46 protein-coding genes and 1 tRNA gene (2 of these 47 running past the window's edge) are annotated in these 57,671 nt (G+C 73.0%); 13 read left to right on the plus strand and 34 right to left on the minus strand.

The genetic code is table 11. The annotated features are described in order from the left end of the window. A protein-coding gene (locus ACA511_RS16075) for a hypothetical protein (protein WP_375025124.1) crosses the window boundary here: on the plus strand, positions 1-23 show its end. 658 nt of this gene lie to the left of the window's left edge; only the last 23 of its 681 coding nucleotides appear in the window; its start codon lies beyond the left edge, outside the window; its stop codon occupies positions 21-23. 29 nt (positions 24-52) lie between these two features. Next, entirely contained in the window at positions 53-937 is an 885-nt protein-coding gene (locus ACA511_RS16080; protein WP_375025125.1) for an inositol monophosphatase family protein, read from the plus strand. 34 nt (positions 938-971) lie between these two features. Here ACA511_RS16080 and ACA511_RS16085 read toward each other — a convergent pair whose 3' ends face one another. Further along, the gene (locus ACA511_RS16085) at positions 972-2,195 is read right to left on the minus strand and encodes an SLC13 family permease (protein WP_375025126.1); all 1,224 of its coding nucleotides are present in this window, start codon (positions 2,193-2,195) and stop codon (positions 972-974) included. 64 nt (positions 2,196-2,259) lie between these two features. Here ACA511_RS16085 and ACA511_RS16090 point away from each other — a divergent pair, with 64 nt between their 5' ends. Beyond that, positions 2,260-8,109: a TIR domain-containing protein gene (locus tag ACA511_RS16090; protein ID WP_375025127.1), complete on the plus strand. Its 5,850-nt coding sequence runs from the start codon at positions 2,260-2,262 to the stop codon at positions 8,107-8,109. Here ACA511_RS16090 and coaE read toward each other — a convergent pair. The 6 genes from coaE to polA form a co-directional block, all read right to left on the minus strand. Next, a complete protein-coding gene (gene coaE / locus ACA511_RS16095; protein ID WP_375025128.1) occupies positions 8,106-8,705 on the minus strand; it encodes a dephospho-CoA kinase in 600 nt (199 codons plus the stop codon). The two genes, ACA511_RS16090 and coaE, sit on opposite strands and share 4 nt — an antisense overlap. Positions 8,706-8,752: 47 nt before the next feature. Further along, the gene (locus tag ACA511_RS16100; protein WP_375025129.1) at positions 8,753-9,262 is read right to left on the minus strand and encodes a GNAT family N-acetyltransferase; all 510 of its coding nucleotides are present in this window, start codon (positions 9,260-9,262) and stop codon (positions 8,753-8,755) included. A 37-nt stretch (positions 9,263-9,299) separates the two neighbouring features. Beyond that, positions 9,300-11,264, minus strand: coding sequence for an endonuclease/exonuclease/phosphatase family protein (locus ACA511_RS16105; protein WP_375025130.1), 1,965 nt, complete (start codon positions 11,262-11,264; stop codon positions 9,300-9,302). Positions 11,265-11,516: 252 nt separating this feature from the next. Continuing rightward, on the minus strand, positions 11,517-13,019 hold the full coding sequence (gene rpsA / locus ACA511_RS16110; RefSeq protein ID WP_375025131.1) for a 30S ribosomal protein S1: 1,503 nt from the start codon (positions 13,017-13,019) through the stop codon (positions 11,517-11,519). Positions 13,020-13,256: 237 nt separating this feature from the next. After that, complete coding sequence (locus ACA511_RS16115; protein ID WP_375025132.1) at positions 13,257-14,384, minus strand: polysaccharide deacetylase family protein; 1,128 nt, start codon at positions 14,382-14,384, stop codon at positions 13,257-13,259. A 607-nt stretch (positions 14,385-14,991) separates the two neighbouring features. After that, positions 14,992-17,682, minus strand: coding sequence for a DNA polymerase I (gene polA / locus ACA511_RS16120; RefSeq protein ID WP_375025133.1), 2,691 nt, complete (start codon positions 17,680-17,682; stop codon positions 14,992-14,994). Between the two features lie 138 nt (positions 17,683-17,820). Here polA and ACA511_RS16125 point away from each other — a divergent pair, with 138 nt between their 5' ends. Next, the gene (locus tag ACA511_RS16125; protein ID WP_375025602.1) at positions 17,821-18,177 is read left to right on the plus strand and encodes a PaaI family thioesterase; all 357 of its coding nucleotides are present in this window, start codon (positions 17,821-17,823) and stop codon (positions 18,175-18,177) included. Positions 18,178-18,476: 299 nt separating this feature from the next. Further along, positions 18,477-19,034, plus strand: coding sequence for a DUF4352 domain-containing protein (locus ACA511_RS16130; RefSeq protein WP_375025134.1), 558 nt, complete (start codon positions 18,477-18,479; stop codon positions 19,032-19,034). A 90-nt stretch (positions 19,035-19,124) separates the two neighbouring features. Here ACA511_RS16130 and ACA511_RS16135 read toward each other — a convergent pair whose 3' ends face one another. The 6 genes from ACA511_RS16135 to ACA511_RS16160 form a co-directional block, all read right to left on the minus strand. Beyond that, positions 19,125-19,922: an ABC transporter ATP-binding protein gene (locus tag ACA511_RS16135; RefSeq protein ID WP_375025135.1), complete on the minus strand. Its 798-nt coding sequence runs from the start codon at positions 19,920-19,922 to the stop codon at positions 19,125-19,127. Beyond that, positions 19,912-20,652: an ABC transporter ATP-binding protein gene (locus tag ACA511_RS16140; protein ID WP_375025603.1), complete on the minus strand. Its 741-nt coding sequence runs from the start codon at positions 20,650-20,652 to the stop codon at positions 19,912-19,914. Before ACA511_RS16140 ends, ACA511_RS16135 begins: the two co-directional genes overlap by 11 nt. Before the next feature lie 47 nt (positions 20,653-20,699). After that, the gene (locus ACA511_RS16145) at positions 20,700-21,854 is read right to left on the minus strand and encodes a branched-chain amino acid ABC transporter permease (RefSeq protein ID WP_375025137.1); all 1,155 of its coding nucleotides are present in this window, start codon (positions 21,852-21,854) and stop codon (positions 20,700-20,702) included. Further along, positions 21,851-22,816, minus strand: a complete 966-nt coding sequence (locus tag ACA511_RS16150) for a branched-chain amino acid ABC transporter permease (protein ID WP_375025138.1) — start codon at positions 22,814-22,816, stop codon at positions 21,851-21,853. The genes ACA511_RS16145 and ACA511_RS16150 overlap by 4 nt, the downstream gene beginning before the upstream one ends. Before the next feature lie 94 nt (positions 22,817-22,910). After that, positions 22,911-24,083 (minus strand): branched-chain amino acid ABC transporter substrate-binding protein, encoded by a 1,173-nt coding sequence (locus ACA511_RS16155; protein WP_375025140.1) that lies wholly within the window; start codon positions 24,081-24,083, stop codon positions 22,911-22,913. A 280-nt stretch (positions 24,084-24,363) separates the two neighbouring features. Further along, complete coding sequence (locus tag ACA511_RS16160; RefSeq protein WP_375025141.1) at positions 24,364-24,972, minus strand: ANTAR domain-containing response regulator; 609 nt, start codon at positions 24,970-24,972, stop codon at positions 24,364-24,366. Between the two features lie 97 nt (positions 24,973-25,069). Here ACA511_RS16160 and ACA511_RS16165 point away from each other — a divergent pair. Together ACA511_RS16165 and ACA511_RS16170 are read left to right on the plus strand one after the other, a co-directional pair. Beyond that, positions 25,070-25,144: transfer RNA gene (locus ACA511_RS16165), tRNA-Leu, on the plus strand. A gap of 144 nt (positions 25,145-25,288) precedes the next feature. Continuing rightward, positions 25,289-26,041, plus strand: coding sequence for a helix-turn-helix domain-containing protein (locus ACA511_RS16170; RefSeq protein ID WP_375025142.1), 753 nt, complete (start codon positions 25,289-25,291; stop codon positions 26,039-26,041). Between the two features lie 525 nt (positions 26,042-26,566). On the opposite strand, the gene pyk is transcribed toward ACA511_RS16170, so the two are convergent. Then, positions 26,567-27,997: a pyruvate kinase gene (pyk, locus tag ACA511_RS16175; protein WP_375025143.1), complete on the minus strand. Its 1,431-nt coding sequence runs from the start codon at positions 27,995-27,997 to the stop codon at positions 26,567-26,569. Positions 27,998-28,105: 108 nt separating this feature from the next. Further along, positions 28,106-28,660, minus strand: coding sequence for a type 1 glutamine amidotransferase domain-containing protein (locus tag ACA511_RS16180; protein WP_375025144.1), 555 nt, complete (start codon positions 28,658-28,660; stop codon positions 28,106-28,108). Positions 28,661-28,725: 65 nt separating this feature from the next. Here ACA511_RS16180 and ACA511_RS16185 point away from each other — a divergent pair, with 65 nt between their 5' ends. After that, entirely contained in the window at positions 28,726-29,460 is a 735-nt protein-coding gene (locus tag ACA511_RS16185; protein ID WP_375025145.1) for a DUF6597 domain-containing transcriptional factor, read from the plus strand. Position 29,461: 1 nt separating this feature from the next. Here the strand turns inward: ACA511_RS16185 and ACA511_RS16190 are convergent, their stop codons facing one another. After that, positions 29,462-30,322, minus strand: a complete 861-nt coding sequence (locus tag ACA511_RS16190; protein WP_375025146.1) for a hypothetical protein — start codon at positions 30,320-30,322, stop codon at positions 29,462-29,464. Positions 30,323-30,631: 309 nt separating this feature from the next. Here ACA511_RS16190 and ACA511_RS16195 point away from each other — a divergent pair, with 309 nt between their 5' ends. Then, entirely contained in the window at positions 30,632-32,059 is a 1,428-nt protein-coding gene (locus tag ACA511_RS16195) for a pyridoxal phosphate-dependent decarboxylase family protein (RefSeq protein ID WP_375025147.1), read from the plus strand. Positions 32,060-32,228: 169 nt separating this feature from the next. Here the strand turns inward: ACA511_RS16195 and ACA511_RS16200 are convergent, their stop codons facing one another. The 18 genes from ACA511_RS16200 to ACA511_RS16285 all read right to left on the minus strand — a co-directional run bounded on the left by ACA511_RS16200 (position 32,229) and on the right by ACA511_RS16285 (position 52,207). Further along, complete coding sequence (locus ACA511_RS16200) at positions 32,229-33,692, minus strand: glutamate synthase subunit beta (RefSeq protein WP_375025148.1); 1,464 nt, start codon at positions 33,690-33,692, stop codon at positions 32,229-32,231. 15 nt (positions 33,693-33,707) lie between these two features. After that, complete coding sequence (gene gltB, locus ACA511_RS16205) at positions 33,708-38,279, minus strand: glutamate synthase large subunit (RefSeq protein WP_375025149.1); 4,572 nt, start codon at positions 38,277-38,279, stop codon at positions 33,708-33,710. A 316-nt stretch (positions 38,280-38,595) separates the two neighbouring features. Beyond that, complete coding sequence (locus tag ACA511_RS16210; protein ID WP_375025150.1) at positions 38,596-39,690, minus strand: hypothetical protein; 1,095 nt, start codon at positions 39,688-39,690, stop codon at positions 38,596-38,598. A gap of 97 nt (positions 39,691-39,787) precedes the next feature. Then, positions 39,788-40,582, minus strand: a complete 795-nt coding sequence (locus ACA511_RS16215; protein ID WP_375025151.1) for a hypothetical protein — start codon at positions 40,580-40,582, stop codon at positions 39,788-39,790. A gap of 68 nt (positions 40,583-40,650) precedes the next feature. After that, positions 40,651-41,370, minus strand: a complete 720-nt coding sequence (locus tag ACA511_RS16220; protein WP_375025152.1) for a VIT1/CCC1 transporter family protein — start codon at positions 41,368-41,370, stop codon at positions 40,651-40,653. A 30-nt stretch (positions 41,371-41,400) separates the two neighbouring features. After that, positions 41,401-42,666 (minus strand): prolipoprotein diacylglyceryl transferase, encoded by a 1,266-nt coding sequence (lgt, locus tag ACA511_RS16225; RefSeq protein ID WP_375025153.1) that lies wholly within the window; start codon positions 42,664-42,666, stop codon positions 41,401-41,403. 67 nt (positions 42,667-42,733) lie between these two features. Next, positions 42,734-43,576: a DsbA family protein gene (locus ACA511_RS16230; protein ID WP_375025154.1), complete on the minus strand. Its 843-nt coding sequence runs from the start codon at positions 43,574-43,576 to the stop codon at positions 42,734-42,736. Positions 43,577-43,651: 75 nt separating this feature from the next. After that, positions 43,652-44,428: a DsbA family protein gene (locus tag ACA511_RS16235; RefSeq protein WP_375025155.1), complete on the minus strand. Its 777-nt coding sequence runs from the start codon at positions 44,426-44,428 to the stop codon at positions 43,652-43,654. A gap of 58 nt (positions 44,429-44,486) precedes the next feature. After that, on the minus strand, positions 44,487-44,975 hold the full coding sequence (locus tag ACA511_RS16240; RefSeq protein ID WP_375025156.1) for a vitamin K epoxide reductase family protein: 489 nt from the start codon (positions 44,973-44,975) through the stop codon (positions 44,487-44,489). Positions 44,976-45,157: 182 nt separating this feature from the next. Continuing rightward, entirely contained in the window at positions 45,158-45,970 is an 813-nt protein-coding gene (gene trpA, locus ACA511_RS16245) for a tryptophan synthase subunit alpha (RefSeq protein ID WP_375025157.1), read from the minus strand. Next, a complete protein-coding gene (trpB, locus tag ACA511_RS16250; protein ID WP_375025158.1) occupies positions 45,967-47,202 on the minus strand; it encodes a tryptophan synthase subunit beta in 1,236 nt (411 codons plus the stop codon). The genes trpA and trpB overlap by 4 nt, the downstream gene beginning before the upstream one ends. A 121-nt stretch (positions 47,203-47,323) precedes the next feature. After that, positions 47,324-48,130, minus strand: a complete 807-nt coding sequence (gene trpC / locus ACA511_RS16255; protein WP_375025159.1) for an indole-3-glycerol phosphate synthase TrpC — start codon at positions 48,128-48,130, stop codon at positions 47,324-47,326. A 333-nt stretch (positions 48,131-48,463) separates the two neighbouring features. Continuing rightward, positions 48,464-48,913 carry a DUF2752 domain-containing protein gene (locus ACA511_RS16260; RefSeq protein ID WP_375025160.1) on the minus strand — a complete coding sequence of 150 codons (450 nt, stop codon included), beginning with the start codon at positions 48,911-48,913 and terminating at the stop codon, positions 48,464-48,466. A gap of 385 nt (positions 48,914-49,298) precedes the next feature. Continuing rightward, a complete protein-coding gene (locus tag ACA511_RS16265; protein ID WP_375025161.1) occupies positions 49,299-49,985 on the minus strand; it encodes a response regulator transcription factor in 687 nt (228 codons plus the stop codon). Beyond that, the gene (locus tag ACA511_RS16270) at positions 49,982-50,581 is read right to left on the minus strand and encodes a Trp biosynthesis-associated membrane protein (RefSeq protein WP_375025162.1); all 600 of its coding nucleotides are present in this window, start codon (positions 50,579-50,581) and stop codon (positions 49,982-49,984) included. Before ACA511_RS16270 ends, ACA511_RS16265 begins: the two co-directional genes overlap by 4 nt. Beyond that, entirely contained in the window at positions 50,578-50,961 is a 384-nt protein-coding gene (gene hisI / locus ACA511_RS16275; RefSeq protein WP_375025163.1) for a phosphoribosyl-AMP cyclohydrolase, read from the minus strand. The genes ACA511_RS16270 and hisI overlap by 4 nt, the downstream gene beginning before the upstream one ends. A gap of 107 nt (positions 50,962-51,068) precedes the next feature. Continuing rightward, complete coding sequence (locus ACA511_RS16280) at positions 51,069-51,275, minus strand: cold-shock protein (protein ID WP_018657218.1); 207 nt, start codon at positions 51,273-51,275, stop codon at positions 51,069-51,071. A 248-nt stretch (positions 51,276-51,523) separates the two neighbouring features. After that, positions 51,524-52,207, minus strand: coding sequence for a TIGR03085 family metal-binding protein (locus ACA511_RS16285; RefSeq protein WP_375025164.1), 684 nt, complete (start codon positions 52,205-52,207; stop codon positions 51,524-51,526). Positions 52,208-52,391: 184 nt separating this feature from the next. Between ACA511_RS16285 and ACA511_RS16290 the strand changes: the two genes are divergently transcribed. The 4 genes from ACA511_RS16290 to ACA511_RS16305 form a co-directional block, all read left to right on the plus strand. Next, a complete protein-coding gene (locus tag ACA511_RS16290) occupies positions 52,392-54,179 on the plus strand; it encodes an ABC transporter ATP-binding protein (protein WP_375025604.1) in 1,788 nt (595 codons plus the stop codon). Further along, the gene (locus tag ACA511_RS16295) at positions 54,176-55,966 is read left to right on the plus strand and encodes an ABC transporter ATP-binding protein (RefSeq protein WP_375025165.1); all 1,791 of its coding nucleotides are present in this window, start codon (positions 54,176-54,178) and stop codon (positions 55,964-55,966) included. Before ACA511_RS16290 ends, ACA511_RS16295 begins: the two co-directional genes overlap by 4 nt. Before the next feature lie 63 nt (positions 55,967-56,029). Next, on the plus strand, positions 56,030-57,286 hold the full coding sequence (locus ACA511_RS16300) for a hypothetical protein (protein ID WP_375025166.1): 1,257 nt from the start codon (positions 56,030-56,032) through the stop codon (positions 57,284-57,286). Positions 57,287-57,381: 95 nt separating this feature from the next. After that, positions 57,382-57,671: the 5' portion of a hypothetical protein gene (locus tag ACA511_RS16305; RefSeq protein WP_375025167.1), read on the plus strand. The gene runs 172 nt beyond the window's last position; only the first 290 of its 462 coding nucleotides appear in the window; the start codon lies at positions 57,382-57,384; the stop codon falls past the right edge of the window.

The following is a 57,671-nucleotide window of genomic DNA, read 5'->3' on the forward strand; positions in this document are numbered from 1 at the left end:
CCCACTGCTCGGCGCGCCGGTAGGCCGCCGCGGACCCGACTGGAGAGGCCCGATGAGACCCACGACCACGCCGGGGGCCCCTCCGGTCGATCTCTCCGAGGCCCGCGGCGTGGCGGTGGACGCCGCCGAGGCGGCGGGCGCCCTGCTGAGCGCCGGCGTGGGCGGGCCCCTGGACGCCCGTCCGAAGGGCTCGGGCGGGGACGTGGTGACGGCGCTGGACACGGCCGCCGAGGAGCTGATCGTCGGGCGGCTGCGGGCCGCGTATCCGGGGCACCGGATCATCGCGGAGGAGTCCGGCGTCCTGGACGGGGCGCCCGGCGAGGAGATGGTGTGGCTCGTCGACCCGCTGGACGGCACCAACAACGTGGCGATCGGCATGCCCGTGTACGCGGTGGGGCTGGCGCTGTGCGCGCGGGCCGAGCCGGTCTTGGGCGTCGTCCACGACCCGGTGTCGGGCCGGACGTGGTCGGCGGTGCGCGGCAAGGGCACCCTCGGCCCCGAGGGCGGCCCGGTGAGGCTGCCCGGTCGTCCGCGGCCGGGCCGGGACGAGAACCCCGTCCTGGCGTGGACGCAAGGGCATCAGGTCACGTCGGACGATCTCGTCGCGTTCGCCCTGCGCACGGCCGTGGAGAAGCAGTGCGCGCGCATGCTGCAACTGTGGGCGCCGCTGGTGGCCTGGACGATGCTCGCGCGCGGCGACATCGACGGCATCGTGGGCTACCTGCCGGAGATCGTCGACCTGCCCGCCGGGGCGCTGGTGGCCGCCGAGGCGGGCGCGGAGCTGCGCCGCCTGGACGGCGCCCCCTACGAGATGGGCATCGACCGCCCGGCGTCGGAGCTGGGCTTCGTCGCCGCCCGCCCGGACCTCCTGGACCGCCTCCTGGAGACCACCACGCGGATAGCCCGCCCAGGCGGCCGCTTCCACGTCGCTTTCTAGACGCCCGGCCTCCAGGCGCCTGTCCCCTGGACGCCTAGCCGGTCGCCAGGAGCGCCCCGACGGAGGCCGCGCAACCCAGCACCGCCAGGACCGTCCCCGTGAGGACGAACTTGCGGATCGGGACGCGCACGTCCCACCGCCGGCACCACTCGAACCACAGCAGCGTGGCGAGCGACCCCCACGGGGTGATGACGGGCCCCACGTTCGTCCCCACGAGCAGTGAGAGCAGCTGGTCCTTGTTCGACACGGGTACGGCCGACTCCCCCGCCACGTACGCGGGGAGGTTGTTGAGGACGTTCGACAGGCCCGCCCCGGAGAACGCGGCCCGGACGGCCCCCGCGGCGTCCCCGTCATGGCCGACGAAGGCGCGCATCACGTCGTCCAGGCCGAACCGTTCGAGCGTGGGGACGACCAGGAACAGCCCGGTGACGAACACCATGAGCTGCCACGGGACGAGGCCGGGCCGCAGCACCGACCGGTCGCGCACGGCGAAGGCGGCCACCGCCACGACGGCGGCGACGCTCGCGGCGACACCGAGCTGCACACCGGTGTGCACGCCGGCGAGGATCGCGCCGATGAACAGCAGGCACGCGGCCCCCGTGGCGGAGAACAGCACCCGGTCGCGCACGGGGACGGGCTCGGGCGGGTCGTAGGCGTCCTCACCGCGCATGCGCCGGCGCCAGTAGAACACCCACAGCAGCGCCATGGTGACGGCCAGGACGGCCAGCTGCGGCAGCCACATGCGGGCCGCGAACGCGCGGGTCTCCAGGGCCACCCGGTCGGCGGCGAGCAGGTTGGTCAGGTTGGACACCGGCAGCAGCAGGCTCGCGGTGTTGGCCAGCCACACCGTCGTCATGGCGAGGGGCAGGGTCGCGATCCGCGCGCGCGCCGCCAGCGCCAGCATGACCGGGGTCAGCAGGACCGCCGTGGTGTCGAGATTGAGGAAGATCGTGGTGAGCGACGCGAACGCCACGCACAGCAGGAAGAGCGCCACGTAGTTGCCGCGCCCGGCCCGCGCCATCCGCTGCGCGATGGCGTCGAAGACGCCGGCCTCCTTGGTCAGCTCCGCCAGGATGATGACGCTGAAGAGGAACAGCAGCAGCGGCGCGATCCGTCCGACACTGGCCCGCGCCGTGCCGGCGGGCAGCACGCCCGTGGCGACGAACGCGAGGCCCAGCGCCAGGACCCCGATGCGGACCCAGTCGAGGACGCCCAGGGAGCCGGCGGCGCGGCGCAGGGTCTCCATCGAGGGCGGCACGGCCGCCATGATCCCATAGGCGGCGGACCATGATTTCGCCCGGCGGCCGCGCGATACTGGCGGCATGACACTCCCCGGCGGCCATCTCGGACAGGAGCGTCCGACCGACTTCTTCATCAGCTACTCCCCCGCGGACGAGCGGTGGGCGTCCTGGATCGCCTGGCAGCTGGAGGCCGCCGGGCACCGGACGATGATGCAGGCGTGGGACTTCGTGCCCGGGACCAACTTCATCGACTTCATGGACCGGGGCCTCTCGGAGGCCAAGGCCGTGGTGGCGGTGCTGTCGCGCAACTACCTGCGGTCCCGGTACGGGCGGCTGGAGTGGATGGCGGCGCTGCGGGCCGACCCCGACGACCCCGCCCGCAAGCTCGTCACGGTCCGCATCGAGGACTGCCCGATCGACGGGCTGCTGTCCACGATCACCTACGTCGACCTGGTGGGCATCGACGACCCCGACGAGGCGCGCGGGATGCTGATGCGGCGCATCCAGGAGGCCCTGGCTGGCCACGCGCGTCCCCTGAACGGCCCCGGATTCCCCGGCGGCGGCCCTCCCCTGCCGGACGGCGGCGGCGTGCTGCCGGGGCGTCTGGAGCCCGCTGAGGGACGGACGGACGGGAGCGCCGGCGGCGCGGAGGCGGCCGGGGAGCGGCCCGTCCGGCGGGCGCCCGTCGCCGCGCCCGCGTTCCCCGCGGCGGGCGGCGGCCACGAGCCCCGCGAGCGGATCAGCGTCCTGCACGTGTCGGGCCCCCGGTTCGGCCGGACGCTCGCCGAGCCCGGCGAGCCGACCACCGCCACCGAGCTGCAGGACCGCGTCTGGAGCGACGTGACGCGGCTCGCCGACTCCGGCGTGCCGCGCCCCGACCTGCTGATCGTCACCGGCAACATCACCCACTCGGGCAGCCGCAAGGAGTTCGCCGAGGCGCTGTCGTTCCTGACCAGCCTGCGGGCGCTGCTCGGGCTGGAGGCGCAGCGCGTCGTGGTCGTGCCCGGCACCCACGACGTCACCCGCGCCGCGTGCCAGGCGTACTTCTCCAGCTGCGAGGCCGACGACATCGAGCCCCAGCCGCCGTACTGGCCGAAATGGCGGCACTACGCGGGCCTGTTCAAGGAGTTCTACCAGGGCATCGACGCGCTGATCTTCGACAGCGCGCAGCCGTGGACGCTGTTCCCCGTCCCCGATCTCCGGGTCGTGGTCGCCGGCCTCAACTCGACCCTGCCGCAGACCCACCGCGAGGAGGACCGGTACGGCCGGATCGGGCGGGCGCAGGCCGCCTGGTTCAACGAGCGGCTGCGGCACTTCGAGGGCGAGGGGTGGCTGCGCCTCGGCGCCGTCGAGCACACGCCCATCGCCGGCGAGCCCGGGGCGCTGCGCGACCCCGAGACGGTGGAGACGCTGCTCGGCGGCCACGTCAACCTGTTCTTCCAGGGGACGGAGTCGGAGTTCGGCGCCGTCCCGCTGCTCGGCGGCGGGGCCCCCGCCGTCCCGGCGCTCGGCCCGGGGCGGCACCAGACCGTCGTCCTGAACCGGGACGGCCTGGAGCGGTGGATCCCCGAGGACGCCGCCCGGCGCGGCCCGGAGCGCCTCGACCGGACCTGGGCGAGCGTCCGGGGAACGTTCCCGGCCCCGCGCGCGGAGACGCCGCCCGCCCCGCCCGCCCCCGAACTCGGGCCCGCGGCGGACGGCGCCGCCGACCCCGTGCCCGATCCCGCGGCGCGGCTGCTCGACCGGCTGACCGAGGCGTGCGAGACGCGGTTCGAGCGCGCGACCATCCGGCGGGTCGTCCCGCCCGCGCGCGAGGAGGGCCGCTCCGACCCGCCGCACCTGCTCCTCACCCACCTGGAGGACGGCTTCGTCCGCCAGTACCGCATCGGCGCCCACGTCGGGCAGGTGACCGAGGCCGACGTGGACGCGTTCATCCGGCACGTGCACGCCGACGGCACCGACCACGGCTCCGAACTCGTGTACCTCGGCCCGGCCCCGCCCCGGTCGCTGCGCGAGGACGCGCTGCGGCGCGGCATCCGGGTGCGCAGCCTCACCGAGTTCCAGGGCCTCCTCGACCTGTCGGAGTACGTGACGGCGCAGACGGGCCGGCTGTCCGCCGACGGGCTGTACCCGCCGTCCCTGTACGTCCCGCAGCGCTTCCGGGAGCTCGACCGCCTCCAGACGCCCGAGGAGGGGACCCGCCTCGCCGGGGACGTCCGCCAGGACGTCGTCGGCGAGATGCTGCGGCTGCTGGCCGCCGACCACGGGCGGTTCCTGCTGCTGCTGGGCGACTTCGGGCGCGGCAAGACGTTCGCGCTGCGCGAGCTGGCCCGCCGCATCCCCGAGGAGCTGCCGCACGTCATCCCGATCCTCATCGAGCTGCGGGCGCTCGACAAGGCGCACTCGGTGGACGGCCTGGTCGCCGCGCACCTCGCCAACCACGGCGAGGAGCTGATCGACCTCAAGGCGTTCCACTACATGCTCCGCCAGGGCCGCATCGTCCTGCTCTTCGACGGGTTCGACGAGCTGGTGACGCGGATGACCTACGACCAGGCCGCCGACCACCTCGACACGCTGCTCCAGGCCGCCCGGGACAAGGCCAAGATCGTCGTGGCGAGCCGGACGCAGCACTTCAAGTCGCAGGCGCAGGTGCTGACCGCCCTCGGCGAGAGGGTCGGCGTCCTGCCGCACCGGCGCGTCCTCGGCCTGGAGGAGTTCGCGCCGCCGCAGGTCCGCTCCTACCTGGTGAACCGGTACGGGGACGAGGCGGCGGCCGAGGCGCGGCTGACCCTGCTCGCGGGGATCGAGGAGCTGCTCGCGCTGACGTCCAACCCGCGGATGCTGTCGTTCATCGCCGACCTCCCCGAGGACCGGCTGCGCGCGGTCGCGCAGGCCCGCCGCGCGGTGTCCCCCGCCGACCTGTACCACGAGATCCTGTCGTCCTGGCTGGCGTACGAGGCCGAGCGGGTCGGCGGCGCGGGCGGGCCGTCCGGGCTGAAGGCCGAGGACATGTGGGAGGCCGTGGGCACCCTCGCGCTGCGGCTGTGGGAGGGCAACGAGCAGTTCCTGAGCCTCGCCGAGATGGGCGACGTCGCCGACGCCCTCACCGGCCTCGCGGGCGGCCGGATGTCGCCGCACCAGGTGACGCACGCCGTCGGCGCGGGCAGCCTGCTCGTCCGCACCGACGAGGGCCTGTTCGGGTTCATCCACACCTCGGTGATGGAGTGGCTCGTCGCGCGGCACATCGCCGCCGAGTTCGCCCGGGGCGCGGCGCCCGCCGCGCTCGGCCACCGCGCGCTGACGCAGCTCACCGTCGACTTCCTGTGCGACCTCGCCGACCCGCGCGCCTGCCAGGACTGGGCGGCCGGCGTCCTCGCCGACCCCGGCGCCGACGACCTGGCCCGCGCCAACGCGATCCGCATCACGACCCGCCTGCGGACCCCGGCGCGCACCGACCTGCGCGGCGCCCGCCTCCAGGGCGAGGACCTGTCCTACCGCGACCTCCAGGAGGTCGACCTCACCGGCGCCGACCTCACCGACGCGCAGCTCGTCGGCGCGAACCTGTCCAGGGCCGTCCTGCGGGACGCGTCGCTGGCCGGCGCCCGGCTGGACGAGGCGCGCCTCACCGGCGCCGACCTGCGCGGCGCCGACCTGTCCCGGGCCCGCCTCGCCCGCGCCGACCTGCGCGACGTCGCCGTCGACGGCAGCCGCTGGACGCGCGCCGCCCTCGTCGACGCCGTCCTCCCCGACCGGATCGCCGCCGCGCCGGAGCTGCGCGAGGCCGCGATCGCGCCGGGGCGCCCGATCGACATCCAGATCGCGCCGCCCGCGGTGGGCGTCCCCTACGGCTTCCACTTCCAGACGAGCCGCCTCCCGCAGCCGCTCGCCTACAGCCCCGGCGGGTCCGTCCTGGCCGTCGGCAGCGAGGACGGCGGCGTCCTCGTGTGCGACGCCGTCACGGGCACTCCCCTGCGCACGCTCCAGGGCCACACCGACCGCGCCTACGCGGTGGCGTTCGACTCCGGCGGCAACCTCCTGGCGAGCGGGTCGGCGGACGGGACCGTCCGGCTGTGGGACCTCGCCACCGGGCACGCGGCGCACACCCTCGCCGTCCACCCCGAGGGCGTGTGGCCGGTCGTCGTCGGCGGCCGCGCCCCGTCGGGCGGCGACCTCGTCGCGGCGGGCGCCGCCGACGGGACCGTCCGCGTCTGGGACGCCGCCGGCGGCGCCCTCCTCCACGAGCTCTCCGGGCACACCGCGCCCGTCTACACCGCCGTGTTCGACCCCGCCGGGTCCCTCATGGTCACCGGCGACGCGGGCGGCACCCTCCGCGTCTGGGACCTCGCCACCGGCGCGCTGCGGCGCGAGCTGACCGGCCACCGGGGCGCGGTGTTCCGGGCCGTCTTCCACCCGGACGGCTCCCACCTCGCCGCCGGGGACGAGGCGGGCGTCGTCCGGCTCTGGGACATCCGCACCGGCGAGATCGGCCAGGAGCTCCTCGGCCACACCGGACGCGTCTACGCCATCGCCTTCCACCCCGGCGGGGACCTCCTCGTCACCGGCGACACCGACGGGTCCGTCCGCATCTGGGAGGACGGCCGGCACCGCAGCACCCTGTCCGGCCACGAGGGCGGCATCTACCAGGCGGCGTTCAGCCCGGACGGCGGCCGCCTCGCCACCGCCGACAGCGCCGGGTCCGTCCGGCTGTGGGATCCCGCGCGCGGGCGGCAGCGCCTCGAACTCGCCGGGCACCGCGGCGCCGTGTGGCCCTTCGCGTTCCGGCCCGACGGCGCCCAGCTCGCCACCAGCAGCAACGACGGCACCGCCCGCCTGTGGGACGCCGAGACCGGGCAGTGCCGCGTCGTGCTGCGCGGGCACGGCCGCCGCGTCACCGGCGTCGCGTTCAGCCCGGACGGCGGCATGCTCGCCGCCAGCGGCAACGACGGCCTCGTCCGGCTCTGGGAGCCGCGCTCCGGCCGGATGATCCGCGAGCTGCGCGGCGTCGCCGACAACCTCACCTCAGCCGCGTTCAGCACCCGCGACTCCCAGCTCGCCACCGCCACCAACGACGGCGGCGTCCACCTGTGGCAGGCCGGGACGGGCGCCTTCGAACGCGAGCTGAACGTCGAGACCGACCACGTGTGGGCGCAGGCGTTCGCGCCCGCCGGGGACGTCCTCGCCACCGCCAACGACGACGACTCCGTGCGCCTCTGGTACTGGACGACCGGCCGCGAGATCGTCAACCTCGCCGAGCACCGGGGCCGCGTCCGCTCCATCGACTTCCAGCCGGGCGGCGCGCTCCTCGCCACCGGATGCGACGACGGCCTCGTCCGCCTCTGGCATCCCCGCACGGGCGAGCTCACCGCGGCCCTGGAGGGGCACACCGACCGCGTCTACCGGGTGGTGTTCTCGCCGTCCGGCGAGACCCTCGCCAGCGCGAGCAACGACGGCACCGTCCGCCTGTGGGACCCGTCGACCGGGCGGGCGCTGCACACCCTCACCGGCCACGGCGGCCGCCTGTGGACGACCGCGTTCCACCCGTCCGGGGCCATGCTCGCCAGCGCGGGCGACGACATGGTGGTCCGCCTCTGGGACCCGTCCACCGGGCGGCTCCTGCACACCCTCACCGGCCACACCCGCCGCATCTGGTCGGCCGCGTTCAGCCCGGACGGCGCCCTCCTCGCCACCGCCGGCGACGACGGCGCCGTCATCCTCTGGGACGTCACCGACCGCGGCGCCCCCGCCCGCCGCGCGACCCTCCTCGGCCTCGCCGAGGGCTGGGCCGCCCTGGCCCCCGACGGCCGCTACAAGTGGGAGGGCAACGCCACCGCCGAATTCTGGTACTCCGTCGGCATGTGCCGCTTCGAGCCCGGCGAACTCGACCCCTACCTGGCCGAAGTCCACCGCCTGCCCCTCGACGCGCCGTTCTAGGGGGCGGCGCGGCGGGCCAGGGCCTCCCAGAGGGCGTCGACCTGGGCTTTCAGGTCGTCGAGGGTGCCGGAGTTGTCGATGACGTGGGTGGCGACGGCGCGGCGGTCTGCGCGGGACGCCTGGTTGGCCATGCGGGCGCGGGCGTCCTCCTCGGCCATGCCGCGGCGGGACGTCAGGCGGTCGAGCTGCGACTCCTCGGGGGCGTCCACGACGACGACCTCGTCGTACATGGGGGCCAGCCCGTTCTCCGCCAGGAGGGGGACGTCGTAGACGACGACGGCGCCGGCGGGCGCGGCGTCCATGAGCTCCCGCATCCGCTCGCCGACGAGGGGGTGGACGATCGCGTTCAGCGCGGCGAGCCGGCCGGCGTCGGCGAACACGACGCGGCCGACCTTCTCGCGGTCCAGGGCGCCGGACGGCAGCAGCACGTCCTCGCCGAACTCCGCCACGACGGCGGCGAGGCCCGGGGCGCCGACCTCCACGACCTCGCGGGCGATCTTGTCGGCGTCGATGACCACCGCGCCGCGCTCGTTCAGCCGCGCGGACACCTCGCTCTTGCCCGACCCGATACCGCCGGTGAGTCCCACTTTCAGCACGGGCCTCACCCTAGTGGCCGCGGAGCCCGGGGCCCCGCCCCGGGTGGCTACGCCGTTCCGGCGGGGACGAGGACTTTGCGCATGTGCACGAGGGTGAGGTGCGCGGCGACGCGCTCGCGGTGCGTCTCGGCGTAGCCGAGGCGGCGGTACAGGCGCAGGTTCGTCTCGCTGAGATGCCCGGTGAACAGCACGCACGCGTCCACGCGGCCCGCGACCGCGGCCTCCAGCTCGCCCAGCAGGCGCCGCCCGATGCCGCGGCCCTGCAGGTCGGGGACGACCACGAGCCGGCCGACCAGGCACGTGTGCTCGCTGAACTGGGCGCGGGCGGCGCCGACGAGGCGGCCGCCCAGCACCGCCTTCAGCACCACCGCGTCCGTCTCCAGCACCTTGCGGAGCTGCTCGACCGACTCGACCAGCGGCGGGAGGAACGGGTCGCCGTACAGCTGCGCCTCCGCGACGTAGGCGGCGCGCTGCACGGTCATCAGCTCCCCGGCGTCCCCGGGTCCCGCCCGCTCGATCACCACCGGCTCGCGCCCGATCACCACCGGCTCGCTCATGGCGCCGACCCTGGCGGGGCGGGCGCGCCCGCCCCGCTCACCGCCCGATCCGGACGGTCACCGCGACCGGATAGTGGTCGGACGCCTTCGACTTCGGCACCTCGTAGTCGGTGACGAGGATGCCGTCCGACCCGAAGATCCAGTCGTGCGTGGAGCCGTCCGGCCGGGTCGGGTACGGCTCGCCGCCGAGGGCGGCGCTGCGCAGGTCGGTGCCGTCGGTCATCGCGGCCAGCTCCGGGCTGCCCGCGTCGGTCTGGAAGTCCCCGCCGATCAGCGTGCGGGGCGCGCCGCCCCAGGCCCGCAGCAGCGCCGCGATCTCCCGGGCCCGCTCGGCGGCCTGGCCGTCGCCGCCCTCCAGGTGCGTCGACCACACGTCCATCGTGGTCTTCCCGACGGCGAGCCGCGCCCACACGTACCCGCGGATCTGCGACCAGTCGCCGCGCGGCATCCGGCCCGTCCCCGAGCTGCGCACCGGCAGCGACGTCAGGATCGCGTTGCCGAACTGGCCGTCGGCGGCCGGGCCCCAGATCAGCTTCATGCCGAGGCGCCGCGACAGCCACACGCCGACGTCGGTGGTGCCGGACAGCAGCGACCCGCGTCCGGCCTCCTGCAGCAGGACGACCTGCGCCCGCTGCCCCTCGATGACGCGGGCGATGCCCTCCGGGTCGAGCTGCCCGGACTGGTCGACCGCGTCGTGGATGTTGTAGCTGAGCACCCGCACCTGCCCGGACGCGGCCGCCGGCTGGGCCTCGCCGTCCGGCGCGGCCACGGTGAACACCAGCGTGCCGGCGAGCAGCACGAGGGCGGCGGCGCCGGCGGTGACGGCGCGCAGCGGGGCGCGGGCGGGCAGCGGGCCGCCGCGCGCGGCGGCGAACGCCGCGAGGGCGCCGAGCAGGATCCCGGCGAGGCCGGGCAGCAGGTTGTTCGGGAACGGCAGCGGCGACACCGCGCTGACCTGGTACGGGATCAGGATCGCGGCGACCAGCAGGCCGCCGAGCGCGGCGCCGGCGTCGATCCGCCAGACCGGCCCGCCGGTCCCGGCGCGGCGCAGCGGCGCCCGGCACGCCACGGCCAGCAGCCATGCCGCCATCACCTGCCCGACGATCACGATGGGGACGACCTCGATGCCGGAGACGGCGTACGTCCCGGCGACGGCGCCGATGCCCACGCCGAGGACGGTGCCGCCGAGCACGCACACGCCGCCCGGCACCGCCCGCACGGCGAGGCCGGAGGCGAGGAACGCGAGCGCGCACCCCTGCCCGATGACGATGGTGACGTGCGCGCCGGTCAGCGACTGCCAGCCGGACGACGCCACGAACGCGGGGCTGGCGAGGACGAGGATCTGCAGCGCGAGGAACGGCCCGAGCGCGGCGGCGCCGAGCGCGTCCCGCCAGGACACGCCGGGCGCGCCGACCGGGCCCGACACCAGTTCGCGGTAGAGGGCGACGGCGCCCGCGGCGACGAACGCCAGGCACGCCAGCCAGGGGCCGGGGCCGTCCCGCCAGACCGGGTCCCAGGTGGCGAAGCCCATCCGCACCGCGCTGTCGATGGCCAGGCCCGCGACCGCCGCGGTGGCGAAGCCGACGCCGGACAGGCCGCGGGCGCCCTCGTACAGCGCCGCGACGGCGATCATGCCGATCGCGGTGCCGGCGAACGCCAGCCAGGTCTGCGGGTCGATGGCCTGCGCGAGCAGCCGGACGGCGAACAGCCCGCCGATGCCGGCGAGCAGCAGGCCGCGCGGCCCGGCCGCGCGGCGGATCAGCGGGGCGGTGAACCCGGCGAGGTAGATGAGGAGCACGCCGAACGCGGCGACCGCGTTGCCGGTCCGGTCGGCGAAGTGGTCGAGTTGCGGCAGTGAGAACCGCAGGGTCTGCGCGAGCACCGCGACCGTGACCGCGATCAGCGCGAGCCGGGCGGGCCCCTGCGGGACGATCGAGGGGCCGGCCGCGGCGGGGCCGCCGGTCCTGGTGCCGGCGTCGGGTTCGGCGTCTGTCCTGGCCAATTGAACGAGTGCTCCCGGAGACGAGCGGACCTTCGGGGGGTGAGGTGAAGCGTCGGGGACGCTGCCCCCCGCCATCGTGGCGCAAGCGAAGCACGGCCGGAGGCCGATCCAGAAGATCGTCTCCGGCCGTGTTCGTGTTGTTCACCCGCGGGCCGCCGCGGCGGCGTGGCGCGGGCGAGCGGTCAGCGCGCTGTCACCGACCTCCGCTCCCCCGGCGTCCGGACGGGCCGTCCGCCGGGGAAGGGATGCGGCTCACTGACCGCCGGAGAGCTTCTCCCGCAGCGCGGCGAGCGCCTCGTCGGTGGCGAGGGCGCCACCGCCGGACTCGCTCTCGCCGCCGCCGGAGTAGGAGGTCTCGCCGCCGCCGCCGCTGGTGGTGCTGGTGCTGGTGCTCGCGGGCGCGGTGTCGGCCTCCGCCTCGGCCTTGCGGGCCTCCTCGATCTGCTTGCGGTGGGCGTCGAAGCGCGTGCGGGCCTCGGCGTACTGCCGCTCCCACGTCTCGCGCTGCTCGTCGAAGCCCTCCAGCCACTCGCCGGTGTCGGCGTCGAAGCCCTCGGGGTACTTGTAGTTCCCCTGGTCGTCGTACTCGGCGGGCATGCCGTACAGCGTGGGGTCGAAGTCCTCTTCCTCCATGCTGGCCGCGCCCTCGTTGGCCTGCTTGAGGGAGAGGCTGATCCGGCGCCGGTCGAGGTCGATGTCGATGATCTTCACGAAGATCTCGTCGCCGACCTGGACGACCTGCTCGGGGATCTCCACGTGGCGCTCGGCCAGCTCGGAGATGTGCACCAGGCCCTCGATGCCCTCCTCGACCCGGACGAACGCGCCGAACGGCACCAGCTTGGTGACGCGGCCGGGCACGACCTGGCCGATCTGGTGGGTGCGGGCGAACTGCTGCCACGGGTCTTCCTGGGTGGCCTTGAGCGACAGGGAGACGCGCTCGCGCTCCATGTCGACGTCCAGGACCTCGACCGTGACCTCCTGGCCGACTTCGACGACCTCGGACGGGTGGTCGATGTGCTTCCAGGACAGCTCGGAGACGTGCACCAGTCCGTCGACGCCGCCGAGGTCGACGAACGCGCCGAAGTTGACGATGCTCGACACGACGCCCTTGCGGACCTGGCCCTTCTGCAGCGTGTTGAGGAAGGTCTGGCGGACCTCGCTCTGCGTCTGCTCCAGCCAGGCGCGGCGGGACAGCACCACGTTGTTGCGGTTCTTGTCCAGCTCGATGATCTTGGCCTCGAGCTCGCGGCCCACGTAGGGCTGCAGGTCGCGGACCCGGCGCATCTCGACGAGCGACGCGGGCAGGAAGCCGCGCAGGCCGATGTCGAGGATGAGACCGCCCTTGACGACCTCGATGACGGTGCCGGTGACGATGCCGTCCTCGTCCTTGATCTTCTCGATCGTGCCCCAGGCGCGCTCGTACTGAGCGCGCTTCTTGGACAGGATCAGACGGCCTTCCTTGTCCTCCTTCTGAAGGACGAGGGCCTCGACGTGGTCTCCGACGGTGACGACCTCGTTGGGGTCGACGTCGTGCTTGATGGAGAGCTCACGCGAGGGAATGACGCCCTCGGTCTTGTAGCCGATGTCGAGGAGGACCTCGTCACGATCGACCTTGACGACAGTGCCTTCGACAATGTCGCCGTCGTTGAAGTACTTGATGGTCTCGTCGATCGCTGCGAGGAAGGCTTCCTCGGACCCGATGTCGTTGACCGCTACCTGCGGGGTGGTCGAGGTGGCCTCGGTGCTGCTCGTCATGTGTCGGCTGGCTCCGGTACGGACATGGAAGTCGTATGGGTTGTGCGCGGAGGGCCGTTATCCGCCCTGCCGAAGACCGGAATCGGACGCGGAACGTGCCGCGTCAGTGAACCGAACCGATGTCGCCGACCTGACCGAGCGCGAGCCTGCTCCGTCCGAAGCGCGCGCAGGCCCACAGCGCAGCGATCAGGATATGGGACCAATCACGCGTGGTCAATCCGGGCGGGGCGGCGATGATCAGTACGTCCGCGCGCGGGCCCTGTACTGCTTGGCGATCCGGTCCTCCGCGGCCTTCGGAAACGTCACGGTGTTCGGGTCTCCGTCAGATGTGTACCGCTCGTCGGGGTGCTTGTCCAGATAGTCCAGCCACGCGGTCGAGCAGTACCGCTTGCAGTCGTTCTCCTTGATCTTGCCCTCGGACCGGACGCGGTCGATCTTCCACCGGTCGAAGTCGCCGTCGAACGGGGACGTCGAGGGCCGCCAGCCGGCGAGGAACATCCCCTGGAAGCCGTACCGCCCGTCCTGCTTCTCGGCCCACTTCTCCTTCTTCGGGACGGAGCCGAACGGGTAGGCGAACGTGGTGGTGTGCGCGCCGGTGAGCTTGGCGATCCGGTCCTCCATGTCACCGATCTCCTTGCGCACCCCCTTTTCGGACATGCCCGCCAGGTTCGGGTGGGTCACGGTGTGGTTGCCGATCTCGAACCCGTGCTGCCGGAGCCACTTCAGCCCGGCCGCCGCCTGGACGTCGTCCATCCCGAACAGGTCCTTGTTCAGGTAGAACGTCGCCGTCGGCCGGAACCCCGGGTTCTCCCGCGCGACCTGCTCGATGACCGCGACCGCCGTGTCGGGCTTCGGGTTCCCCTGCGCGTCGAGCCCGAAGTGGCCCGGCGTGCTGTCGTCGAACGTCAGCACCACCGGATGCCCGCCGGCCGGCACGGTGAACCGCCCGCCGACGAACTCCGCCGCCGTGATCGGGTGGTAGCCGCCCTTGGCGAGCCGCGTCAGCTCGTCGTACAGCTCCTTGGTCGACCGGTCGAGCGACAGCTCGGGCTTCTTCAGGATCCGGTGGTACATGAGCACCGGCACCTGGCCCAGCTCGTTCGCCTTGGCCGCCGCGGCCGCGGGCGCCGCCGCCGCGATCGGCGCGGTCGCCGACGCGGTGGGGCTGGCCGTCCCCGATCCGCCCGGCGCGGGCGTCCGCCCCGCCTTGGCGGCCCGCGCCTCGGCCGGCGTCCGGGACGCCGCCCCGGCCCGCTCGGCCGCCTTCCCCTCGTCCCGCCCGCCGCCCCGCTCGCCGGGCAGTGCCAGCCCGAGGACCACGGCGCAGACGATCACGACTCCAGCGATCTTGTGAAGGAGCGGCACGATACCCCCGCCGGTAGACCCGAACAGGACCAGGGGGACAGCGTACGACCCCCTGGACATCTAGGACACCCACCGGCGTACCCGCAGGATCCCCACGCACCACCCGCCCCCGCCCCGCTTCCACCAAAATGTGCATTGCCGTTCTTATGCCAACGACCAAACCCCCAGAACAACCAGATTCGCCCGGCCGCGCCACCACACACGACGCCCGCTCCGAACCGCCCAGCGCCCGGATGGCACCGGCCCCCGCCGCCCCGCACCGAGCACCGGCCGTAGCGCCCCCAGGCGTCCATCCGAAGGCAAGCGAGCAACCTCCTTGCCCCGCCCCCCAGCGTGCGGCCCTCGGCCCGCCACAGCCGTCCTGTGACCGCCGAGCACGCCGACACCAACCGGCGGCTCAGCCAGTCGACGCCCGAGCCCAACCGTCCCGAAGCCCAGCCCCCAACGACCGAAACGTTGCGATCGCGTCCGAAGGCAGGTTTCGAGCCTGCGAGAAACCTGATCGCGCAGCGAGCCCCTGGGCGAGCCGGAGCGATGCAGCGATCGCACGTTCTTTCCGTTGAAGGAAGGCGCCCCAGCGCCTGACGCCGAGGAAAGAACAAAAAAACTAGTGCGCCGCGTCCTGCCAGGTTCTGCCGGTGCCCATGGAGACGCTGAGGGGGGCTCGTAGTTCGTAGGCGCCGGCCATCTGGGTGCTGACGAGGGTTTTGAGGGTGTCCAGTTCGCCGGGGGCGACTTCGAAGACGAGTTCGTCGTGGACCTGGAGGAGCATGCGGGAGGTGAGGCCGGCGTCGCGGAGGGCGCGGTCGACGTTGAGGCTGGCGACCTTGATGATGTCGGCGGCGGAGCCCTGGATGGGCGCGTTGAGGGCCATGCGCTCGGCCATCTCACGGCGCTGGCGGTTGTCGGAGTTGAGGTCGGGCAGGTAGCGGCGGCGGCCGAGGATGGTCTCGGTGTAGCCGTCCTGGCGGGCCTTGCCGACGATGTCGCGCAGGTAGTCGCGGACGCCGCCGAACTGCTCGAAGTACTCCTCCATGAGGCCGCGCGCCTCGTCGGGGGAGATCCGCAGCTGCTGGGAGAGGCCGTAGGCGGACAGGCCGTAGGCGAGGCCGTAGTTCATGGCCTTGATGCGGGCGCGGAGTTCGGAGTCGATCTGCTCGGGCGGGAGGCCGAAGACGCGGGACGCGGTGATGGTGTGGAAGTCGGCGCCGGAGCCGAACGCCTCCAGGAGGGCCTCGTCCTCGGAGAGGTGCGCCATGATGCGCAGTTCGATCTGCGAGTAGTCGGCGGTGAGGAGGGATTCGTAGTCGCCGCCGACGACGAAGGCCTCGCGGATCTGGCGGCCCTCGGCGGTGCGGATGGGGATGTTCTGCAGGTTCGGGTCGGTGGAGGAGAGCCGGCCGGTCGCGGCGATCATCTGGTTGAACGTGGTGTGGATGCGCCCGGCGTCGTCGAGCATCGGGATGAGGGAGTCGACGATGCTCTTGAGCTTGGCGACCTCCCGCCAGCGCAGGATGTGCTCCAGGACGGGGTGGCCGTCCTTCTCCAGGAGGGTGGTGAGGGCCTCGGAGTCGGTGGTGTAGCCCGTCTTGGTGCGCTTGGTCTTGGGGAGGTTCAGCTCGTCGAACAGGACCTGCTGGACCTGCTTGGGCGACCCGAGGTTGAAGTCGCGGCCGACGGCGTCGTGGGCCTGCTGCTCCTGCTCCTTGACCTGGCCGCCGAGGGACGCCGACAGGTGCGCGAGGTGGTCGGCGTCGACGGCGATGCCCGCGCGCTCCATGTCGGCGAGGACGCCGACGAGCGGCAGTTCGACCTCGCGCAGCAGGCGCGTGGCGCCGCGCTTGTCGAGGTCCTTGTCGAGGATGTCGGCGAGTTCGGTGACGGCGCGGGCGCGGACCGCGAGGGCCTCGGCCGCCTCCTCCTCGCCGGAGCCGTCCAGGGTCAGCTGGCCGGAGTCCTCGGTTTCGCTGCGCAGTTCGCGGTGCAGGTAGCGCAGGACGAGGTCGGCGAGGTCGAACGTCCGCTGCCCGGGCAGCGCGAGGTAGGCGGCGAGCGCGGTGTCGCTGGTGAGGCCGGCCAGGGTGACGCCGCGGGCGGCCAGGGCCAGCATGGGGCCCTTGGCCTCGTGGATCGCCTTGGGGCGGGCCGGGTCGGCGAGGTAGGCCGCGAGGGCGCGCTCGTCGTCCTCGATGAGCTCGGCCGGGTCGAGGTTGACGGCCGGGCCCTTCTTGGACGCGAGGGCCAGCGCGGTGATCTCGCCGGTGCCGCGCCCCCAGGCGCCGGTGACGGCGACGCCGAGCCGGTCGCCGGCGTTGGCCTCCAGCCAGGCGCCGAGCGCGCCGGGCTCCAGCGCGTCGAGTTCGACCTCGAAGCCCTCGTCGGCCTCGGGCTCGGCCGCCGACAGCGACGCGTACAGCCGCTCGCGCAGGACGCGGAACTGGAGCGAGTCGAACAGGGTGTGGATCTCGTCGCGGTCCCACTGGCCCATGGTCAGCTGCGGCGGGGTCAGCTCCAGGCCGACCTCGGTGTCGAGCTTGTTGAGCTGCTGGTTGCGCAGCACCCCCGCGAGGTGCTCGCGCAGGCTCTCGCCGGCCTTGCCCTTGATCTCGTCGACGCGGGCGACGAGGGTGTCGAGGTCGCCGTACTTGACCAGCCACTTCGCGGCGGTCTTCGGGCCGACGCCGGGCACGCCGGGCAGGTTGTCGCTGCTCTCGCCGACCAGCGCGGCGAGCTCCCGGTACCGCTCGGGCGGGACGCCGTACTTGGCCTCGACGGCGGCCGGGTCCATCCGGGCGAGTTCGGACACGCCGCGGACCGGGTACAGGATCGTGACGTGCTCGTCGACGAGCTGGAACGCGTCCCGGTCGCCGGTGACGATCAGGGTGTCGAGCCCGGCCTCGGTGGCCTGGACCGACAGCGTGGCGATGATGTCGTCGGCCTCGAAGCCGGCGACCGACATCCGCGGGATGCGCAGCGCGTCCAGCACCTCGAAGATCAGGCTGACCTGGCTGCGGAACTCGTCGGGGGTCTTCTGCCGGCCCGCCTTGTACTCCACGTACTGCTCGTGCCGGAACGTCGGCTCGGAGCGGTCGAACGCCACCGCGATGTGGGACGGCTGCTCGTCGCGCAGCACGTTGATGAGCATCGAGGTGAAGCCGTACACGGCGTTGGTCGGCTGCCCGTCGGTGGTGGAGAAGTTCTCCACCGGCAACGCGAAGAACGCCCGGTAGGCCAGGGAATGCCCGTCGAGCAGGAGGAGCCGGTCACGCTTGTCAGGGGTCGCTGGTGTCGTCGCCACACGAGGACTCTAGTCTGCGCGTACGACAGTTGTGTGGAGGCGTAAGTGACTGACACCGGCGGGACGTCCCCGCAGGAAGTGGCCGCGAAGATCGGTTCCGGCGAGGAGTTCGACGGGCGCGGCGACCTGGCCAGGGCCATGGGCGTCGAGTACCTGGAGGTGTCGGCCGAACGGGTCGTCGGGCGCATGCCGGTCAAGGGCAACACCCAGCCGTACGGGCTCCTGCACGGCGGCGCGTCCTGCGTGCTCGCCGAGACCCTCGGGTCCGCGGGGTCGGCGCTGCACGCCGGTCCGGGCCGCGTCGCGGTCGGCATCGAGATCAACGCCACCCACCACCGGTCCGCGACCGAGGGGTTCGTGACGGGCGTGGCGACCCGCGCGCACGGCGGGCGGACCCTCGCCACCTACGACATCGTGATCACCGACGAGCAGGACCGGCGGGTCTGCACCGCCCGGCTCACCTGCATGCTGCGGGACGCTCCGCCCGGAGCCTGACGCGGCGCCCGGCCCCGCGCCGGGCCCTCCGCGCCGGTCCGGCGCGATCCGCGCTTTCTTTGCGATGCGCGGCCCGGGGTCTGTAGCGTGGATCGGAACGGCCCGGGATCACCGAGTAGACAACGTACGCGCCCGGGGAAGGTTCGTACGGCCCCAAAGGTGATCCCGGGTCAACGCATGTCCGGGGACGGCCGCCGTCCCGGTTCGACACCGGCATGGGTCCGTCACCGGTTGCGGTTGGGTTGCGAAACGAGATCGCCGGGTTCAGCCCGTCCCCGATCCGCCGTACGTTCCGGACCATGCGCCACCTTCATCCGCGCACCCGTCCGGCCGCCGCGCTGGGCCTCGCCGCCGTCCTCCTGCTCGCGGGCTGCTCCGGCGGCGGCTCCGGCGGCGCCGCAGCGCTCCCCGACTACAAGATCCCCGCCGAGAAGGCCCGCGAGGGCGAGGCCGTCCCCCAGGGCAGGACCGGGCGGAGCGCCGACATGCGCTTCACCGTCGTCGGCTTCAGCACCGCCATGACCGACGTCATGGGCACCCACGCCGCGATGGACGCCAAGGGCGCCTTCACCCGCGTGCGCGTCCTCGCCGTCAACACCGGCCGCGACATCCAGGTCTTCGACACCTGGAAGCAGCGGCTCGTCACCGCCGACGGCCGGGCCCACTCCCCCGACGTCAACGCCACCATGATCAAACGGCAGCCCGAGCGGCTCTCCGTCGGCTCGTCCATGCGCGTCGAGTTCGACCTCTGGTTCGACATACCGCGCGGCGCGAAGGTGAAGACCCTCCGCCTCTACGGCTCCCCGCCCGTCGGCGCCGTGGGCGACCCCGCGCCCGCCGAGATCACGCTGCCCTGACCGGGCCCGGACACGCTCCCCCGGATGCGGCTGCGCCCGCCGGGCCGGCGAACCGGACCCGGCGGGCGCGTCCCGCGAAGCGCGATACCGCTACTTGGACTCCTCCGCGTCGTCCCCGGACCCGGCGGGCTCCGCCGGCCCGTCCGACTCGGCGGGCTCGGCGGGCTCGGCCGCGGACGCGGTCATCTCGCCGCCCAGGTAGGCGGCGCGGACCTGCGGATCGTCGAGCAGCTCGCCCGCCGGCGCGGCCTTCACCACGCGGCCCGTCTCCAGGACGTACGCGCGGCTCGCGATCTGCAGCGCCTGCTGGGCGTTCTGCTCCACCAGCAGCACCGTCGTGCCGCGCCGGTTGATCTCCTGGATGATCGAGAAGATCTGCTGGACCAGCATCGGCGCGAGCCCCATGGACGGCTCGTCCAGCAGCAGCACCTTCGGCTTGGCCATGAGCGCCCGCCCGATCGCGAGCATCTGCTGCTCGCCGCCGGACATCGTGCCGCCCGCCTGCGACTTGCGCTCGGCGAGCCGCGGGAACAGCTCGTAGGCCTCCGCCAGCTCCTTCGACGGGCTGTCCTTGCGGGCGTACGCGCCCATCAGGAGGTTCTCCTCCACGGTCATCCCGGGGAAGATCCCGCGCCCCTCCGGCGCCTGCCCGATCCCGGCCGACACCCGCTTGTGGCCCGCCAGCCTGCTGATGTCGCGGCCGTCGAACCGGATCGAGCCGGACGTCAGGTTCCGCAGGCCCGAGATCGTCTTCAGCGTCGTCGTCTTCCCGGCGCCGTTCGCGCCGATCAGCGTGACGATCTCGCCCTCGTCCACGGACACCGAGATGCCCTTGAGCGCTGCGATCTTTCCGTAGTGGACGTGAATGTCCTCGATCTCAAGAAGCATCGGCAGGAGCCCCCAGATACGCCTCGATCACCCGCGGGTCGTTCTGCACCTCGGCCGGGAGGCCGTCGGCGATCTTCTGCCCGAAGTCCAGCACCGCGACCCGGTCGCTGATCCCCATCACCAGGCTCATGTCGTGCTCGATGAGCAGGACGGTCACCCCGGTGTCGCGGATCCTGCGGATCAGGTCCTGCAGCGCCACCTTCTCCGCCGGGTTCATGCCCGCCGCCGGCTCGTCCAGCAGCAGCAGCTTCGGGTTCGTGCCCAGCGCCCGCGCGATCTCCAGCCGCCGCTGGTCGCCGTACGGCAGGTTCTTCGCGGCCTCCTCGCCCCGGTGCGGGATCCCCACCAGCTCCAGCAGCTCGCGGGCCCGCTCACGGCCCTGCCGCTCCTCGCGGTGGAACCACGGCAGCCCCAGCGCGGCGCCGGCGAGGCCCGTCCGGTGGTGGGCGTCCGTGCCCACCAGGACGTTCTCCAGCGCGGTCATGTTGTGGAACAGCCGCACGTTCTGGAACGTCCGGGCGATGCCGAGCTTCGTCACGACGTAGCGCTTCTTGCCGTCGATGCGCTTGCCGTCGAACACGACCGAGCCCTCGGTGGGCCGGTAGACGCCGGTGGTCACGTTGAACACCGTCGTCTTCCCCGCGCCGTTCGGGCCGATCAGCGCGAAGATCTCGCCCTCGCGGATGGTGATCTCCACCTTGTTCAGCGCCACGACGCCGCCGAACCGCATCACGACGTCGCGCAGCTCCAGCACCGGCCTGCGCTCGTCCGTCCCGCTCACTTGCCCACCTCCGCGGCCTCGGACTGGCCCGGGCCGGCGACCTCGGCGCCCAGACTGCCCATGCCGCCCGTTCCCTCCGCCAGCTCGGCCTTGCGCCGCCGGGACGGCCACAGCCCCTCCGGACGGAAGATCATCATCAGCACCAGCGCGCCGCCGAAGATCAGCATGCGGTACTCGTCCAGGAACCGGAACCGCTCGGGCAGCCACGCCACCACGAACGCGCCCAGGATCGCGCCCGGGATGTTCCCCGAGCCGCCCAGCACGACCGCCGCCAGGATCAGCGCCGACACGATGAACTCGAAGTTCGCCGGCAGGATCGACGTCTGCTTCGCCGCGAACACCACGCCGCCGCTGCCGCCGATGGCCGCGCCGATCGCGAACGCCGCCAGCTTGAACTTGAACGTCGGGACGCCCATCAGCTCCGCCGCGTCCTCGTCCTCGCGGATCGACGCCCACGCCCGGCCGACGCGCGAGGCGTCCAGCCGCCGGACGAAGATGATCGCGACGATGATGAACACGAGCAGCAGGTAGTAGTACGGCCGCGTGTCCAGCAGCCCGTACTTCAGCGGCTGCACGCCGAGGACCTCGAACTCCGACAGCGACGGCGGGTGGGGGATCCCCTGCACGCCGCGCGGGCCGTTCACGAACGAGCTGTTGTTCGCCGTCCGCTTGACGATCTCACCGAAGCCGAGCGTCACGATCGCCAGGTAGTCGCCCCGCAGCCGCAGCGTCGGCGCGCCCAGGATCACGCCCGCCAGCGCCGAGAACAGGATCGCCAGGACGAGCGTCTCCCAGAAGCTCCAGTGGTACCGCACCGCGAAGATCGCGATGGTGTAGCCGCCGACCGCGTAGAACGCCACGTAGCCGAGGTCCAGCAGGCCGGCCATGCCCACCACGACGTTCAGGCCCAGCGCCAGCAGCACGTAGATGGCGATCTGGTCGCTGAGCATCGACGGCCAGCTCGCGCCGCTCGGCGCCATGAAGCTGCCGATCGCCTCGCTCGGCAGGAACACCGCGCCGACGATGAGCAGGACGTAGACCGCCCAGCGCTGCCACCCGGGGGCGCCCGCCCACCAGTCCCGCAGCGGATCGAGGGAGAGGCCGGTACCGCGCCGGCCCGCCTTGCCGTTCTTCGTCTTCGAAAGGTTCATGCGCGCGCCTGCTGGAGGGACTCACCGAAGATGCCGGTGGGACGGAACATCAGGACCAGGATCAGCACGGTGAACGCGACCACGTCGCGCCACTGCGAACCGAACAGGCTCGAACCGTACATCTCGAGCAGCCCGAGGACGAACCCGCCGGCGAGGGCGCCGCGGATGTTGCCGATCCCGCCGAGGACCGCCGCCGTGAACGCCTTGATGCCGAGCAGGAACCCGACGAAGTAGTTCGTCTGCTCGAAGCGCAGGAAGTACAGCGCCGCCGCGACGCCCGCCATGACGCCGCCGATCACGAACGTCACCGACACGACGCGGTCGATGTTGACGCCCATCAGCACGGCCGTCTCCGGGTCCTGCGCCGTCGAGCGGATGCCGCGGCCGAGCTTCGTCCGGTTCACGAACTGGTCGAGCGCGACCATCATCAGCACCGCGCCGATGAAGATGATCAGCTTGTCGTTGCTGATCTGGATGGGGCCGAGGTCCACCGCGTTCGAGAGCTGCTTGAAGTGCTCGTCGACGGGCAGCCGGCCGCCCTCCTTCGACGTCCCGAACACCCGGTGCACGACGACCGTCGCGAACAGCTGCTGGATGAAGATCGACGCCCCGATGGCCGAGATCAGCGCGGCCAGCCGGGACGCGCCCCTTTTTCGGAGCGGCCGGTACGCCGTCACCTCCAGGAGCATCGCGCTGCCGGCGGTGACCACGCCCGCCACCACCGCGGTCAGCGCCACCACACCGATGAGGGCGATGCCGCCCACCGTCCCGACGCCGAGCGAACGGACCGTCCACAGGGCGGCGAAGGTACCGACCATGAAGATGTCGGCATGCGCGAAGTTGATCAGCCTCAGCACGCCGTAGACCATCGTGTAGCCCAGCGCCAGCAGCGCGTAGATCGCGCCGAGCGCCAGGCCGTCGATGGTCGACGGCCAGAATTGATTGATGAAGTCGTCGAGCACCTTGGGGTCGCCTTAATCAGAGAAGGAGCGGGAGCGCTGTAGCGCTCCCGCTCCCGCGCCATCAGGGGGGTCTCGTCAGGGGCGCTGGTGGCGCCTAGGAGACCTTCGCTTCGTTGCTCTTGCCGAGCAGCGGCAGCTGGTTGTCCTTCACCTCGTAGATGTAGATGTCCTGGGTGGCGAGCTCGCCGTTCTCGGCGAACTTGATGCTCTTGCCGACACCCTGGACGTCGACGGTCTTGAGGAACTCGTTGATCTGCTCCGGCTCGGTCTTGCCGGCCTTGACCGCCTCGATGAGCGCCGTCGCCGCGTCGAAGCCCTCGGTGGAGTAGATCGCGACGTCCGAGCCGAACTTCGCCTTGTAGTCGTCGGCGAACTTCTTGGCCTTCGGGTTCGTCTTGCCGGTCGGGTCGATGAGGCAGCCGCAGCTGATCAGCGTGCCCTGCGCGTTCTTCTGGCCGGTGCCCTCGATCAGGCCGGTGGCCAGCGAGCCGTCGCCCGACATCATCTTGCCCTTGTAGCCGCCCTCGCGCAGCTGCTTGAACAGCCGGCCCGCGACCGCGTAGTAGCCGCCGAAGTACACGAAGTCCGGCTTGAACTCGTTGATCTTGTTGACCGTCGAGGAGTAGTCGGTGCCCTTGTCGTCGACCGCGTCGCTCTGGGTCTGGGCGCCCTTGGCCTTGACGGCCTTCTCGATGGCGTCCGCGAGGCCCTTGCCGTAGTCCTGGTTGTCCGACACCAGGAAGACCTTCTTGGCGCCGGAGTTCATCACGAAGTCGGCGACGCCGGTGCTCTGCGCCGCGTCGTCGGCCACCACGCGGTGCCAGTACTTCCAGCTCTTCTCCGCGAGCGTGATGTTCGTCGCCGACGGCGACACGCTCGGGATCTTGGCCTCTTCGAGGATCGGGCCGACGCTCTGCGACTCACCGGAGAACGCCGGGCCGATCAGGCTCGCGATCTTGTCGTTCTTGACCGCGGCCAGCGCCAGCGAGGTCGCCTGCTCCGGCTTGCCCTGGCTGTCGTAGGTCTTGAGCTTGATCTTGACCTTCGGGTTCGTGGCGTTGTACTGCTCGATCGCCAGCTGCGCGCCCTGCTTGGGCGGGATCACCAGGCCCGAGTTCTCACCGGTCAGGTCGCCCATGAACCCGACCGTGACCTCGTTGCCGCTGCCACCGGAATCGCTATCGTCGCCACCACAGGCCACGGCGCTGAGCGCGAGCGCCGCGCTCACCGCCACCGCGCCGGTGATCCTCATCTTGTTGCGCCGCAAGGTGCCCAACCTTTCCATCCGGGAGGGGATCGGGTACGAGTCATGCCCCGACACCGGCCCTTCGGAAAGGAAAACGGTCAGTCGGGGACCAGCTATGTCGTACACCGTCGACCCACCCCAGAACAGGACCCCCGGATCGAAGGGTTACTCGTTCGTTACTCCCCCGTGCCATCCGATACCCGGCGTTGCCTGGGACGATTACAGAAGGTGACGATGGTGGGGCGAGCCAAAGCCGCTGGTTGGACCTTGGCAACCGCGCCGGAAGGCGGTAATGGCGCGCTCAGCCGGCGGCGGGCTGGTCCCGTCCGCCGGACGCGCCCGCGACGACCGCCTCCGCGACGGCCCGCATCGTGAGCCGCCGGTCCATCGAGGTCTTCTGGATCCAGCGGAACGCCTCGGCCTCGGACCAGCCGTGGGCCTGCTGCAGCAGGCCCTTCGCGCGGTCCACCACCTTGCGGGTCTCCAGCCGCTCCTGGAGCCCGGCGACCTCCGCCTCCAGCGCCCGCAGCTCGGTGTACCGGCTCACGGCCATCTCGATCGCGGGCGCGAGGTCGGTCTTGGTGAACGGCTTGACCAGGTACGCCATCGCCCCCGCGTCGGTCGCCCGCTGGACGAGCTCGCGCTGGGAGAAGGCGGTGAGGATCACCACCGGGGCGATCCGGTCGGCGGAGATCCGCTCGGCCGCCGAGATCCCGTCCAGCACCGGCATCTTGACGTCCAGGATCACGAGGTCCGGCTTCAGCTCACCGGCCAGCCGCACCGCGGTCTCGCCGTCTCCCGCCTCTCCGACGACCTCGTAGCCGTCCTCCTGAAGCATCTCCTTGAGGTCCAGCCGGATCAGGGCCTCGTCTTCCGCGATCACAACTCGCCGCGTGCTCTCCACGCGCACGAGCCTACCGAAACCCGCTACCCTGGTCCGAGGCAGGCCACCCGAAGCCCCCGCCAACTAAAAACGCGAGCTGAATGTCTAGTTTGCTCGGGTAAATGCCCCGGTACCCCAATCGGCACGAGGGAGCGGTCTCAAACACCGTACAGTGTGGGTTCGAGTCCCACCCGGGGCACTTTTCAGCTCAGCGTCTCCCATCCGGCTTCCGCCCACTCGCCATAGATGCCAGTGGACCCACCTGCCCCCGCGTAAGCCCACATGAGTTCTCGCCCTGGGTATTCGAACGGAAACTGTCGGTGGCGGGTGTGAGGGTGCGGGCATGTACGATCCGCGAAAACGTCCGCTGGCGTTACGCCTGCTGGCAGCTGGGTTCACGATCGCCGAGGTCCATCGGCAGACCGGCATCCCCACCTCCACGCTGGGCCACTGGAAGAAGCATCCCGAAAAGGCGGCGAACCACACTCCCCCGTCGTGCCCCCGCTGCCACGATCAGACGGTCGACAGGACGGCTTACTCGTATCTCCTCGGGCTCTACCTCGGCGATGGCCATCTCGCGCGCCAGCGCAACGGCGTCTACCGTCTGGAGATCGCATGTTCCGACTGCTGGCCGGGCTTGATAGAGGCCGCCGCCGAGGCCGTGGGCGCGCTTCTGGCGTCCCGAGTCGGGCGCCGCCAGAAGCCCGGCTGCACGATGGTGGGGTCCTACTCCAAGCATTGGCCATGCCTGCTCCCCCAGCATGGACCGGGAATGAAGCACACGCGGAAGATCGAGTTGGCCGGGTGGCAGCGGGAGATCGTGGACGAGTACACCGAGGAGTTCGTCCGCGGGCTGATCCACTCGGACGGGTGCCGGACGACGAACCGGGTGCGCAAGCGCCTCAAGGACGGGGATCGCTGGTACGAGTATCCGCGGTACAACTTCACCAACGTGTCGGCCGACATCCAGCGGCTCTTCACGGATGCGCTCGATCGGCTCGAGGTCGCGTGGACGCAGATGAACGCGAAGAACGTGTCGGTCGCGCGGCGGGAGGCCGTGGCGCGGCTGGACGAGTTCGTGGGGCCGAAGCACTGAACTCCGGCGGGCCCTGCGCCCCCCCACGCCGGGAAGCAGGCGAACTCACGCGACCTGGACGCCTCTGTGGGCGAAGACTGAATGTCACCCCAGCCCCGGCCCCGCGCTCGGCCTGGGCGCAGCCCTGTGCGGAGAGCAGGTGTGCTCACGCGACCCGGGTGGCTCTGAGGGCCGAAGTACTGGATGTCGGTCCAGGCGGCGGCCCTGGGCTCGGCCCGGGCGCAGCCTTGGGTGGGAGCAGGTGTGCTCGGTGGTGCGGGCTGGGTGAGGTTTGTGGGGACGGTAGGTGGGGCGTTCTGCGGGCTGTGGTCGGTTGGTTTCTCGGGTGGGCGGCTGGGTTGACCGGTTGTCCGGAGCGACGTGCAAATGAGACCGGCCGGTGATACCTGCACGGTGGGCAAACTTCGGCGGCGGACCGCGGAGGGGGGCCGGGCACCGCGCGGGGTGCGTGTCGCGCGGTGCCCGGCGTGGCGGGTGGCCGGTGGTCGTGAGCGCCGTGGTGCGTGAGCGCCCGGGGCGGGCGCCTCAGTGCTGGATACCGATGGCGTCGCCGATGCTGTGGACGCGGAGGGCGTTGGTGGAGCCCGGCGTGCCGGGGGGCGAGCCGGCGACGACGACGACCTTGTCGCCCTTCTGGCAGCGGCCGAGTTCGAGGAGGGCCTGCTCGACCTGGCCGAACATGGCGTCGGTGTGGTCGACCTGGGGGACGATGAAGGTCTCGACGCCCCAGACGTGGGCGAGGCGGCCGCGGACGGCGGGCACGGAGGTGAAGGCGAGGAGCGGGATGGGCGAGCGGTAGCGGGAGAGCCGGCGGGCGGTCTCGCCCGACATGGTGAACGCGGCGAGGGCCTCGGCGCCGACGATGGCGCCGACCTCGGCGGCGGCGCGGGCGATGGCGCCGCCGACGGTCTCCGGCATGCGCTCGAGGGTGTGGGTGGCGTGCAGGGCGGCCTGCTCGGCGGTCTGCACGATGCGGCTCATGGTGAGGACGGATTCGATCGGGTACTGGCCGACGCTCGTCTCGCCGGAGAGCATGACCGCGTCGGCGCCCTCGAAGACGGCGTTGGCGACGTCGGAGGTCTCGGCGCGGGTGGGCCGCGGCGCGGAGATCATGGATTCGAGCATCTGGGTGGCGACGATGACCGGGCGGGCCTTCTCCCGGCACAGCTCGATGGCGCGCTTCTGGACGATCGGCACCTGTTCGAGGGGCAGTTCGACGCCGAGGTCGCCGCGGGCGACCATGATGCCGTCGAAGGCGGCGACGATCTCGGGGAGGCGCTCGACCGCCTGCGGCTTCTCGATCTTGCCGATGAGGGGGACGCGGACGCCCTCCTCCTCCATGATCTGGTAGCAGATGTCGGCGTCGGCGGGGGTCCGCACGAAGGAGAGGGCGACGAGGTCGACGCCGAGGCGCAGGGCCCAGCGGAGGTCGCGCTCGTCCTTCTCGGTGAGGGCGGGGACGCTGACCGGGACGCCGGGCAGGTTCAGGCCCTTGTTGTCGGAGACCATGCCGCCGACGGTGACGGTGGTGCGCACGCGGGTGCCGTCGACGTCGACGACCTTGAGGGCGACGCGGCCGTCGTCGATGAGGACGGAGTCGCCGGGGCCGACGTCGCCGGGCAGGCCCTGGTAGGTGGTGGAGACCTCGCGGCGGGTGCCGGGGACGTCGTCGGTGGTGATGGTGAACTCGTCGCCGAGGGTGAGCCGCACGGGCCCGTCGGGGAAGCGCCCGATGCGGATCTTGGGGCCCTGCAGGTCCGCGAGGATGCCGACGCCGCGTCCGGTGGCGTCGGCGGCCGCCCTGAGGCGGTGGTAGACCTCCTCGTGGACGGCGTAGTCGCCGTGGCTCATGTTGAGCCGGGCGACGTCGATGCCGGCGTCGACGAGGGCGTTGATCTGCTCGGTGCTGGAGCAGGCGGGACCGATGGTGCTGACAATCTTCGCTCGACGGGTCACGTGCACAACCGTACTTAGTTACTTGCCGGTACCGATATTCGTGCAGGATATGGTCGCCCGCGGTTCACCGATTGGTCTAGGTCAGAGGTCTAGACCACATCCGGCCGGTCAGCGCTTGAACGCCTCCACCGCGGCCCGGCAGAACGCCTTGAGGTCGTCGGGCCTGCGGCTGCTGACGAGGACGTTGGGGCCGCCCTCGCATACCTTCACCTCCTCGTCCACCCAGGTGGCGCCCGCATTGCGCAGATCGGTCTGGAGGCTGGGCCAGGACGTCATGGTGCGTCCCCGGACGACGTCCGCCTCCACGAGGGTCCACGGTCCGTGGCAGATGACGGCGACGGGCTTGCCCGCGTCGAAGAAGGACCTGGCGAACGCGACCGCGCCCGGGTCGGTGCGCAGGAAGTCGGGATTGGCGACGCCGCCCGGCAGGACGAGCCCGTCGAACTCGGCGTGCTCGGAGACGTCGACCGTGGTGTCGACGGGGAAGGTGTCGGCCCTGTCCAGGTGGTCGAACGCCTGGAGGCGGCCGGACTGGGTGGACACCAGGCGCGGGTTGCCGCCCGCCTGCTCGACGGCCGTCCAGGGCTCGGTGAGCTCGACCTGCTCCGTGCCCTCGGGGGCGCAGAGGAAGGCGATGGCTTTTCCCTGAAGATCGTTCGACATGACTTCTCCCGTTTTAGCTGGCTTTCATGGCCCTTGCCCGATTGGTCGGGTGGTATGCAGGAGGGATGGGTCCGACCGTCCCCCAGCCCCCGCCCGCCGCCGGGCGCGCGACGAGCTCCGCTCGGCGCGCCTACCGGGAGTACGGGGCGCCGGGGCTGGCGTGCGCGTGGACGGCGGCGCTGCCGCTGGACGCCGAGCCGTTCGTGCAGCGCGTGGTGCCGGACGGCTGCGTCGACCTGATCTGGTCGGCCGCGGGCGTCCTCGTCGCGGGGCCCGACACCGGGCCGGTCCCGGCGGCGATGCGGCCCGGCGACGCGCTGGTCGCGGTGCGGTTCCGGCCGGGGACGGCGCCGCCGGTGCTGGGCGTCCCGGCGGACGCGGTCCGGGACGGGCGCGTCCCCCTGCGGGAGCTGTGGGGCGCGGAGGCGGACCGGCTGGCGGAGACCGTGGCGGAGGCGGGCGACCGGCGCGCCGCCCTGGTCGCGGCGGTGCGGGCGCGGATGGGCCCGCCGGATCCGCTGGTCCCGGCGGTGGTGGCGGCGCTCGCGCGGGGCTCGGTGCGGGACGCGGCGGACGGGCTCGGCGTCGGCGAGCGCCAGCTGCGGCGCCGCTCGATCGCGGCGTTCGGCTACGGGCCGAAGACGCTGCAGCGGGTGCTGCGCTTCCAGCGGGCGCTGGCGCTGGTGCGGGCGGGCGAGACGCGGGCGGCGGCGGCGTACGCGGCGGGCTACGCCGACCAGGCCCATTTCGCGCACGAGGTGCGGGACCTGGCGGGCGAGCCCGTCCGGAACCTGCTGTGAGTCAGGTCTCGAGCCGTCCGTAGGCGCGCAGGGTCAGCAGCCGTTCGACGGTGGTGAAGCCGCGCCATTCGGGGCGGGTGACGGGGGTCCAGCTGGGGAACGCGATGTCCCAGCCGCCGTCGTCGTCCTGGGCGCCGGCGAGGGCGTCGAGACCGGCCTCGATCACGTCGTCGGCGAAGAGGCGGCGCCCGTACCCGTCCGGGGCGGGGGCGAAGTCGAGGACTCCCTGGTGGTCGCTGCGGGCGGCGGCCGCGAGGACGTCCCGGACGCGGGCGAACGCCGCTTCGGCGCGGTCGCGGTCGGGGACGTGGTCGAGGAACGTCAGCACGGCGAGGACGTCGTAGGCGCCGGGTTCGGCGGTGAGTCCGTCCAGGTGGCGCCAGCAGAAGGCGGTGGCGGGGCCGAGCCAGGGGTGGCCGGAGCCGGCCCGGTGCAGCATTCCGGCGAGGGTGCCGGTGGGGTTGATGTTCCCGGGCGGGTCGTCGGGCGTCCGCCACCAGGGCGCGTGCGGGGTGCCGCGGACGCTCGGCAGCACGAACGGCACTCCCCCGTCCGCCCCGGTGACGGACGCCAGGTAGCCGCCCACGCGGGCGACGGCGGGGTCGTCGTCCGCGCCCGCCTCGTGCAGGATCTGGAGGGCGTGCTGGGCCGGGACGGGCTGGCTGCCCTCCCCGCGCAGGTCGGGTTCGAGGGCGTGGCCGTAGCCGCCGTCGGGGTTCTCGTAGGGCCTGAGCGCGGCGACGACGGGGGCGGCTGGGCCGCCGCCGAAGTGGAGCGCGAACCGGCGCCGGTCGATGAGGCGGCCGTTCAGCCGCATGAACTCCGCGGCGCGGGCCAGATCGGAGGCGTTCAGGACGTTCATGGGACCGACCCTAGGACGGCCGGATCCGGCCGGTCTTGTCGGAAACGGCCGTCCGGGGACGGGACGGCGCGGGACGCGGTGGGCCCGGCCACCCCAGCGGTGGGTGGCCGGGCCCCTGGTGTCCCGCGTCGCGGGGGTGCGGGCATGCGGTCCACGGCGGCGTGCCGGGACCGTGCCGTCCGGGCGCCGCGGGTGAACCCTGGCGGGACCGTAGCCGACCGTCCCGGAGACCACAAGGGCCCGGCGGAGCGGCGTCGCCGTGGCCGGGGCCGTTTCCGCGGGGCCTTCCGCTGTGATCTGCTGTCCGACATGAGCGATCCGCTTGACGAACGTGACAGGGCCGGGGAACCGCTCGCCGTGGTGGCGCGGGAGGCCGGGCCCTATCTGGCGAGCCTGCGGGAGCGTCTCGTCCACGACGGGGCGAAGGACGCGCTCCTGGACGAGCTGGACGGCCCGCTGCCCGCCGCGGGAGACGGCGCGGTGGCCGCGGTCGAGCGGCTGGTCCGGATCGGGACGGCGGCGGCGACGCACTCGTCCGGGCCGCGGTTCTTCCATTTCGTGGTGGGCGGGTCGACGCCGGCGGCGATGGCGGGCGACTGGACGGCGTCGCTGCTCGACCAGGCGGCCGGGCTGTGGCCGACGTCGCCGCTCGCGGCGCGGGCGGAGACCGTCGTGCTGCGCTGGCTGAAGGAGCTGTTCGGGCTGCCCGCGTCGTTCGGGGGCGTGCTGACGCCGAGCGCGACGCTCGCGCACGTGGCGGGCCTGGCGTGCGCGCGGTCCTGGTGGGCGGACGGGTACGGCGTGGACGTCACGTCGCGGGGCCTGGCGGGCCTGCCGGTCATGCCCGTGTTCAGCAGCGGGCTGGTGCACGTCAGCACCCGGAAGGCGCTGCAGACCCTGGGCTGCGGGCGGGACACGCTGCGCACGTTCTCCCGCGACGACGCCGGACGCGTCGATCTCGCGGCGATGGACGAGGCGCTCGCCCTGGCCGGCGGGCGGGCGGTGATCGTGGCGAACCTCGGCGAGGTCAACACCGGCGACTCCGACCCGATCGCGGACCTCGCCGACCTCGCGGAGCGGCACGGCGCCTGGCTCCACGTGGACGGCGCGTTCGGCCTGTTCGCCGCGCTGAGCCCCCGGACCGCGCCCCTCGCGCGCGGGGTGGAGCGGGCCGACTCGGTGACGGCGGACGGCCACAAGTGGCTGAACGTCCCGTACGAGAGCGGGTTCTCGTTCGTCCGGGACGCGGGGTGGCTGAGCCGCGCGTTCGGGGCGTGGGGCGCGGCGTACCTGCCGGAGGCCGACGACGAGCGGATCAACTACAACATGCTGGGCCCGGAGTCGTCGCGGCGGGCGCGGGCGCTGCCGATCTGGGCGACGCTGCGCGCCTACGGCCGGGACGGCTACCGGGAGATGGTGGAGCGCCACCTCGACGTCGCCGCCCACCTGGGCGGTCTCGTCGAGGCGGCGCCCGACCTGGAGCTGCTCGCGCCGGTGCGGCTGTGCGTCGCGTGCTTCCGGTACCGGCCGGAGGGCGTCCCCGTGGAGCGGCTCGACGGGCTGAACGCGCGGCTGGGCGAGGCGCTCCTCGCCGACGGCCGCGTCTACGCGGGGACGAGCACCTACCGGGGCATGACGGTGTTCCGCCCCGCACCGCTGAACTGGCGGACGACGAAGGCCGACGTGGAGCGGCTCGTGGACGTCCTCCGCGAACTCGGCCCCGCCGTCGAGGCGTGACGGCCGCGCCTCGGACCGCCTCGGGCGGGACGGTCGGCCGCGAGCCGAGCAGCGCCTCCAGGGACCGGTGCGCGGTCTCCGAGTCCGCGCAGGGCGCTCGTCGACGTCGCCGAAGCGGAGGCCCCGGGGCGGTCGCCGCCCCGGGGCCTCGCGCCGCTCCACGTTCCGGTCAGGCGATCGGGCGCGCCGTCGGCGGGATCGGGTACGGCAGGTCGGTGCGGCCGGTGAGGAAGGCGTCGACGCCGTGCGCGGCGGCGCGTCCCTCGGCGATCGCCCAGACGATCAGGGACTGGCCGCGGCCCATGTCGCCCGCGGCGTACACGCCGTCCGCGGACGTCCGGTAGTCGCCGTCGCGGACCACGTCGCCGCGCTGGTCCAGCTCGACGCCGAGCTGCTCCAGCAGGCCCTCGCGCTGCGGGCCGAGGAAGCCCATCGCCAGGGTGACCAGCTCGGCGGGGATCTCCCGCTCGGTGCCCTCGACCGGCGCGAACCGGGTCTCCGGGCCGCCGACCTCCACCAGCTTCAGCGCGCGGACGTTGCCGTCCGCGTCGCCCGCGAACCCGGTCGTGGACACGGCGTAGACGCGGTCGCCGCCCATGCCGGCGAGCTCCTCGTGGGCGCTCTCCACCTTGAACAGCACCGGGTACGTCGGCCACGGCTGGGCGTCCGGCCGGGACTCCGGCGGGCGCGGCATGATCTCCAGCTGGGTGACGGACGCGGCGCCCTGCCGGATCGCGGTGCCGATGCAGTCGGCGCCGGTGTCGCCGCCGCCGATGACGACGACGTGCTTGCCCTTCGCCGAGATCGGCGACTCCTCGTAGTCGCCCTCCTGCACCTTGTTGGACGGCGGCAGGTACTCCATCGCCTGGTGGACGCCCTTCAGCTCCCGGCCCGGGACGGGCAGGTCGCGCCAGGCGGTGGCGCCGCCGGCGAGGACGACGGCGTCGTGGGACGCGCGCAGCTCCTCGGCGGTGATGTCGACGCCGATGTTCACCGAGGTCTTGAAGGTCGTGCCCTCGGCGCGCATCTGGGCGAGGCGCCGGTCGAGGTGCCGCTTCTCCATCTTGAACTCGGGGATGCCGTAGCGCAGCAGGCCGCCGACGCGGTCGGCGCGCTCGTACACCGTGACGTCGTGGCCGGCGCGGGTGAGCTGCTGCGCGGCGGCGAGGCCCGCGGGCCCGGAGCCGACCACGGCGACCCTCCTGCCGGTCTTCACCGCGGGCGGCCGGGGGCGCACCCAGCCCTCCGCGAACGCCCGGTCGATGATCTCGACCTCGACCCGCTTGATCGCCACCGGGTCCTGGTTGATGCCGAGGACGCAGGCGCTCTCGCACGGGGCGGGGCACAGCCTCCCGGTGAACTCCGGGAAGTTGTTGGTGGCGTGCAGCCGCTCGACGGCCTCGTGCCAGTCCTTGCGGTAGACGAGGTCGTTCCACTCGGGGATGAGGTTGCCGAGCGGGCAGCCCTGGTGGCAGAACGGGATGCCGCAGTCCATGCAGCGGCTCGCCTGCTTCTCCAGGCGGTCCTTGCCGAAGTCCTCGTAGACCTCGGACCAGCTCTTGATCCGGACGTCGACCGGGCGGCGCTTCGGGAGCTCCCGCCGGACGGTGAGGAAACCCTTCGGGTCAGCCATGGAAGTCCCCCTCTCTCAGCTCTGCGCCGCGGCCATGACGGCCTCGTCGACGTCGCGCCCCTCGGCCTCGGCCTGGGCCATGGCGTCCAGGACGCGCCGGTAGTCGCGCGGCATGATCTTGGTGAAGCGGGCCGCGGCGGCGTCCCAGTCGTCCAGCAGCCGCCGGGCGACCTGCGAGCCGGTCTCGGCCAGGTGCCGCTCGACGAGCGCGCGGACGGACTCCGCGTCGCCGGGGTCGAGCGGTTCGAGGTCGACCATCTCGGCGTTGACGCGCTCGGGCACCAGGTCCAGGACGTAGGCGACGCCGCCGGACATGCCGGCCGCGACGTTGCGCCCCGTCCGGCCGAGGATGACGGCGCGGCCGCCGGTCATGTACTCGCAGGCGTGGTCGCCCACGCCCTCGACGACGGCGGTGGCGCCGGAGTTGCGGACGCAGAACCGCTCGCCGACGACCCCGCGCGCGAACAGCTCGCCGGAGGTGGCGCCGTACAGGATGACGTTCCCGCCGATGATCTGCTCCTCGGCCGCGAACGCGGCGTCCGCCGGGGGACGCAGCGTCACCCGCCCGCCGGACAGGCCCTTGCCGACGTAGTCGTTGGCGTCGCCGACGAGCCGCAGCGTGACGCCGCGCGGCACGAACGCGCCGAACGAGTTGCCCGCCGAGCCGGTGAAGGCGACGTCGATCGTGTCGTCGGGCAGGCCCGCGCCGCCCTGCTTCTTCGTCACCTCGTGGCCGAGCATGGTGCCGACCGTCCGGTTGACGTTGCGGATCGGCAGTTCCAGCTTCACCGCGTCGCCGAACGCGATCGCGCCCTCGGCGAGCTGGATCAGCGTGTTGTCGAGGGCCTTCTCCAGCCCGTGGTCCTGCTCGGCGGTGCGGCGCAGCGACGCGCCGTCCGCCAGCTCGGGGGCGTGCAGGATGGGGGCCAGGTCCAGGCCGGACGCCTTCCAGTGCTCGACGGCCTCGCGGGTGTCGATCATCTCGACGCGCCCGATCGCCTCGTCCAGCGTGCGGAACCCGAGGGCCGCCAGGTACTCGCGGACCTCCTCGGCGATGAACTCGAAGAAGTTGACGACGAACTCCGGCTTGCCGGAGAACCGCTGCCGCAGCACCGGGTTCTGGGTGGCGACGCCGACCGGGCAGGTGTCCAGGTGGCAGACCCGCATCATGACGCAGCCCGACACCACCAGCGGAGCGGTCGCGAAACCGTACTCCTCGGCGCCGAGCAGCGCCGCGACGACGACGTCCCGGCCGGTCTTCATCTGCCCGTCGGCCTGCACGACGATGCGGTCGCGCAGCCCGTTCAGCAGCAGCGTCTGCTGCGTCTCGGCGAGGCCCAGCTCCCAGGGCGCGCCGGCGTGCTTCAGCGACGTCAGCGGGGACGCGCCCGTCCCGCCGTCGTGCCCGGAGATGAGGACCACGTCGGCGTGCGCCTTGGACACCCCCGCCGCGACCGTGCCGACCCCGACCTCGGCGACGAGCTTGACGTGCACGCGCGCCGCAGGGTTGGCGTTCTTCAGGTCGTGGATGAGCTGCGCCAGGTCCTCGATGGAGTAGATGTCGTGGTGCGGCGGCGGCGAGATGAGGCCGACGCCCGGCGTGGAGTGCCGGGTCTTGGCGATCCACGGGTACACCTTGTGGCCGGGCAGCTGCCCGCCCTCGCCGGGCTTGGCGCCCTGCGCCATCTTGATCTGGATGTCGTCGGAGTTGGTGAGGTAGTCCGAGGTGACGCCGAACCGCCCGGACGCGACCTGCTTGATCGCGCTGCGCCGCAGGTCGCCGTTCTCGTCCGGGGTGAACCGGGACGGATCCTCGCCGCCCTCGCCCGTGTTCGACTTGCCGCCGAGGCGGTTCATCGCGATCGCGAGGGTCTCGTGCGCCTCGGCGGAGATGGAGCCGTACGACATGGCGCCCGTGGAGAACCGCTTGACGATCTCCGACACCGGCTCGACCTCGTCGATCGGCACCGGCTCCCGGTCGCCCTCCTTGAGCCGGAACAGCCCGCGGAGGGTCATCAGCCTCTCGGCCTGCGAGTCGACCGTGGAGGTGTACTCCTTGAAGATCTCGTAGCGGCGGGTGCGGGTGGCGTGCTGGAGCTTGAACACCGTGTCCGGGTCGAACAGGTGCGGCTCGCCCTCGCGGCGCCACTGGTACTCGCCGCCGACCTCCAGGGTGCGGTGCGCGAGGTCGTTGCCGCCCGGCGGGTAGGCGCGGGCGTGCCGCTGCGCGACCTCGCGGGCCAGCACGTCGAAGCCGACGCCGCCGAGCCGGGACGTGGTCCCGGTGAAGCAGCGGGACACGACGTCCTCGCCGAGGCCGATCGCCTCGAAGATCTGCGCGCCGGTGTAGGACGCGACCGTGGACACGCCCATCTTCGACATGACCTTCAGGACGCCCTTGCCGTACGCCTTCACCAGGTTCCGGACGGCCTCCCCCGGGGTCGGGCCCTCGATGGCGCCGCCGCGGACGAGGTCCTCGACGGTCTCGATCGCCAGGTACGGGTTGATCGCGGACGCGCCGTACCCGATGAGCAGCGCCATGTGGTGGCACTCGCGGGCCTCGCCCGTCTCGACCACCAGGCCGACCCGCGTGCGGGTCTTCTCCCGGATCAGGTGGTGGTGGACGGCGCCGGTCAGCAGCAGCGACGGGATCGCCGCGCGGGCCGAGTCGGCGCCGCGGTCCGACAGCACGATGATGCGGGCGCCCGCGCCGATGGCCCGGCTCACCTCGGAGTTGATCTCCTCCAGGCGCACCTCCAGGGCCTCTCCCCCGCCGGACACCTCGTACAGGCCCTGCACGACGTGGGCGTGCAGGTGCGGCAGCGACCCCTCGTCGTCGATGTGGATGATCTTGGACAGCTCGTCGTTGTCCAGGATCGGGGTGGGCAGGACGAGGCGGCGGCACGAGTCCGGGCCGGGCGCGAGGAGGTTGCCCTCCGGGCCGAGCGTGGACTGCAGCGAGGTCACGAGCTCCTCGCGGATCGCGTCCAGCGGCGGGTTCGTGACCTGCGCGAACAGCTGCTTGAAGTAGTCGAACAGCAGCCGCGGGCGCTCCGACAGCACCGCGATCGGCGTGTCGGTGCCCATCGACCCGATCGGCTCGGCGCCGTTCTTCGCCATCGGCGACAGGATGATCCGCTGCTCTTCGAGCGTGTAGCCGAACGTCTGCTGCCGCTTGACCAGCGTCTCGTGGGTCGGGATCTCCCGCTCGCGCTGCGGCAGCTCCTCGAACCGGACCAGGCCCTCGTGCAGCCACTCGCCGTACGGGTGCTCGGCGGCCAGCTCGGCCTTGACCTCGTCGTCCTCGACGATCCGCCCCGCGGCGGTGTCCACGAGGAAGATCTTGCCGGGCTGCAGCCGGCCCTTGCGGACCACCTTGCTCGCCGGGATGTCGAGCACGCCCGCCTCGCTGGCCAGCACGACCAGGCCGTCCTCGGTCACCCAGTACCGGCCGGGACGCAGCCCGTTGCGGTCCAGGACGGCGCCGACCACGGTGCCGTCGGTGAAGCTGACGCTGGCGGGGCCGTCCCACGCCTCCATCAGCGTGGAGTGGAACTCGTAGAAGGCCCGGCGGGCCTGGTCCATCTCGGTGTGGTTCTCCCACGCCTCCGGGATCATCATCAGCACCGCGTGCGGCAGCGACCGGCCGCCGAGGTGCAGCAGCTCCAGGCACTCGTCGAACGAGGCGGTGTCGGACGCCTCGATGTCGATCACCGGGAAGATCCGGGAGAGGTCGCCGGGGAGCAGGTCGGACTTCAGCAGCGCCTCGCGGGCCCGCATCCAGTTCCGGTTGCCCTTCACCGTGTTGATCTCGCCGTTGTGGGCGATGAACCGGTACGGGTGGGCCAGCTCCCAGGCGGGGAACGTGTTGGTCGAGAACCGCGAGTGCACCAGGGCGATCGCGCTGGTGAAGCGGCGGTCCGACAGGTCGGGGAAGAACGGCTCCAGCTGCGGGGTCGTCAGCATCCCCTTGTAGACGATCGTCCGGCTGGACAGGCTCGGGAAGTACACCCGGACGTCCTGCTCGGCACGCTCGCGCATGCAGAACACGACGCGGTCCAGCTCCAGGCCGGTCGTGCCCGCGTGCGGGCCCCCGGCGGCGGGGGCGATGAACAGCTGCGCGAAGTGCGGCATGACGCGCCGCGCGGCGGGCCCGGTGAAGTCCGGGTCGTGCGGCAGCTCGCGCCACCCGAGGACCGTCAGCCCCTCCTGCACGCAGAGCGTCTCCACGTGCGCGACCGCGGCGGCGCGCTCGTCGCCGTCCGCGGGCAGGAACGCGATGCCGGCCGCGTAGCCGCCCGCCTCGGGCAGCGGGAAGTCGCAGACCTCCCGGAAGAACGCGTCCGGGAGCTGGACGAGGATGCCGACGCCGTCGCCGTCGTCCGGCTCCGCGCCCACCGCGCCGCGGTGGTCGAGGTTCTTCAGTACGGTCAGGGCGTTCTCGACGATGTCGTGGCTCTTGCGGCCGTGCAGGTCGGCGACCATGCCGACGCCGCAGGCGTCGTGCTCGTTGGCCGGATCGTACAGCCCCTGTGTCGCAGGGCGGCCCTGTACGCGGGCAGCAGGTGTGAAGGCAGCCGGGGCCATCAACCCTCCCGTCGTCGTCTCGTGTCACTGCTTCGATGTCAGTGCAGTCGTGGGACGACGTTGGCCCTGCTGCGGTGAGATGACATTACATCACTGCCGGGATCATGCCCGACTGCACCAGATCGCGAAACTTAATCCGCGGAGACCGCCGGTGCGTCATCTCGAATTGGTCTAGACCTAGGCTAGCGGCTCGCCCCGGCCCGGCTCCGCACCCGGCCCGGTGAAAATCATCACCGAGACGCGATGTTTACGGTGAAAGTCCGGTGACCTACCGAAATATTCCCGTAACCGGGTGTTGACCGGACACCGGCCGGGACTAGTCGGACGCGCGGGCCGCGCGGCCGAGCACCGCCGGGGACTTCCCGCCCTCGATCAGCAGCGACAGCAGCGTCTCGTCGGTCTCGTCGCCCTTGCCGTCCAGCCGCTGCGCCCACGAGACCACCGCGAAATGGCCCATCGCGAGGCCGCGCGCCATGCCGAAGCCGCGCCCGAAACCGTCCAGCGGACGGGGGGCCGCCAGCGGCAGGACGAAGCCCGCGCCGATCGTGTGCTCCAGCTTCCCGACGAACCGGTCCGCGTCCGCCGAGGCGTTCAGGTTGAACACCGCCACGGCCAGCGCGTAACCGCGCCCGGTGTCGGCGTAGACGCCCCGCGCCGCCTGGGTGCAGCCGCCCCTGCCCAGCTCGGCGCCCACGGAACCGCCCCACACGGCGGCGGCGCAGTCGCCGTCGAGGCGCTTGGCGCGCAGCTTCACCCTGACCTTCCCGCCCGGGACCGGCAGCGCCGCCGCCTCCGCCGGGAACGCCTCCCCGATCGTGAGCGGCTCGGGGTCCGCGCTGCGGGCGGCGATGCCGCCGTACGCCGACGTCGAGGGCGAACTGGAGTACGAGACGGGCGACGGACCGTTCCCGGCAGGGGTGCCGATCCGGGCCGCGGCGGCGGGTGGCGGGCCGTCGCCGTCCCCGCCCCGGAGCGCGACCACGGCCCCGGCGCCGAGCAGCACGAGCAGGCCCAGGACGGCCGCGGCGCCGAAGTACAGCCTCGGCCCGAGCACGCCGGACCCGGCCTCGTCCTTCGCCTTGGCGGACTTCCTCGCCTTGGCGGGCCGCTTCGCCTTGCCGGGCCGCTTCGCCTTGCCCTGCCCCTTCGGCCGCTTGCCGCCCGGCCCTGCGGGCGGACCGGAGTCGTAGGGGTCCCCGTACTGGGCGTCCCCGTACTGGGCATCGCCGTACTGGGCGTCCCCGTACAACTCGCCCTCGTAGGGCGCCTCGTCGTACGACGGCGGTGGCGGCGGGGCGGGGCGGTCGCGGCGGGGAGCGGGGCGGCGCGGTGGCGTGCCGCGGCGGGGGCCGCCGGCGCGGGCGCGCGCCGTCCTGCGGGGGCTCGGCCTGCCGCCCCCCTGGCGGCTCACCGGCGCTCGGCCGCGGCCGCCGCGGCGGGGTTCATCGGGGTCCACGGGCGCGCAGACTACTGCCCGCCGGCCGGTGACACGCCCGCAACCGGTCCGATCACTGCCCGGCCCTTCCGGCGGCGGCCAGGTCGAGCCGCCCGTAGAGGAAGTCGGCGGCGTTCTCGATGACGAGGCTCACATCGATCATCTCGTTGAGCGAGGCGGGCTGCGCGCCGCCGGCCCGCTCCACCCACGTGATCACGGCGTAGTGGCCGTAGGTCTTGGCGTAGGCGGCGCTGAACCCCTGCCCGAACGCCGGGACGCCCGGCGCCTTCAGCGGCGTCACCCAGCCGGCGCCGGTCGCCGGGTCCAGGTCGCGCAGGATCTGCTTGACGCCGTCCTCGGTCGCCATGTTGAGCACGACGAACTGGCCGACGTGCTTCTTGTCGGAGCTCACGTACGCGGCGCGGGCGAGCTGGCTGCACTGGTACTTGGCGAGGTCGCCCTGGAGGCGGGCGCCCCACGTGCCGGACTTGCAGTCGTTCGCCAGCTTGGACGCGGCGAGCGTGAACGCGTACTTGCCGGTCTTCAGGTCCTTGCCGCCGAACGCCTCGCCCTCGGTGACCGCGCGGGAGTCGGCGGTCCGGGCCGCGATCTGGGCGAAGCCCTCGCCGAGGTAGTCCGGCGTGTAGGCCGTCGGGACCGCCGTCTTCGCCGCGGCCCCCTCCTCGCCCCCGCCGGTCAGCAGGAGCACGGCCACGACCGCGACGATCACCGCGACCAGCGCGGCGGCGGCGGCGAGCAGCAGCTTCGGACGGGGGAGCCTGCGGCCGGGCTTGTCCTCCGGCCAGAAGTCCTGCCCGCGGCCGCTCTGCGCGGCCTCGGCGGAACCTGAGTCACGAGCCTCGATCACGCCCCGGAGCTTAGCGGTCCGGGCCGCCGCCGCGCGCCCAAAAGGGCTTTTCGTCCAGATTCCCGGGGCTACAGGCCGTTGGCCCCGATCAGCGCGCCGACGGCGTAGGTGATCACGGCTGCGGCGGCGCCGAACAGCAGCTGGCGCGCCCCGCCGAACCACCAGGGACGGGTGGTGATCCGCGCCACCAGCGCCCCGGCGAGGAACAGGCCGAGCGCAGCGACGATCGCCGCCGGCCACAGCGAGGTGGCGCCCATCAGGTACGGCAGCACCGGCAGGACCGCGCCGATCGCGAACGACAGGAACGACGAGCCGGCCGCCAGCAGCGGCGAGGGCAGCTCGCCGGGCGTCACCCCGAGCTCCTCCCTGGTGTGCACCTCCAGGGCCTCCTCCGGGTCGCGGGACAGCTGCCGGGCGACCTCGGCGGCCGTTTCCGGGTCCACGCCGCGCGCCTCGAAGACCTCGGCCAGCTCGCGCTCCTCGGCGACCGGGTGCCGGCGGAGCTCCAGCCGCTCCACCTCGATCTCGGCCTCCGCCAGCTCCGACTGGGAGGCGACGGAGATGTACTCCCCCGCCGCCATGGAGAACGCGCCCGCCGCCAGGCCCGCCAGCCCGGCCAGCAGGACGACCTTCTGGCTCGCCTGGCCGCCCGCGACGCCCGCGATCAGCGCGAAGTTGGACACGAGCCCGTCCATCGCGCCGAACACCGCGGGGCGCAGCCAGCCCCCGGTGACGTCGCGGTGCCGGTGGTGGTGCTCCGACGTCACGCCGGTCTTCTCACTGGTCATCTCGCCTGGGTCCGACACCCTCGCCGTTTCCTACTTCCCGTCGGGGACCGGTTCCCCCGTCTTCGCCCGCGCGGACTCGGCGGCGGCGCCGCCCTTCCCCGCGCCGTTCTCCGTCTCGGCCGCCGGCTCGGGCTCCGGCGCTGCCGCGGACTCGGGCTCCCGCTCCGCAGCGGGCTCGGGCTCTCCGGCGTCCTCGGGGGCGGTGTCCTTGGGGGCGGTGTCCTCGGGGGCGTCCTCCGCCGCTTCGGTCTCTGCGGAGTGCGCCTCCGGTTCGTCCGCGGCCGTCGCGTCGGCGGACTCGGGGCGGGTCTCCTCGTCCGCGGGCCCTTCGGCGTCCTGAGCGTCCTCGGCGGGTTCGGCGCCGTCCGCCGCTTCCGCCCCGGCCTTCGGCTCTTCCTCCGCGCGGCTCGCGGACCCGGCCGCGCCGGGGTCGCCGGGGGCCGCTTCGGCGGGCGCGCCGACGCTCTCCGGCCCGGTGCGGTTCCGCGCCAGGTACAGGTAGGCGACCGCGCCGAGGAACACGACGATCGACGTCCAGTCGTTCAGCCGCAGGCCGAGGACGTGGTGGGCGTCGTCGATGCGCAGGGCCTCGATCCAGCCGCGGCCGAGCGTGTAGGCCGCGACGTAGAGGAAGAACGCGCGGCCGTGCGTCAGCTTGTAGCGCCGGTCGGCCCAGATGACGAGGACCGCGACGCCGACGCACCACAGCGCCTCGTACAGGAACGTCGGATGGTAGGTCGCGACGTCGGCGTACTTCGGATCGAGCGCGGGCCCGCCGTCCAGCATCGGCCGGTGGTTCTCGTCGATCTTCAGCGCCCAGAAGGCGTCCAGCGGACGGCCGTACAGCTCCTGGTTCCAGTAGTTGCCCCAGCGGCCGATCCCCTGCGCCAGCACGATGCCGGGCGCGACCGCGTCGCCGAGCGCCAGCACCGAGATGCCGCGCCGCCGGCAGGCGATGATCGCGCCGACCGCGCCGAGGGCGACGGCGCCCCAGATGCCGAGGCCGCCCTTCCAGATCTCCAGCGCCCGGACGGGGTCGCCGTCCGCCCCGAAATAGCGCTGGTAGTCGGTGATCACATGGTAGAGCCGGCCGCCGACCAGGCCGAACGGAACCGCCCACACGGCGACGTCGACGATCACGCCCGGTGTGCCGCCCTTGGCGGCCCAGCGCCGCTCACCCAGCCATACCGCGGCGACGATGCCAAGAATGATCATGATGGCGTAGGCGCGGACCGGCACGGGCCCGAGGTGCCAGACGCCCTGTGAGGGACTCGGGATGTAGGCGAGCTGGTGCATGACCGTTGACGTTACCGCCTCCCGGGCGCGGCGTGCGCCCTCTCCGGCACCGGTACGAAGCCGTTGCCTACGGCGTGCCGCCGGACGCGCCGGCGGCGGTGCCGCTCGACCGTGTGCCGCCGGGCGCGGGCGCGCTCCCGGCCGCCTTCGCGACGGCCTTCTTCAGCTCGTCGGGCGAGCCGAGGACGTCGCCGCCGACCTTCCTGCCGTTCAGCGCCAGGTACGGGGTGGCGTCGACGCCGGCCTTCCCCGCCTGGGCGCTCGCCTGGTCCACGGTCTTCATCTTCTGCTCGCCGTCGACGCAGGCGGTGAAGGACGGGTCGGTCACCCCGAGATCGGCGGCCCACGTGACGAGGTCCCGCGCGGAGAACCCCTTCGTGCCCTCCTCGGGCTGCTCGGCGTAGAGCCGGTCGTGGTACTTCACCCAGTGGTCGGCGGGCATGCAGGCGGCGGCGTTCGCGGCGCGCCGCGAGTTCGACATCAGCGGCTCCTGCTGGAACAGCTGGAACGGCCGGTACACGACCTTCAGCCGACCCTCCGCCGCGAGCTGCTTCATCGTCCCGCCGAGCCGCTCCTCCATCGACTTGCACGCGGGGCACTGGAAGTCCTCCCAGACGTCGAGGACGGGCTCGTTCACCCCCGGTTTCGCCATCGCGACCGAGCCGTCCTGCTGCCGGGTCGCGGGCGCGAGCGCGCCCTTGTAGTCGCCGATGGAGGGTCCGCCGCCGTCCCTGGACGTCAGCACGACGACCGCGGCCACCGCCACCGCGGCCAAGGCGACGGCGCCGAGGACGACCAGCAGCGCGCGCTGCCGCCGGCCCCGGGCCGCCGCCCGTACCCGCTCGTCCGCGAGGCGCCGCCGCGCGGACGGTTCCCTGCCCTGCTCGCTCATCGATCCCCCGATCGCCACGCTGCGTGCTCTTGAGCTAGCACGAGCGTAGCGGTGACGGGCGGGCGAGTCCTCAGGAAGCGCCGGAGGAGGGGGTCACTTCCCGGTCGCGCCGGCGGCCTCGATGGTCGCCCGCAGCCCCGCCGGGTTCATGAACTGGCTCTGGTCGAGCTTCTGCCCGTTCAGGAAGACCGTCGGCGTGCCGTCGACGCCGCGCTGCTGCAGCGCGTAGTTCGTCATCGCGTCGACCGTGGACTTCTTCTGCTCGTCCCGGACGCACTTCTCGAAGCCGGCGTCGGTGACGCCGACGTCCTTGCCCCACTTCACGAGGTCGTCGGGCGAGAAGCCCTCCGAGCCCTCGGCGGGCTGGAACTTGAACAGCGCGTCATGGTAGGAGATCCACTTGTCGGCCGGGACGCACAGCGCCGCCTCGGCCGAGCGCAGCGAGTTGATCTTGACCGGGTCCTTCTGCTGGCCGAACAGGTGGAACGGCCGGTAGACGACCTTGACCTTGCCGTCCAGCGCCAGCTTCTCCACCGTCTCGCCGGTGGCCTCCTCGAACTGCTTGCAGATCGGGCACTGGAAGTCCTCGAAGATCTCCAGCTCCGGCTTGGCCACCCCGGCCTTGGCCATCACGATGGAGCCGTCGTCCTGGCGGCTGAGCGGGGCCAGCGCGCCCTTGTGGACCTCGGCCCGGCCGTTCTTGTTCTTCTGGTCGATGACGATGACGGCCGCGACCACGACCAGCGCCACCGCCACCACGGATCCGAGGACGATGGCGAGCAGCCGCCGCTGCTTGTCCCGCGCCGCCTGCCGCTTGCGCTCGGCGGCCAGGCGCTCCCTCGCGGACCGCTCTCGTGCGGCCTTGCTCATTGGTTCTCCTATGCGTGCGGACCCGGCGCCGCCGTCGCGCGGCGCGGTATCGGCGAGATTAGTCGACCTGACCGATCCGTCGGAATTCGTCGGCCAGGACGAGGAGGAACAGCAGGACGGTGACGGCGTGGACCCCGGTGCACCACAGGCAGATCTTGTGCAGGACCGCCAGCTCGACGGTGACCAGGTAGACGACGAACAGCACGCCCACCGAGACGGCCGCCACCCGCCCCCAGCGCAGCGGCGGCCACGTCGAGCGCAGCGCCCACGGCGTCAGCAGCGCGGCGAAACCCACGAAGAACGCCAGGCCGAGCAGCGGCATCGGGATGCCGAGCAGGCTGGAGTAGTCGCTCGTGGTGACCGCGTGGCAGTCGATCGTCGAGGTCGCCGAGCACACCAGCGCGCCCTCGTCGTAGTGGCTGATCGTCAGATAGACGGAGATCCCGAGCCCGCCGAGCGTCAGCAGCCAGGCGGCGATCTGGAACCACGCGGGCGGCGGCGGGGGCACCGCGCCGGCCCGGTTCTCGGCCGTCATCTCTTGCGTCATCGTGATCCTTCCGGGACCGCCTCCGCCGGCACGGCCGGCGATCACACCCTATTGGAGAGCGGCGGTACCACAAGCATGAACTCGGCGGGGCCCGGCCGGAGTTCCCGGCGGCGGGCAAAGCCCGCGCGGACGGACGTTTTTCCGCGTTCCGCGCGGGCCGCACCGGCCTGTCCGGAATGTGCTCAGCGGGCGGCGCGCACGCCCGCCGCCAGCTCCTCGGTGAGCGACCTGACGGCGGCCAGCCCGGACCCGAGGTCGGGCGCGTCCAGGACGCGGCGGATGAACGCCGACCCGACGATCACGCCGTCGGCGAAGCCGGCGACCTCGGCGGCCTGCGCGCCGGTGCCGACGCCGAGCCCGAGCCCCACGGGCAGCCCGGCGCCGCCCTTGTCGATGACCGCGCGGGTCCGCTCGACCAGGCGCGGCGCGCCGGTGTCGAGGGCGGAGCGGGCGCCGGTGACGCCCATCAGCGACGCCGCGTACACGAAGCCGCGGCACGCCCCGGTGATCGTCTCGATGCGCTCGTCGGTGGAGCTGAGCGCGACGAGGAACACCCGGTCGAGGTCGTGCTCCTCGGCCGCCTCCAGCCACTCGCCGCCCTCCTCGGGCGTGAGGTCGGGAGTGATCAGCCCCGACCCGCCGGCGGACGCGAGGTCGCGGGCGAACCGGCCGGCGCCGTAGCGGTCGACGGGGTTCCAGTACGTCATGACGAGGACGGGGACGCCGGCGGCGGCGACGGCCTCGACCGTGGTGAACACGTCGGCGACGCGGGCGCCGCCGACGAGGGCCTGGTGGACGGCGTCCTGGATGGTGGGGCCGTCCATCATCGGGTCGGTGTAGGGCAGGCCGATCTCGATGGCGTCGCAGCCGGCGTCGACCATGGTCTTCGCGGTCTCGATGGCGCCGTCGACCGTCGGGAACCCGGCGGGCAGGTAGCCGACGAGCGCGGCCCGCCCCTCGGCCTTCGCCTTGTCGTAGGCGGTCCGGACGCTCACTGGCCCTCACCCTCCGGCATCAGGCCGAAGAACGAGGCGGCCGTGTGCATGTCCTTGTCGCCGCGTCCGGACAGGCACACGAGGATCGTGGCGTCCGGGCCCAGCTCCCGGCCGACCTTGAGCGCGCCGGCGAGCGCGTGCGCGGACTCGATCGCCGGGATGATGCCCTCGGTGCGGCACAGCAGCGCGAACGCGTCCATCGCGTCCGCGTCGGTGATCTCGCGGTACTCGGCGCGGCCGGTGTCGTGCAGCCACGAATGCTCGGGGCCGACGCCCGGATAGTCGAGCCCGGCGGAGATCGAGTGGGTTTCGAGGGTCTGGCCGTCGTCGTCCTGGAGCAGGTAGGTCCGCATGCCGTGGATGACGCCGAGCGAGCCGCCGACCAGGGTCGCGGCGTGCTTGCCGGACGCGACGCCGTCGCCGCCCGCCTCGAACCCGTACAGCCGGACGGACTCGTCCGGGACGAAGGCGTGGAAGGTGCCGATCGCGTTGGAGCCGCCGCCGACGCAGGCGACGACCGCGTCCGGCAGGGCCCCGGTCATCTCGACGCACTGCCGGCGCGCCTCCACGCCGATGATGCGCTGGAAGTCGCGGACCATCATCGGGAACGGGTGCGGGCCCATCACGGACCCGATGCAGTAGTGGGTGTCGTCGACGGTGGCGACCCAGTCGCGGAACGCCTCGTTGCAGGCGTCCTTGAGGGTGCGGCTGCCGGTCCGCACCGGGATCACCTCGGCGCCCAGCATCCGCATCCGGGCGACGTTGAGGGCCTGCCGCTCGGTGTCGACCTCGCCCATGTAGACGGTGCAGGTCAGGTCGAGGAGGGCGGCCGCGGTGGCGGTCGCGACGCCGTGCTGCCCGGCGCCGGTCTCGGCGATGAGCCGCGACTTGCCCATCCGGCGGGTGAGCAGCGCCTGGCCCAGCACATTGTTGATCTTGTGGGAGCCGGTGTGGTTGAGGTCCTCGCGCTTCAGCAGCACGCGGGCGCCGCCCGCGTGCCCGGCGAAGCGCTTCGCCTCCGTCAGCAGGCTGGGACGCCCCGCGTAGTTGACGAGGAGGTCGTCGAGCTCCGCCGTGAAGCCGGGGTCGCGCTGGGCGGCCTCGAACTCGCGGGTCAGCTCGTCCAGCGCCGCCATCAGCGCCTCGGGCGCGAACCGGCCGCCGAAGCGGCCGAAGTGGCCGGTGGCGTCGGGTACGGCTCCAGCACCGCGCGCGGCGGTGTCCATGGTCATGGGAAAACTGGTCCTGTCGTGGGAGATGTGGCCGATCGGGTCAACTGGGGCGCGGACTAGCCCCGCCATCGCTCCCGGAGCGGTTCGACCTGCATGCCCTCACCTTATCCAGTCGGCCCGCTCAGCCGCTCTGCCGCAGCGCCGGGTGGGCCCCGGCGGCGACCAGGTCGGCGACCGCGGCGCGCGGATCCCGGCCGATGACCAGGCTCTCCCCCACCAGCACCGCGTCGGCGCCGCTGCTCGCGTACGCGAGCAGGTCGTGCGGCCCCCGCACCCCCGACTCCGCGATCTTCACGACGTCCTTGGGGATCGTGGGCGCGACCCGGGCGAACACCCCCCGGTCGACCTTCAGGGTGCGCAGGTCCCGGGCGTTCACGCCGACGACCTTGGCGCCCGCCTCCACGGCCCGCGCCGCCTCCTCCTCGGTGTGCGCCTCGACGAGCGGGACCAGCCCGATCGACTCGGCCCGCTCGATCAGCGACACCAGGGCGTCCTGCGGCAGCGCCGCCACGATCAGCAGCGCCATGTCGGCGCCCGCCGCACGCGCCTCCCACAACTGGTAGGAGGTCACGATGAAGTCCTTGCGCAGGACGGAGACGCCCACATTGGCGCGGACGTCCGCGAGATCGACGAGACTGCCGCCGAACCGGCGCCGCTCCGTCAGCACACTGATCACCTTGGCGCCGCCGGCCTCGTAGTCGCGGGCCAGCGCCGCGGGATCGGCGATCGCGGCGAGCGCGCCCTTCGACGGACTGCTGCGCTTGACCTCCGCGATGACCGAGACACCCGGGCCGCGCAGCGCCGCCAGCGCATCCCGCGGCGCCGGGGCGCCCGCCGCCTGCTCCTTGAGGGCGCCGAGCGGGACCTCGCGCTGCCTGTCGGCGAGATCGGCCCGGACGCCCTCGATGATCTCGTCCAAAACGCTCAAGGTCCCAGGCCCCCTATTTCAGGTCGTTCCGTGCACTATATCTACCGGGGGGGCGACCCCCCGACCCCCCGTTGCGACGCAGGCTGTGCTTGCCCAGGGGGGCGACCCCCTGGAACCCCCGTTGCGTTGTTTGCCCAGGGGGGCGACCCCCTGGAACCCCCGTCACGACGCAGGCGATCCTCACGCCGCTGTTGCGGTCTGTCTTGCCTGTGCTGGTGTGTGTGGCGTCGCTGCGGTCGCCTGCGTCGGCGGGCATGCCCGCTGCGCTCGCTTGCGCTCGCTCCGCGTGCCTGCCCGTGGCCGCCGGCTGAGGTTCAACCACCGAGGATGGGGTCAGGGGGCTAGGGCGTGGGCGAAGGGCAGATTGCGGACGACCCAGTAGACGATCACCAGTCCCAGGAACGAGTACACCACCGGCTGCTTGAAGAGCACGGTGCGCATCGGTAGCCCTTGCACCGTCCTGACCGTCCACCGCACGTAGAGGTAGCCGAAGACCGGCAGCATCACGAACAGGAGCGGGTTGAGCCCGAAGGCGGCGCCCACGTCCCCGTGGGTCAGGGCGTAGACGAGGCGCGTCATGCCGCAGCCGGGGCAGTAGAAGCCGGTCATCATCAGGAACGGGCAGCCCGGATAGTGACCCGCCTCGTTCGGATCGCCCCGGAGCGCCACGGCCAGCGACCCCGCGACCACGCCCCCGAGCACCGCCGCCTGCGGCAGCAGCCCCCGCATCCCCCCGCGCGGCGACGTCTCGTGCACATGCGAAGGAACACCCAGCCGAGTCACACCGCCCACGATAAGCGACCCCGCCCCGGCACCCCGACCCCCGGCGTCGGGACACGAAGCTCAGCCCCCGAAACATATGGGCAGGCACGCGCAGCCAGCACAGCCGAGCCGGCAGAGCACGGGCAGGCACGCGCAGCGAGCGCAGCCGGTACCGACCTCGACCGGCGGAGCAGGGGCGAGCGCGAGCGAGCGCAGCCCGTATTGACCTCAGCCGGCGGCCACGGGCAGGCACGCGGAGCGAGCGCCAGCGAGCGCAGCGGGCATGCCCGCCGACGCAGGCGACCGCAGCGACGCCACACACACCCGCACGGGCAGGACAGACCGCAACAGCGGCGTGAGGATCGCCTGCGTCGCAACGGGGGTTCCAGGGGGTCGCCCCCCTGGGTCAAACGTCTCCCCGGTCTAGGACGTAGCCGATGCCTCGGACGGTTCTTATGGGGCTGCCTTCGCCGAGTTTGGCGCGGAGTTGGGCTACGTGGACGTCCACCGTGCGGCTTCCGGCGCCGGCGCCGGGGCCCCAGGCGGCGTCTAGGAGTTGTTCGCGGGTGAAGACGCGGCCCGGGTTGGCCATGAGGAATTCGAGGAGGTCGAATTCGGTGACGGTGAGGGTGACGCGGCGGTCGCCCGTGACGGCGGTGCGGTCGTGGGGGTCCAGGGCGATCGAGCCGGCGCGCAGAGGGGCGGGGGTGCCGGGGGCGGCGCCTGCGGGTGTGCCGCGGCGGAGGGCCTCGGCGACGGCGCCGACCAGGACGCGGGGGCCGAACGGGCGGTCGACGCGGTGGGCGCCGAGCGTGCGGGCGACGGCGGGGTCGAGGGGGCCGGTGACGGCGACGACGGGGGCGGGGCGGGCGGCGTCGGCGACGCGGCGGTAGAGGTCGGCGGGCAGCGCGGCGGTGGACAGGTCGAGGACGACGACGTCGGGGCGGGTGCGCTCGGCCGCGGCGGGCGCGCGGGCCGGGTCGGCCTCGATCTCGACGTCGTAGCCCTCCCGGGCGAGGTAGCGGCGCTGCAGTTCGGCGACGGCGGGGTCGTGCTCGGCCACGAGCACGAGTCCGCCGCCGTCGGCGGTCATGCCCGCTCGTCGCGGGCGGCGGTCGGGTCCTCGCCGCGGTCGAGGGAGCGCCACATGGCGGACGGGTCGTCCGGCGCGGCGGGCGCGGGCGCGGCGGGGCCGGGCGTGCCCGCCCGCTCGTAGCGGGACGACATGCCGGGCCAGCGGGCGCCGCGGACGGCGGTGACGATCCCGGCGACGGCCAGCAGGACGCCGCCGGTGACGGAGACCATCCACCACAGGTTGACGTCCAGGGCGGGGTCGGCGCCGAGTTTCAGCAGGGCGCTCTTGTCGCCGGCGGCGGACAGCACGTTCGGGCGCTGGACGGCGGCGGCCGAGGCGTAGGCGATCCCGGCGCCGAACAGGGCGATGAGGACGCCGACGCCCGCGCGCACACGGCCGCGGGTGGCGAACAGGGCGGCGAGCCCGGCGAGGCCGGCCCAGCCGAGGGCGCCCGGCGCGCCGCCGAGGTCGCCGCCGGTGAGGGCCTGGGTGAACGGGGTGATGGCGTCCTCGGCCTTGACGGCGGCCCAGGTGCGCCCGGCGGCGAGCAGGGCGAGACCCGCGCCGGCGGCGCACAGCAGCGCCGCCAGGCCGCGTTCGCGCCCGGGCGTCATGAGACCGGCTCGGGGCGTTCCCCGACGGCGGCGTCGAGGACGTCGGCGTCCCAGCAGGTGCGGTCGCCGGTGTGGCAGGCGCCGCCGACCTGGTCGACCTGCACGAGGACGGCGTCGGCGTCGCAGTCCAGCGCGACGGACTTGACCCACTGCTGGTGGCCGGAGCTCTCGCCCTTCACCCAGTACTCCCGCCGGCTGCGCGACCAGTAGGTGCAGCGGCCGGTGGTGAGCGTGCGGTGCAGGGCCTCGTCGTCCATCCAGCCGAGCATGAGCACCTCGCCGGTGTCGTACTGCTGGGCGATGGCGGGCACGAGACCGTTCGGATCGCGCTTCAGCCGCTCCGCGATCTTCGGATCCAGGTGGGACGCTGGTACGGACATGCCGGAAGTTTATGGGGCGCCCGGCGCCCCGCGAACGGCCCCCCGGGGGAAACGAAAGGGCCCGCTCCCCGGCGGAGGGAACGGGCCCGGACGTACGACTGCGGGTGTTACAGGGGGACGACCTGGTCGGCCTGCGGACCCCGGTTACCCTGCGTCACTTCGAACTGGACGCGCTGGTTCTCGTCCAGCGTGCGGTATCCGGAGGACTGGATGGCCGAGTAGTGCACGAAGACGTCGGGACCGCCGCCGTCTACGGCGATGAATCCGAAGCCCTTCTCGGCGTTGAACCACTTCACGGTGCCCTGCTGGGGCATGTCTTTCTCCTTGCGGCAAAACCTGGGCCCACACCTCGCGGGCCCGCGCGGTCGCTGCGGAACGCTCTCGCCTCCCGGTACGGTCCCGGAAAAGCCAAAACGCCCGCTGCCATCAGTCCGCGGGCGTCTGCACGATCGAGAACCACGACTGCAACCGACGGGGCCACAGTATCACCGGTTCCGCGCAAAGCGGAGGAGCCGCAAGGCACGTGATTCTCCTTCCGGTGAACCATGCCGTTACCTGCCCGTTAAAGACTCCAACCGGTCTCGGTCAGGCTCTTGACAGCGTCCGTGTCCCCGGTGAGTCGGACGTCCGCGACGTCCCGGCGGCCCAGTGCCCACAGGACGAGTTCGCCGACGGGGCCGTGCACGCGCACGGCTCCGCGCGCGTTCCGGGGTGCGCCGCGGCCGCGGCCGGACACGCGGAGCGCGCGGCCGTCCGGTTGCACCAGCGTGACCTCGACCTGAACTTTTCTTAGGACAAAGCGGGCAATTCTTATCCGTCGCCAGAGCACTTCCCCGAGTTCCGGCGAGATGTCCCGGCGCTCCCAGTCGGGACGCGCCCGCAGGACGTCCTCATGGTGCACAAAGAACTCGACACCGTTCGCGTTTTTGTCGACTCCCGGAAGCGCGTACGGGGAGAACTTCGCCGGTCCGTCCCGAAACCGTTCCACCAGCCGGTCGAACGGCACGGCGCGCGCCGTGCGCCGCCGGACGCGCTCGGTGTAGGAGGACAGCGGGGACAGCAGTATTCCCGGGGCGGCGTCGGGGCGGTTCTCCCGGACGACCAGATGGGCGGCCAGATCGCGGGCGCTCCAGCCGGCGCATTTCGTGGGCGCGTCCGGCCCCGCCTCCGCCAGCGCGGCGGCGAGCAGCAGCCGCTCGCGCCGGACGGGGCCGGGACCGGCCGGACCGCCCTCGGGTGTGATCATCATCCGATCGTAGGCGGTGCCGGGATGCCCGGGAATAAGCGCCGTGCCCGGATGGTAGGCAATGTGCAGGCCCGTGGGTTCCCTCATCCCCGTCGCGGGGGCGCGTCCCGGGCACCGCCGTGATCGAGGAGTCGCCGTGCCACCTGCGTCCAGACGCGTCAGCCCCCATGTGCTGAGGGAGGGCATGGCCGTGCTGTGGGTCGCGGTCAAGGCCGAGCCGCGGGTGTTCACCGTGTCGGTGCTCGCCAGCGCCCTGTACGCGGCGATGACCGTGGCGACCGCGCGGGTGCTGGGCTGGGCGACCGAGGAGGTCGTCCTGCCGGCGTTCGAGTCGGGGCGCACGACGGCCGGGGCGCTGGCCGGCGCCGCCGCGCTCGTCATGGCGGTGGCGCTGCTGAAGGCGCTCGGCGTCGCGGGGCGCCGGTTCTACGCGGGCCTCATGCAGTACCGGATGCAGGCGTCCTACCGCCGCGCGGTGACCCGGCAGTACCTGCGGCTGCCGCTGGCCTGGCACCACCGGCACCCGACCGGGCAGCTGCTGTCGAACGCCAACGCCGACGTGGAGGCGGTGTGGGCGCCGATCGCGCCGCTGCCGATGGCGGTCGGCGTGGTGTTCATGCTGCTGATCTCGGCGGTGTCGATCCTGGCGACGGACGTGGTGGTGGCCGCGGTCGGCTTCCTGGTCTTCCCGGCCGTCGCGCTGATCAACATCGTGTACCAGCGGCGGCTGTCGCCGGTGGCGACCCGCGCGCAGCAGCTGCGCGCCGAGGTCAGCGAGGTGGCGCACGAGAGCTTCGAGGGCGGCCTGGTGGTCAAGACCCTCGGCCGGGAGGCGGCCGAGACCCGGCGGTTCCAGGAGCGCGCGGAGGCGCTGCGGGACGCCAACATCGCGGTCGGCCGGATCCGCGGGCTGTTCGACCCGGTGCTGGAGGCGCTGCCGAACCTCGGCGTCCTCGCCGTCCTGCTGATCGGGTCGCTGCGGCTGCGGTCGGGCGCGATGTCTCCGGGCGACCTGGTGAACGTCGCGTACCTGTTCACGCTGCTGTCGTGGCCGATCCGGGCGCTCGGCTGGGTGCTCGGCGAGGTGCCGCGCAGCATCGTCGGGTGGGAGCGGGTCCGCGGCGTGCTGGACGCGAGCGGCTCCCTCCCGTACGGGGACGGCGCGGTGGGCGGCTCCGGCGAGGCGACCGAGCTGGAGGTCCGCGAGGTCCGGTTCGCCTACGGGACCGAGGCGGAGCGGCACGTCCTGCACGACGTGTCGTTCGCCGCGTCCCCGGGCCGGACGATCGCGGTGGTCGGCCCGACCGGCTCCGGCAAGTCGACGCTGACCTCGCTGCTGGTCCGGCTGGTCGACCCGGCGGACGGCTCCGTCCTGCTGGACGGCGTCGACCTGCGCGACGTCCGGCGCGGCGGGATCGCGGCGACGGCGGCGCTCGTCCCGCAGCAGACGTTCCTGTTCGACGACACCGTGCGCGGCAACGTGACGCTCGGCCTGGACGTGCCGGACGAGCGGGTCTGGGAGGCGCTCCGCCTCGCCCAGGCCGAGGGGTTCGTCGCGGCGCTCCCCGCCGGCCTCGACGCGCTGGTGGGCGAGCGCGGCGCGACGCTGTCGGGCGGGCAGCGGCAGCGGCTCGCGCTGGCCCGCGCGGTGGTGCGGCGGCCCCGGCTGCTCGTCATGGACGACGCGACGTCCAGCGTGGACCCGCAGGTCGAGGCGCGCATCCTGCAGAGCCTGCGGGAGGCGCAGTCCGGCGAGGCGGGCGGCGCGACCGTCGTGGTCGTCGCCTACCGCAAGGCCACGATCGCGCTGGCCGACGAGGTCGTCTACATGGAGCACGGCCGCGTCGTCGCGCGCGGCGCGCACACGGACCTGCTGGACAGGTCGGAGGGCTACCGCAACCTCGTCAACGCCTACGAGCGTGCCGAGGCGGAGCAGGAGGCCGTCGAGGGCGGCGAGGGGGCACTGGCATGACGGCTCTGAACGGCCTGGACACCGCGTCGACGACCGAGGGCGCGATCAGCACGCTCAAGCGGGGGCTGCGGCTCACCCCGGAGTTCGGCGCGGGACTCGCCGGGACGATCGCGCTCGCGGTGGTGTCCACGGCGGGCCGCGTGGTGGTGCCGATCGCCGTCCAGCAGACGATCGACAAGGGGCTCGGCCGCGCCGGCGGCCCCGACATCGCCTTCATCCGGACGGCGGTGCTGCTGTGCGCGGCCGCCGTGCTGGTGACGGCCGTGTGCGCGTACCTGATGAACGTGCGGCTCTACCGGACGTCCGAGGGCGGCCTCGCGGCGCTGCGGGTGAAGGCGTTCCGGCACGTCCACGACCTGTCGATGCTCACCCAGAGCGGGGAGCGGCGGGGCGCGCTGGTGTCGCGGGTGACGAGCGACGTCGACCAGATCAGCCAGTTCATGCAGTCCGGCGGGCTGATGTTCATCGTGTCGATCGGGCAGCTGCTCGTGGCGAGCGTGCTGATGCTCGTCTACTCGTGGCAGCTGGCGCTGCTGGTGTGGGTCGCGTTCCTGCCGCTGGCGTTCGCGCTGCGCCGCTTCCAGCGGATCCTGTCGGCGGCCTACTTCCGGGTGCGCGAGCGCATGGGCGACCTGCTCGCCGCGGTCGGCGAGTCGGTCGTGGGCGCGCCGGTCATCCGCGCGTACGCCGCCGAGGAGCGCACCGGCCGCCGGGTGGACGAGACCGTGGAGGCCTACCGGTCGGCGCAGACCCGCGCGCAGGCGATGGTCTCGCTGACGTTCCCGGTCAGCGAGCTGGTGGCCGCCCTGGCGACGGCCGCCGTCGTCATCGCGGGCACCCTGCTCGGCATCGCGGGCGAGGTGTCGGCCGGGCGGCTGGTCGCGTTCCTGTTCCTCGTCACCCTGTTCGTCAGCCCGATGCAGACGGCCACCGAGGTCCTGAACGAGGCGCAGAACGCGATCGCCGGCTGGCGCCGCGTGCTCGGCGTGCTGGACACCGCCCCGGACGTCGCCGACCCGGGCGACGCGGGCCGGACGCTGCCGCGCGGCCCGATCGAGGTGCGGTTCGAGTCGGTGGGGTTCGCCTACCCGGGCGGCCCGCGCGTCCTGCACGACGTGACCGCGGGCATCGCGCCGCGCAGCCGCGTGGCGATCGTCGGCCAGACCGGGTCGGGGAAGACGACGTTCGCCAAGCTCCTCACCCGCCTCATGGACCCCGTCTCGGGCCGCGTCCTCGTGGACGGGGTGCCGCTGACGGACGTCCGCTTCTCGTCCCTGCGGGAGCGGATCGTGATGGTGCCGCAGGACGGGTTCCTGTTCGACGCGTCCCTCGGCGACAACATCCGCTACGGGAGACCCGGCGCGTCCGACGGGGACCTCGTCCTCGCGCTCACCGAGCTGGGCCTCGCCGACTGGCTGGACGGCCTCCCGCAGGGCCTCGGCACGCCGGTCGGGCAGCGCGGCGAGTCCCTGTCGGCCGGCGAGCGGCAGCTCGTCGCGCTCGCCCGCGCCTACATCGCCGACCCGGACCTCCTCGTCCTGGACGAGGCGACCTCGGCCGTCGACCCGGCCACCGAGGTCCGCATCCAGCGGGCCCTGGACGGCGTCACGCGCGGCCGCACCGCGGTCGCCATCGCGCACCGCCTGTCCACCGCCGAGGCGGCCGACGAGGTGATCGTGTTCGAGGCGGGGCGCATCGTCCAGCGCGGCCCGCACGCGCGGCTCGTCGCCGAACCCGGCGTCTACGCCGACCTGCACGCCTCCTGGGCCGCGCAGCGGGAGATGTGACGGACATGACGACCTGGGGTAAAGCACTTGCCCGTTATCTGGTCTAGTGCGCATTCTGGCGGGGTGAGCAACGAGGTCGTGTTGGAATCGGCGGGCACGCTGCACGGTCAGCTGCAGCGGGGGCTCGGAAGGGCCGCGCGGCGCGCGGCGGACAGGCCGGGGGCGGGCGAGTACGTGTACGCCTGCGTCCGGCGGGATCCGCGGTGGGACCGCCAGTGCGAGTCGCGGCGGCTGTACTACGCCCGGTTGATGGTGGATCTGGAGTTGCCGGCCGGGCCGGTGGCCGAGCATCTGTTCGACCCGTCCGACCACACCGATCCCGACGAGTGGCGGGTCGACCTGGCGCTGGGCGTGCTCGCTGACCTGGTGCGGCTGAGCCGGCGCGAGGCGGCGCGGCCGCTGCGGCGGTACGCCGAGGAGGGCGCGCAGTGGTTCGACGCCGTGACCGAGCTCATCGACCTTGAGGACCCGTCCCTGGCGACCGGTTTGGACGAGCTGGTGGCGGCGCGGTGCGACGACGCCGACCTGGAGATGCTGATCCCGTCCCGGCGCAACCCGGTGATCGAGGCGTGGGCGGAGCGGCAGCCGCGGGTGGCGCGGGCGCTGGAGCGGCAGCGGGCGGCCGGGCGGGCGGCGCGCCGCGCGATGGCCGCGGCCCCCGGGCGGGACGCGCAGAGCGAGGCGGAGCTGCTGGACCTGGCGCGGCGGCGCGGCGAGGGCGCGATCGCGGCGATCTTCGAGCTGGGGCGGCGGCGCACGCCGGCGCTGCTCGACCTGGCCGAGGAGCTGCTGCCGCAGCGGCCGAGCCGGTTCGGCGGCGCGGTGTGCCGGGCGCTGCGCGAGTACGGGCCCGAGACGCTGCCGCGGGCGCGGGCGTGGGCGGCCGAACGCGGCGGCTGCGCCGACATGGGCCTGCGCATCCTCGCCCGGTACGGCACCCGCCAGGACATCCCGCTGCTCATGGACGAGCTGCGCGGGGCCGTCGCCCGGCGGGAGTGGGGCGGCGCCGCCGGCCCGATCGAGGGACTGGGACGGCTGCGCGCGGGCGAGGCCGTCCCCCTGCTGAAGACCGCTTGGACCGAGTCGACCTACGCCTACCTGAGACCCCGCATATTGACCGCGTTGACGAGAACGGCCCCGCACACGGCCGAGTCCTACACCGCCGAGGGGCTGTGGGACTGCGAGGAGGGCGTGCGCGCCGAGGCGGCCCGGTCCGCGCCGCTCACCCGCGACACGGGGCTGCGGCTGCGGCGGCTGCACCAGGACGGCGCGGAGGATCCGGACGTCCGCGCCGCGGCGGGCGCCCGGCTGATGGCCTGACCCCGGGCGGCCGGGGGCGGGTCCGGTGAACCCGGCCGGGGCGGGGTGCGTATTCATTCCTCGAATCGCGCTTTTCACCCCGGAGAGGAATGGCGATGGGTTCCCGACACCCCCTCGGCCCGATCACGCTGCCGCGAGTGAGGACGGCGCTGCTGTGCGCGGCGGTGCTGGCGGCGCCGCTCGCCGCCGGCTGCTCCGCGAAGTCGGACGCCTCGTCCGGCGGGAGGACCGCGAAACCGGCCGACCTCCAGGAGCTGGCCCGGCAGACCGACTGCAAGGTGACCGGCACGCGCAAGGTCAAGGATCTGGAGCAGGGGAACTGCAAGACCTCGCGCGGGCAGTACGTCCTGCTCAGCTTCACCACGGACGACGGCATGAACTCCTG

The organism is Actinomadura sp. GTD37 (genome assembly GCF_041951365.1).
In the GTDB taxonomy this organism is placed as follows: Bacteria; Actinomycetota; Actinomycetes; order Streptosporangiales; family Streptosporangiaceae; genus Spirillospora.

Excerpts from the sequence above, each read along its gene's own strand:
- ACA511_RS16080 (WP_375025125.1), top strand. The coding sequence starts at position 53 with ATGAGACCCACGACCACGCCGGGGGCCCCTCCGGTCGATCTCTCCGAG.
- ACA511_RS16090 (WP_375025127.1), top strand. The coding sequence starts at position 2,260 with ATGACACTCCCCGGCGGCCATCTCGGACAGGAGCGTCCGACCGACTTC.
- ACA511_RS16100 (WP_375025129.1), bottom strand. The coding sequence starts at position 9,262 with ATGAGCGAGCCGGTGGTGATCGGGCGCGAGCCGGTGGTGATCGAGCGG.
- rpsA (WP_375025131.1), bottom strand. The coding sequence starts at position 13,019 with ATGACGAGCAGCACCGAGGCCACCTCGACCACCCCGCAGGTAGCGGTC.
- ACA511_RS16125 (WP_375025602.1), top strand. The coding sequence starts at position 17,821 with ATGGGCGTCGAGTACCTGGAGGTGTCGGCCGAACGGGTCGTCGGGCGC.
- ACA511_RS16130 (WP_375025134.1), top strand. The coding sequence starts at position 18,477 with ATGCGCCACCTTCATCCGCGCACCCGTCCGGCCGCCGCGCTGGGCCTC.
- ACA511_RS16135 (WP_375025135.1), bottom strand. The coding sequence starts at position 19,922 with ATGCTTCTTGAGATCGAGGACATTCACGTCCACTACGGAAAGATCGCA.
- ACA511_RS16140 (WP_375025603.1), bottom strand. The coding sequence starts at position 20,652 with ATGCGGTTCGGCGGCGTCGTGGCGCTGAACAAGGTGGAGATCACCATC.
- ACA511_RS16145 (WP_375025137.1), bottom strand. The coding sequence starts at position 21,854 with ATGAACCTTTCGAAGACGAAGAACGGCAAGGCGGGCCGGCGCGGTACC.
- ACA511_RS16170 (WP_375025142.1), top strand. The coding sequence starts at position 25,289 with ATGTACGATCCGCGAAAACGTCCGCTGGCGTTACGCCTGCTGGCAGCT.
- ACA511_RS16180 (WP_375025144.1), bottom strand. The coding sequence starts at position 28,660 with ATGTCGAACGATCTTCAGGGAAAAGCCATCGCCTTCCTCTGCGCCCCC.
- ACA511_RS16185 (WP_375025145.1), top strand. The coding sequence starts at position 28,726 with ATGGGTCCGACCGTCCCCCAGCCCCCGCCCGCCGCCGGGCGCGCGACG.
- ACA511_RS16190 (WP_375025146.1), bottom strand. The coding sequence starts at position 30,322 with ATGAACGTCCTGAACGCCTCCGATCTGGCCCGCGCCGCGGAGTTCATG.
- ACA511_RS16195 (WP_375025147.1), top strand. The coding sequence starts at position 30,632 with ATGAGCGATCCGCTTGACGAACGTGACAGGGCCGGGGAACCGCTCGCC.
- ACA511_RS16200 (WP_375025148.1), bottom strand. The coding sequence starts at position 33,692 with ATGGCTGACCCGAAGGGTTTCCTCACCGTCCGGCGGGAGCTCCCGAAG.
- gltB (WP_375025149.1), bottom strand. The coding sequence starts at position 38,279 with ATGGCCCCGGCTGCCTTCACACCTGCTGCCCGCGTACAGGGCCGCCCT.
- ACA511_RS16220 (WP_375025152.1), bottom strand. The coding sequence starts at position 41,370 with ATGACCAGTGAGAAGACCGGCGTGACGTCGGAGCACCACCACCGGCAC.
- lgt (WP_375025153.1), bottom strand. The coding sequence starts at position 42,666 with ATGCACCAGCTCGCCTACATCCCGAGTCCCTCACAGGGCGTCTGGCAC.
- ACA511_RS16235 (WP_375025155.1), bottom strand. The coding sequence starts at position 44,428 with ATGAGCAAGGCCGCACGAGAGCGGTCCGCGAGGGAGCGCCTGGCCGCC.
- ACA511_RS16240 (WP_375025156.1), bottom strand. The coding sequence starts at position 44,975 with ATGACGCAAGAGATGACGGCCGAGAACCGGGCCGGCGCGGTGCCCCCG.
- trpB (WP_375025158.1), bottom strand. The coding sequence starts at position 47,202 with ATGACCATGGACACCGCCGCGCGCGGTGCTGGAGCCGTACCCGACGCC.
- ACA511_RS16265 (WP_375025161.1), bottom strand. The coding sequence starts at position 49,985 with ATGACCGCCGACGGCGGCGGACTCGTGCTCGTGGCCGAGCACGACCCC.
- ACA511_RS16270 (WP_375025162.1), bottom strand. The coding sequence starts at position 50,581 with ATGACGCCCGGGCGCGAACGCGGCCTGGCGGCGCTGCTGTGCGCCGCC.
- hisI (WP_375025163.1), bottom strand. The coding sequence starts at position 50,961 with ATGTCCGTACCAGCGTCCCACCTGGATCCGAAGATCGCGGAGCGGCTG.
- ACA511_RS16280 (WP_018657218.1), bottom strand. The coding sequence starts at position 51,275 with ATGCCCCAGCAGGGCACCGTGAAGTGGTTCAACGCCGAGAAGGGCTTC.
- ACA511_RS16285 (WP_375025164.1), bottom strand. The coding sequence starts at position 52,207 with ATGATCACACCCGAGGGCGGTCCGGCCGGTCCCGGCCCCGTCCGGCGC.
- ACA511_RS16290 (WP_375025604.1), top strand. The coding sequence starts at position 52,392 with ATGGCCGTGCTGTGGGTCGCGGTCAAGGCCGAGCCGCGGGTGTTCACC.
- ACA511_RS16295 (WP_375025165.1), top strand. The coding sequence starts at position 54,176 with ATGACGGCTCTGAACGGCCTGGACACCGCGTCGACGACCGAGGGCGCG.